The 57671-nt window shown below is 63.7% G+C and carries 48 protein-coding genes and 1 riboswitch (1 of these 49 running past the window's edge); of the genes, 10 read left to right on the top strand and 38 right to left on the bottom strand.

Translation table 11 applies throughout. The features are described from left to right. The 11 genes from astD to AC3WJP_RS24480 form a co-directional block, all read right to left on the bottom strand. Positions 1 to 1275 carry the 5' portion of a succinylglutamate-semialdehyde dehydrogenase gene (gene astD, locus AC3WJP_RS24530; protein ID WP_493723392.1) on the bottom strand. Its footprint begins 189 nt before the window's first position, so only the first 1275 of its 1464 coding nucleotides appear in the window; its start codon is at positions 1273 to 1275; its stop codon lies off the left edge, out of view. Beyond that, the gene (gene astA / locus AC3WJP_RS24525) at positions 1272 to 2306 is read right to left on the bottom strand and encodes an arginine N-succinyltransferase (protein WP_493723393.1); all 1035 of its coding nucleotides are present in this window, start codon (positions 2304 to 2306) and stop codon (positions 1272 to 1274) included. Before astA ends, astD begins: the two co-directional genes overlap by 4 nt. Before the next feature lie 75 nt (positions 2307 to 2381). Next, positions 2382 to 3398 (bottom strand): arginine/ornithine succinyltransferase subunit alpha, encoded by a 1017-nt coding sequence (gene aruF / locus AC3WJP_RS24520; protein WP_493723394.1) that lies wholly within the window; start codon positions 3396 to 3398, stop codon positions 2382 to 2384. Positions 3399 to 3469: 71 nt separating this feature from the next. Continuing rightward, a complete protein-coding gene (locus AC3WJP_RS24515) occupies positions 3470 to 4690 on the bottom strand; it encodes an aspartate aminotransferase family protein (RefSeq protein ID WP_493723395.1) in 1221 nt (406 codons plus the stop codon). A gap of 316 nt (positions 4691 to 5006) precedes the next feature. Next, a complete protein-coding gene (argR, locus tag AC3WJP_RS24510; RefSeq protein ID WP_493723396.1) occupies positions 5007 to 5990 on the bottom strand; it encodes a transcriptional regulator ArgR in 984 nt (327 codons plus the stop codon). Between the two features lie 145 nt (positions 5991 to 6135). Then, positions 6136 to 6900, bottom strand: coding sequence for an ABC transporter ATP-binding protein (locus AC3WJP_RS24505; RefSeq protein ID WP_493723397.1), 765 nt, complete (start codon positions 6898 to 6900; stop codon positions 6136 to 6138). Between the two features lie 46 nt (positions 6901 to 6946). Beyond that, on the bottom strand, positions 6947 to 7642 hold the full coding sequence (locus tag AC3WJP_RS24500) for an ABC transporter permease (RefSeq protein WP_493723398.1): 696 nt from the start codon (positions 7640 to 7642) through the stop codon (positions 6947 to 6949). A gap of 10 nt (positions 7643 to 7652) precedes the next feature. After that, positions 7653 to 8342, bottom strand: a complete 690-nt coding sequence (locus tag AC3WJP_RS24495; protein WP_493723399.1) for an ABC transporter permease — start codon at positions 8340 to 8342, stop codon at positions 7653 to 7655. Between the two features lie 132 nt (positions 8343 to 8474). After that, a complete protein-coding gene (locus AC3WJP_RS24490; protein ID WP_493723400.1) occupies positions 8475 to 9251 on the bottom strand; it encodes an ABC transporter substrate-binding protein in 777 nt (258 codons plus the stop codon). A 330-nt stretch (positions 9252 to 9581) separates the two neighbouring features. Continuing rightward, positions 9582 to 11537, bottom strand: a complete 1956-nt coding sequence (gene acs / locus AC3WJP_RS24485) for an acetate--CoA ligase (protein ID WP_493723401.1) — start codon at positions 11535 to 11537, stop codon at positions 9582 to 9584. A 152-nt stretch (positions 11538 to 11689) separates the two neighbouring features. Then, the gene (locus AC3WJP_RS24480) at positions 11690 to 13246 is read right to left on the bottom strand and encodes a sigma 54-interacting transcriptional regulator (protein ID WP_493723402.1); all 1557 of its coding nucleotides are present in this window, start codon (positions 13244 to 13246) and stop codon (positions 11690 to 11692) included. A gap of 171 nt (positions 13247 to 13417) precedes the next feature. Between AC3WJP_RS24480 and AC3WJP_RS24475 the strand changes: the two genes are divergently transcribed. Further along, on the top strand, positions 13418 to 13771 hold the full coding sequence (locus AC3WJP_RS24475; RefSeq protein ID WP_493723403.1) for a 4a-hydroxytetrahydrobiopterin dehydratase: 354 nt from the start codon (positions 13418 to 13420) through the stop codon (positions 13769 to 13771). Here the strand turns inward: AC3WJP_RS24475 and AC3WJP_RS24470 are convergent, their stop codons facing one another. Together AC3WJP_RS24470 and AC3WJP_RS24465 are read right to left on the bottom strand one after the other, a co-directional pair. Continuing rightward, entirely contained in the window at positions 13772 to 15643 is a 1872-nt protein-coding gene (locus AC3WJP_RS24470; RefSeq protein ID WP_493723404.1) for an MFS transporter, read from the bottom strand. A gap of 108 nt (positions 15644 to 15751) precedes the next feature. Next, a complete protein-coding gene (locus AC3WJP_RS24465; RefSeq protein WP_493723405.1) occupies positions 15752 to 16972 on the bottom strand; it encodes an MFS transporter in 1221 nt (406 codons plus the stop codon). A gap of 94 nt (positions 16973 to 17066) precedes the next feature. Here AC3WJP_RS24465 and AC3WJP_RS24460 point away from each other — a divergent pair, with 94 nt between their 5' ends. Both AC3WJP_RS24460 and AC3WJP_RS24455 read left to right on the top strand, forming a co-directional pair. Next, positions 17067 to 17624 (top strand): TetR/AcrR family transcriptional regulator, encoded by a 558-nt coding sequence (locus AC3WJP_RS24460; RefSeq protein ID WP_493723406.1) that lies wholly within the window; start codon positions 17067 to 17069, stop codon positions 17622 to 17624. A 179-nt stretch (positions 17625 to 17803) separates the two neighbouring features. Continuing rightward, complete coding sequence (locus tag AC3WJP_RS24455; protein WP_493723407.1) at positions 17804 to 21274, top strand: hybrid sensor histidine kinase/response regulator; 3471 nt, start codon at positions 17804 to 17806, stop codon at positions 21272 to 21274. On the opposite strand, the gene AC3WJP_RS24450 is transcribed toward AC3WJP_RS24455, so the two are convergent. After that, positions 21245 to 22648, bottom strand: coding sequence for a DNA recombination protein RmuC (locus AC3WJP_RS24450; RefSeq protein ID WP_493723438.1), 1404 nt, complete (start codon positions 22646 to 22648; stop codon positions 21245 to 21247). The two genes, AC3WJP_RS24455 and AC3WJP_RS24450, sit on opposite strands and share 30 nt — an antisense overlap. 1246 nt (positions 22649 to 23894) lie before the next feature. Here AC3WJP_RS24450 and AC3WJP_RS24445 point away from each other — a divergent pair. Then, positions 23895 to 24119, top strand: a complete 225-nt coding sequence (locus AC3WJP_RS24445) for a hypothetical protein (RefSeq protein ID WP_493723408.1) — start codon at positions 23895 to 23897, stop codon at positions 24117 to 24119. 473 nt (positions 24120 to 24592) lie between these two features. Then, positions 24593 to 25858 (top strand): OmpP1/FadL family transporter, encoded by a 1266-nt coding sequence (locus AC3WJP_RS24440; protein WP_493723409.1) that lies wholly within the window; start codon positions 24593 to 24595, stop codon positions 25856 to 25858. 180 nt (positions 25859 to 26038) lie between these two features. On the opposite strand, the gene AC3WJP_RS24435 is transcribed toward AC3WJP_RS24440, so the two are convergent. The 11 genes from AC3WJP_RS24435 to cobO all read right to left on the bottom strand — a co-directional run bounded on the left by AC3WJP_RS24435 (position 26039) and on the right by cobO (position 36335). Further along, positions 26039 to 27244, bottom strand: coding sequence for an MFS transporter (locus AC3WJP_RS24435; RefSeq protein WP_493723410.1), 1206 nt, complete (start codon positions 27242 to 27244; stop codon positions 26039 to 26041). 176 nt (positions 27245 to 27420) lie between these two features. Beyond that, the gene (locus AC3WJP_RS24430) at positions 27421 to 28140 is read right to left on the bottom strand and encodes an adenosylcobinamide-GDP ribazoletransferase (protein WP_493723411.1); all 720 of its coding nucleotides are present in this window, start codon (positions 28138 to 28140) and stop codon (positions 27421 to 27423) included. Further along, entirely contained in the window at positions 28140 to 28715 is a 576-nt protein-coding gene (cobC, locus tag AC3WJP_RS24425) for an alpha-ribazole phosphatase family protein (RefSeq protein WP_493723412.1), read from the bottom strand. Before cobC ends, AC3WJP_RS24430 begins: the two co-directional genes overlap by 1 nt. Then, positions 28712 to 29767, bottom strand: coding sequence for a nicotinate-nucleotide--dimethylbenzimidazole phosphoribosyltransferase (gene cobT / locus AC3WJP_RS24420; RefSeq protein ID WP_493723413.1), 1056 nt, complete (start codon positions 29765 to 29767; stop codon positions 28712 to 28714). Before cobT ends, cobC begins: the two co-directional genes overlap by 4 nt. Then, on the bottom strand, positions 29764 to 30285 hold the full coding sequence (gene cobU, locus AC3WJP_RS24415; protein ID WP_493723414.1) for a bifunctional adenosylcobinamide kinase/adenosylcobinamide-phosphate guanylyltransferase: 522 nt from the start codon (positions 30283 to 30285) through the stop codon (positions 29764 to 29766). Before cobU ends, cobT begins: the two co-directional genes overlap by 4 nt. Position 30286: 1 nt before the next feature. Continuing rightward, positions 30287 to 31753: a cobyric acid synthase gene (locus AC3WJP_RS24410; protein ID WP_493723415.1), complete on the bottom strand. Its 1467-nt coding sequence runs from the start codon at positions 31751 to 31753 to the stop codon at positions 30287 to 30289. Continuing rightward, entirely contained in the window at positions 31750 to 32748 is a 999-nt protein-coding gene (gene cobD / locus AC3WJP_RS24405; protein ID WP_493723416.1) for a threonine-phosphate decarboxylase CobD, read from the bottom strand. Before cobD ends, AC3WJP_RS24410 begins: the two co-directional genes overlap by 4 nt. Beyond that, entirely contained in the window at positions 32741 to 33649 is a 909-nt protein-coding gene (gene cbiB, locus AC3WJP_RS24400) for an adenosylcobinamide-phosphate synthase CbiB (RefSeq protein WP_493723417.1), read from the bottom strand. Before cbiB ends, cobD begins: the two co-directional genes overlap by 8 nt. Then, positions 33646 to 34296 (bottom strand): 5,6-dimethylbenzimidazole synthase, encoded by a 651-nt coding sequence (gene bluB, locus AC3WJP_RS24395; RefSeq protein WP_493723418.1) that lies wholly within the window; start codon positions 34294 to 34296, stop codon positions 33646 to 33648. Before bluB ends, cbiB begins: the two co-directional genes overlap by 4 nt. 126 nt (positions 34297 to 34422) lie before the next feature. Further along, positions 34423 to 35727: a cobyrinic acid a,c-diamide synthase CobB gene (locus AC3WJP_RS24390; protein ID WP_493723419.1), complete on the bottom strand. Its 1305-nt coding sequence runs from the start codon at positions 35725 to 35727 to the stop codon at positions 34423 to 34425. Continuing rightward, on the bottom strand, positions 35724 to 36335 hold the full coding sequence (gene cobO, locus AC3WJP_RS24385; RefSeq protein WP_493723420.1) for a cob(I)yrinic acid a,c-diamide adenosyltransferase: 612 nt from the start codon (positions 36333 to 36335) through the stop codon (positions 35724 to 35726). The genes AC3WJP_RS24390 and cobO overlap by 4 nt, the downstream gene beginning before the upstream one ends. 135 nt (positions 36336 to 36470) lie before the next feature. Then, positions 36471 to 36696, bottom strand: a riboswitch (cobalamin riboswitch). 291 nt (positions 36697 to 36987) lie between these two features. Between cobO and AC3WJP_RS24380 the strand changes: the two genes are divergently transcribed. Continuing rightward, on the top strand, positions 36988 to 38304 hold the full coding sequence (locus AC3WJP_RS24380; protein ID WP_493723421.1) for a PQQ-dependent sugar dehydrogenase: 1317 nt from the start codon (positions 36988 to 36990) through the stop codon (positions 38302 to 38304). 98 nt (positions 38305 to 38402) lie between these two features. Here the strand turns inward: AC3WJP_RS24380 and AC3WJP_RS24375 are convergent, their stop codons facing one another. The 3 genes from AC3WJP_RS24375 to galB form a co-directional block, all read right to left on the bottom strand. Further along, positions 38403 to 39473, bottom strand: coding sequence for a 4-oxalomesaconate tautomerase (locus tag AC3WJP_RS24375; RefSeq protein ID WP_493723422.1), 1071 nt, complete (start codon positions 39471 to 39473; stop codon positions 38403 to 38405). Positions 39474 to 39612: 139 nt separating this feature from the next. Beyond that, positions 39613 to 40326, bottom strand: coding sequence for a 4-carboxy-4-hydroxy-2-oxoadipate aldolase/oxaloacetate decarboxylase (locus tag AC3WJP_RS24370; protein WP_493723423.1), 714 nt, complete (start codon positions 40324 to 40326; stop codon positions 39613 to 39615). Beyond that, positions 40323 to 41063, bottom strand: a complete 741-nt coding sequence (galB, locus tag AC3WJP_RS24365; RefSeq protein ID WP_493723424.1) for a 4-oxalmesaconate hydratase — start codon at positions 41061 to 41063, stop codon at positions 40323 to 40325. The genes AC3WJP_RS24370 and galB overlap by 4 nt, the downstream gene beginning before the upstream one ends. A 125-nt stretch (positions 41064 to 41188) precedes the next feature. On the opposite strand from galB, the gene AC3WJP_RS24360 reads away from it, so the two are divergent. After that, positions 41189 to 42379, top strand: coding sequence for a LysR family transcriptional regulator (locus AC3WJP_RS24360; RefSeq protein WP_493723425.1), 1191 nt, complete (start codon positions 41189 to 41191; stop codon positions 42377 to 42379). A gap of 92 nt (positions 42380 to 42471) precedes the next feature. Here the strand turns inward: AC3WJP_RS24360 and AC3WJP_RS24355 are convergent, their stop codons facing one another. From AC3WJP_RS24355 to AC3WJP_RS24330, 6 genes are all read right to left on the bottom strand, one after another. Beyond that, positions 42472 to 43728 carry a gallate dioxygenase gene (locus AC3WJP_RS24355; protein WP_493723426.1) on the bottom strand — a complete coding sequence of 419 codons (1257 nt, stop codon included), beginning with the start codon at positions 43726 to 43728 and terminating at the stop codon, positions 42472 to 42474. Positions 43729 to 43785: 57 nt separating this feature from the next. Continuing rightward, on the bottom strand, positions 43786 to 45132 hold the full coding sequence (locus AC3WJP_RS24350) for an MFS transporter (protein ID WP_493723427.1): 1347 nt from the start codon (positions 45130 to 45132) through the stop codon (positions 43786 to 43788). A 109-nt stretch (positions 45133 to 45241) separates the two neighbouring features. Next, on the bottom strand, positions 45242 to 46147 hold the full coding sequence (locus AC3WJP_RS24345) for an NAD(P)-dependent oxidoreductase (RefSeq protein ID WP_493723428.1): 906 nt from the start codon (positions 46145 to 46147) through the stop codon (positions 45242 to 45244). Then, positions 46144 to 47472, bottom strand: a complete 1329-nt coding sequence (locus AC3WJP_RS24340) for a cation:dicarboxylate symporter family transporter (RefSeq protein WP_493723429.1) — start codon at positions 47470 to 47472, stop codon at positions 46144 to 46146. Before AC3WJP_RS24340 ends, AC3WJP_RS24345 begins: the two co-directional genes overlap by 4 nt. A 105-nt stretch (positions 47473 to 47577) precedes the next feature. Then, positions 47578 to 48450 (bottom strand): oxygenase MpaB family protein, encoded by an 873-nt coding sequence (locus AC3WJP_RS24335; protein ID WP_493723430.1) that lies wholly within the window; start codon positions 48448 to 48450, stop codon positions 47578 to 47580. Positions 48451 to 48456: 6 nt separating this feature from the next. Further along, positions 48457 to 49671: a multidrug effflux MFS transporter gene (locus AC3WJP_RS24330; RefSeq protein ID WP_493723431.1), complete on the bottom strand. Its 1215-nt coding sequence runs from the start codon at positions 49669 to 49671 to the stop codon at positions 48457 to 48459. Between the two features lie 208 nt (positions 49672 to 49879). On the opposite strand from AC3WJP_RS24330, the gene AC3WJP_RS24325 reads away from it, so the two are divergent. Further along, positions 49880 to 50782 (top strand): AEC family transporter, encoded by a 903-nt coding sequence (locus AC3WJP_RS24325; protein WP_493723432.1) that lies wholly within the window; start codon positions 49880 to 49882, stop codon positions 50780 to 50782. Here the strand turns inward: AC3WJP_RS24325 and AC3WJP_RS24320 are convergent, their stop codons facing one another. The 4 genes from AC3WJP_RS24320 to AC3WJP_RS24305 form a co-directional block, all read right to left on the bottom strand. Continuing rightward, positions 50783 to 52093, bottom strand: coding sequence for an AAA family ATPase (locus tag AC3WJP_RS24320; protein WP_493723439.1), 1311 nt, complete (start codon positions 52091 to 52093; stop codon positions 50783 to 50785). Between the two features lie 116 nt (positions 52094 to 52209). Then, the gene (locus tag AC3WJP_RS24315; protein ID WP_493723433.1) at positions 52210 to 52509 is read right to left on the bottom strand and encodes a DUF3077 domain-containing protein; all 300 of its coding nucleotides are present in this window, start codon (positions 52507 to 52509) and stop codon (positions 52210 to 52212) included. Between the two features lie 330 nt (positions 52510 to 52839). Then, positions 52840 to 53283 (bottom strand): helix-turn-helix domain-containing protein, encoded by a 444-nt coding sequence (locus AC3WJP_RS24310; RefSeq protein ID WP_493723434.1) that lies wholly within the window; start codon positions 53281 to 53283, stop codon positions 52840 to 52842. A gap of 107 nt (positions 53284 to 53390) precedes the next feature. Further along, positions 53391 to 54554, bottom strand: coding sequence for an ATP-binding protein (locus AC3WJP_RS24305; RefSeq protein WP_493723435.1), 1164 nt, complete (start codon positions 54552 to 54554; stop codon positions 53391 to 53393). 236 nt (positions 54555 to 54790) lie between these two features. Here AC3WJP_RS24305 and AC3WJP_RS24300 point away from each other — a divergent pair, with 236 nt between their 5' ends. Continuing rightward, entirely contained in the window at positions 54791 to 55303 is a 513-nt protein-coding gene (locus AC3WJP_RS24300; RefSeq protein WP_493723436.1) for a cytochrome b, read from the top strand. A gap of 244 nt (positions 55304 to 55547) precedes the next feature. Next, positions 55548 to 57332, top strand: a complete 1785-nt coding sequence (locus AC3WJP_RS24295; RefSeq protein ID WP_493723437.1) for a bifunctional diguanylate cyclase/phosphodiesterase — start codon at positions 55548 to 55550, stop codon at positions 57330 to 57332. The last annotated feature ends 339 nt before the right edge of the window (positions 57333 to 57671 follow it).

The following is a 57671-nucleotide window of genomic DNA, read 5'->3' as shown; positions in this document are numbered from 1 at the left end:
GGCGCGGCTGTGCAGCCAGAACTGCTGGTAACGATCGGCGGAATCCGACAGCAAGCCCGCCGCCAGCCCGTACTGGGTGGCATTGGCCTCGGTCAGCGCGTCTTCGAAACGGCTGTAGCGAATCACCTGCAGCAACGGCCCGAACAGTTCTTCGTCGGGACGATCGGCCACCGCCGTCACATCCAGCAGGCCGGGGGTCAGCAAAGCGGATTGCGGATCGGGCTGAGTCATGGCCAGCAGCGCCAGCGCGCCCTTGGCCAGCAATTGCGCCTGGGCATCGAGCAGCGCCTGCGCGGCGTCCAGAGAGATCACCGAGCCCATGAAGGGTGCCGGGTCCTGGTCGAAGGCGCCCACCTGCAACTGGCTGCTGACGTCGATCAAGCGCTCCAGCAGGCGATCGCCCCAGTCCCCCTCGGGGACGATCAGGCGGCGCGCACAGGTGCAGCGCTGGCCAGCGGAAATGAACGCTGACTGGATGATGGTGTAGACCGCCGCGTCGAGATCGGCGACCTGCTCGACCACCAGCGGATTGTTGCCGCCCATCTCCAGCGCCAGGATCTTGTCCGGGCGCCCGGCGAACTGACGGTGCAGGGCGTTGCCGGTACCGCTGGAGCCTGTGAAGAACACCCCGTCCAACCCAGGCTCGGCAGCCAGGGCGATACCGGTGTCGCGCCCACCCTGCACGAGGTTGAGCACGCCCGCCGGCAGCCCGGCTTCGATCCAGCAGCGCAGGGTCATCTCGGCGACTTTCGGCGTTTGCTCGCTGGGCTTGAACACCACGGTGTTACCCGCCAGCAGCGCCGGGACGATATGCCCATTGGGCAAATGACCGGGGAAGTTGTAAGGCCCGAACACCACCACCACACCGTGTGGCTTGTGCCGCAATACGGCGCTGGCATCCGCCAGCGGCGCACTCTTCTCGCCGGTGCGCTCGCGGTAGCTCTGGATGGATATGCCGACCTTGTTGATCATGCTGGCGACCTCGGTGGACGCCTCCCAGAGCGGCTTGCCGGTTTCTTCGCCGATGCAATGGGCCAGCGACTGGGCATGCAGCTTGAGGCTGGCGGCATAGGCTTCGAGCACGCTGATTCGCTGGCTCAACGCCAGGCTTGCCCAGGCCGGAAATGCCTCACGCGCCGCTTGGACTGCCTGGCTTACCTGAGCCGCCGAGGCGGCCTGGCCGGTCCAGACACTTTGCTGGCTGACCGGGTTGAGCGACTGCATCACTTCACCCTGGCCGTCCAGCCAATGACCGCCGATATAGAGCGTACTCATAGTCCTGCCTCCCCAGGCTTGTGGCTCGACATGGCGACCGCCCGGACCGAATCCCCCGGGCTCATGCGCAGGCGCTTGGCAGTCAGCGGGTCGACCACCAGAGTGCCGGCTGCCACACGGGCTGGCGCCGCCGCCACACGGCACTCTTCACGCTTGCGGTTGTGCATCAGGTACACCGGCGCATCGTCGCCTGGCGTACCGATGGCCAACACCAGCACCTGACTGTCCTGCACGGCACGGATACGCGCGGTTTCGCATTCCAGCGCCGGGCCGGCATCGAAGATGTCGACATAGCCCTGGTAGCTGAACCCCTCGCCCTTGAGCATCGACAAGGCCGGCTCGGTGTCGGTATGGACCTGGCCGATGACCTCCCGCGCGGCCGGCGAGAGGAAGCAGGTGTAGAGCGGAAACTTGGGCATCAATTCGGCGATGAAGGCCCGGTTGCCGACACCGTTGAGGTAATCCGCCTGGCTGAATTCCATCTTGAAGAAATGCCGCCCCAGGCTCTCCCAGAACGGCGAGCGGCCGGCGCTGTCGGACATGCCGCGCATCTCGGCAATCACCTTGCGCCCGAACAGCTGCGGGAACTCGGCGATGAACAGCAACCGCGCCTTGGCCAGCAGGCGGCCATTGAGACCCTTGCGTTGGTCCTCACGCAGGAACAGCGAGCACAGCTCGGAGTTGCCCGTCAGGTCGTTGGCCAGGAACAGCGTCGGGATCTCGCGATAGATGTTCAACTCCTGGGAGGCGCTGACCGTCAAACCGACCCGGTAGTTGTACCAGGGCTCGCGCAGGCCCACGGCACCGGCAATCGCCGAGATGCCGACCACCTTGCCATCGTCGTCTTCGAGCACAAACAGATAGTCGGCATCGCCCCGCCCGGCCTCACCCAGGAAGGTCTTCTCGGCCCAGGTCACGCGATGGGTCAGGCGCTCCTCATTCGCCGGCAGCGTGGTCAGCCCGGCCCCGGTTCCGCGGGCCAGTTCGAGCAGGGCTGGTAAATCGCTGCTGCGTACGGGACGAACGATCATGCTATCTCCTCAGCGCCGGTCAACGGACCGCCGCGACACTCAACCAATGACACACAAAGACAGGCACGATGCCTGTCAGACCGCCACCAGGCGCACACTCACGCCCTCACCCACACCCAGCGCCTCGGCGGCCGCGAGATCGAGGCTCGCCGGCTTGCCCGGCACCCAGTCCAGCTCCAGCAGGACGGCGCGGTAATCCTGCAACTGGCCGTTGGAAACAAGGTACTGGCGGCCACTGCGTCGGCCCTCTTCGATCTTCACCGGCACCACCCGGCTCTGGGCTATGGAGTGGATGCTCGAGACCCGCGCGTGCAAGGTCGGACCACCGTCGAAGATGTCGATGTAGTGATCGGTCTCAAAGCCTTCGCGCATCAGGATGTCGAAGGTGATCTGCGCCCGCGGATGCACCTGGCCCATGGCCTCCTGGGCGGCATCAGGCAGCAGCGGCACGTAGATAGGGTAATGGGGCATCAGTTCGGCGAGGAAGGTCCGGCTCTTGAGCCCGCACAGGCGCTCGGCCGCAGCGTAATTGAGGTCGAAGAAGTTGCGCCCGATGGCATCCCAGAACGGCGATTCGCCGTGCTCGTCGCTGTAGCCGACGATTTCGGTGACCACGGAATCGGCGAAACGCTCGGGGTGGCTGGCGACGAACAGCAGGCGCCCGCGGGAATTGAGTTCCGACCAGGGCGTGCCCACCAGGTCGGGAACCACATAGAAGCTGGTCAGCAGGCTGTTGCCGGTCAGGTCATGGCACTGCGACAACACGTGAATCTTGTTGTGGATCTTCAGCTCGCGGGAGGCGTGCACGAAGGTCTCGTTACGAAAACTGTAGAACGGCTCGGAGTAGCCCGCCGACGCGACGATGGCCGAACAACCCACCAGACGACCGCTGGCGGTGTCTTCAAGGACGAAGAAATAGCTTTCCTCGCCATTGAAGCTGACTTCGGCGGCGAACGACGCTTCAGAGGCGGCGATCTTGTCGCCTAGGCGCTCGACATCGTCCGGCAGCGAGGTGACACCGATGGGGCTGTCGGCAGCCAGACGCTTGACCTCGTCCAGATCAGCCATTTGCGCGGGGCGCATGACCAGCATGGGTGTCACTCCTGTCATCGAATCTCGTGAGCAGGCAGCAAGCCAGGCCCGCTGCCGTTGATCGGCCCTGATCAGGCCTGGGTAAGCTGGACGACGGCGCGTTCGAAACGGTCCAGGCCTTCGTCGATGTCGGCGTCTTCGATCACCAGGCTAGGAGCGAAGCGCACGACGTCCGGGCCGGCCTGCAGGATCATCAGGTCCTGTTGTTCGGCGGCGTTGAAGAAGTCCTTGGCGCGGCCTTTCCAGGCGTCGGTCAATACGCAGCCCAGCAACAGGCCCATGCCGCGCACTTCACTGAAGATGCCGTACTTTTCGCCGATGGCTTGCAGGCGAGTCACGAAGCGCGTGTGCTTGGCACGGACACCGGCACGCACTTCAGGGGTGTTGATGACGTCCATCACCGCCTCGCCCACCGCACAGGCCAGGGCGTTGCCGCCGTAGGTGGTGCCGTGCACGCCCACGGAGAAGTGCTTGGCGAGCTTTTCAGTGGTCAGCATGGCGCCCATGGGGAAGCCGCCGCCCAGGCTCTTGGCGCTGGAGAGGATGTCCGGGGTCACGCCATAGTTGATATAGGTGAACAGCTCACCGCTGCGGCCCATGCCGCTTTGCACTTCGTCGAACACCAGCAGGGCATTGAACTGGTCGCACAGCGCGCGGGCGCCTTCGAGGTAGGCCTTGTCGGCCGGCAACACACCGCCCTCGCCCTGGATCGGTTCCAGCACCACGGCGCAGGTCTTGTCCGAGACCGCTGCCTTGAGCGCGGCCAGATCGTTGTAGGGGACGTGGGTGATGCCGGTGATCTTCGGGCCGAAACCGTCGGAATACTTGGGTTGACCGCCAACGCTGACGGTAAACAGAGTGCGGCCGTGAAAGCTGTTGGTGGCGGCGATGATCTCGTACTTCTCGGCACCGTAGTTGTCACTGGCGACGCGACGGGCCAGCTTGAAGGCGGCCTCGTTGGCTTCGGCACCGGAGTTGCAGAAGAACACGCGCTCGGCGAAGGTGGCGTCGACCAGCTTTTTGGCCAGGCGCAGGGCCGGCTCGTTGGTGAACACATTGGACACGTGCCACAGCTTGTTGGCCTGCTCGGTCAAGGCACCGACCAGCGCCGGATGGGCATGGCCCAGCACGTTGACAGCGATGCCGCCGGAGAAGTCGATGAGCTCACGCCCGGCCTGGTCCCAGACGCGAGAGCCTGCGCCGCGTACGGGAATGAATCCGGCCGGTGCATAGTTGGGAACCATTACCTGGTCGAAATCGGCGCGTTGCACCTGAGCATGCTCAACGGACATCAGAGTCTCCTGGAGAGAAACGCCGGCCGAGGACGGCAGGCGGTAAAAGGATTGTAAGGACTGCACGCCAGCGGACCTTGCCGCCAAGCGACAACTTCTTATAGCGGCAAACCCGGACTGCCGGGAGGTTGTCGACGATGCGACATATACCGTCACAAACGCGCAGTTTAAACGCTGTGACGGTGAATGGCACGGCTTGCACACATCCTCTGTAGCGAGGGGGCTTGCCCCCGAAAATCCGCAACTACCGCAGTACTTGAACAATGGCGCTGATTTGTGAGTTTTTCGGGAGCAAGCCCCCTCACCACAGGGGAGGTCAGCCGCGCTCGGCGGGCACCGGTGACAGTTCGAACGGGCTGCTGCTGCGGCGCTGGTTGCGGTCTTCCCGCGGGGTGGCGCCGAAAAAATTGCGATAGGCACTGGAAAAGTGCGGCCCGGACGAGAAGCCGCAGGACAGGCCGATCTGGATGATCGACTTGCTGGTCTGCATGAGCATCTGCCGTGCCTTGTTCAGGCGCAGCTCCAGGTAATACTGGCTGGGAACTCGATTGAGGTACTGCTTGAAGATCCGCTCCAGCTGGCGCCGCGACACGCACACGTGCTGGGCGATTTCGTCGGTGGTCAGCGGCTCTTCGATGTTGGCCTCCATCAACAGCACCGCCTGGGTCAGCTTGGGGTGGCTGGAGCCGAGGCGATTCTGCAGCGGAATGCGCTGGCGCTCGCCACCCTCGCGGATGCGCTCGACCACCAGTTCTTCCGACACCGCACCGGCCAGCTCGGCGCCGTGATCGCGGGCCAACACCGCCAGCAACAGGTCGAGCACCGACAAGCCGCCACAGGCGGTCATGCGGTCGCGGTCCCAGTCGAACAGGTGGCTGGTGGCGATGACCTTGGGGAAGCGCTCGGCGAAATCATCCTGCCAGCGCCAGTGCACCGCCGCGCGGTAGCCATCCAGCAGCCCCAGTTGCGCCAACGGGTAGACCCCGGCCGACAGCCCGCCGATGGCGCAACCAGTGCGCACCAGCTGTTTGAGCGCGCTGCTGAGCGGGCCGCTCAGGGCTGCCGGTGGCTCGTCGGCCAGCAGGAACAGCTTGCTGCAACCGTCCAGGCGCCCCGCCCAAGGCTCGCCCGGCAAACGCCACGCAGTGGCTTCGAGCGGCGCCTCGGCCTGCAGGAACAGCAGCTCGTAGCTGACATCCGGATGCACCCGCTGGGCCACGCGCAAGGCTTCTTCGGCGAGGGCCAAAGTCAGGGCCTTGGCGCTGGGCCAGATCAGAAATCCAATTCGTTGGGCTGTCATGGGATACGGTCCGAAACCTGTTCAATATCGCTGGCCGGATGCCGGGGCACCCTGGAAATTCTTTCCGGGCATACCGCGAGGTGCGCAGCATGCCCTGTTTCTTCGTCCGGTGTCAGCGGCGAAATGTATCAATGAATGATCCGGCCTATTTGAGGCTGCCGGAAAGAAACTGCTGCAAACGTTCGGACTGCGGGTTGCTCAGCACCTGGCGCGGATCGCCCTGCTCCTCGATACGCCCCTGATGCAGGAAAATCAGCTGATTGGACACTTCGCGGGCAAAGCCCATCTCGTGCGTGACGACCACCATGGTCCGGCCTTCCTGCGCCAGGCCTTTCATGACCTTGAGCACGTCACCCACCAGTTCGGGATCGAGCGCCGAGGTAGGCTCGTCGAACAGCATCACTTCAGGCTCGACCGCCAGCGCGCGGGCAATCGCCACCCGCTGCTGCTCGCCACCGGACATATGCCCGGGATAGGCGTCCTTGCGATGGCCGACGCCGACCTTGGCCAGATAATGCTCGGCCTTTTCCAGCGCCTCGCGCTTGCTCATGCCCAGCACGTGCACCGGTACTTCGATGACGTTTTCCAGGGCCGTCATGTGCGACCACAGATTGAAATGCTGGAACACCATGGCCAGCCGCGAACGCAGGCGTTGCAGCTGTTTGGGGTCGGCAGCCCGCAGTGCGCCGTCCTTGCCGGGCACCAGCTTGAGCTCTTCATTGTTGAGCAGGATGCGCCCGGCATGGGGCTGCTCCAGCAGGTTGATGCAGCGCAGGAAGGTGCTCTTGCCCGAACCGCTGGAGCCGATGATGCTGATCACATCACCGGCCTTGGCGGCCAGCGACACGCCCTTGAGCACTTCGTGACTGCCGTAGCGTTTGTGCAGGTCCTGAACTTCGAGTTTGTACATATTCAGCGGTCTCAATCGGCGCGCGGGCGCCCGTGACGAAAAAGGCTCAGTGACGCGGCGCCATATAGCCCAGCCAGCGGCGCTCGGCGCGCTTGAACAGGCGGACGAGAATGAAGGTCAGACCCAGATAGAACGCCCCGGCGGTGATGTACGCCTCGAAGGGGAAGTAATACTTGGCGTAGACCGTCTGCGCGGCACCGGTGATATCCATGAGGGTAACGATGGACGCCAGACTGGTGGTCTGCAGCATCATGATCACTTCGTTGCTGTATTGCGGCAGGGCCCGGCGCAATGCCGAGGGCAGCAGGATGCGCCGATACAACTGGCGCGGCGACATACCCATGGCCCTCGCCGCTTCGAGCTCACCAGGGGGTGTGGCCCGCAGGCTGCCGGCGATGATCTCGGCGGTGTAGGCACTGGTGTTGATGGCGAACGCCAGGCAGGCGCAGAAGGTCGCACTCTTGAGCAACGGCCACAGCAAGCTCTCGCGCACCGCCGCGAACTGCGACAGGCCGTAGTAGATCAGAAACAGCTGCACCAGCATCGGCGTGCCACGGATCACATAGGTGTAGAACCACGCTGGCCAGTTGATCAGGCGGTTCTTCGAGACCCGCATCAGCGCCAGCGGCAAGGCCGCCAGCAAGCCGAAAAACAGCGAGATGCCCAGCAGTTTGAGGGTTTCGAGCATGCCCCAGAAGTACAGTGGCAGGTTGGCCCAGACCACGTGGTAATCGAATATCACAGCAATGCCCTCACAGATCGGCCATCCGCACGCCCACCGAATAGCGGCGCTCGACCCAGCGCAGTACCAGCAGCGACACGCTGGTCAGCACCAGGTACATGCCGGCCACGGCGAGATAGAAGGTAAAGGGCTTGCCGGTCGCGTCACCGGCCTGCTTGGCCTTGAACATCATGTCTTGCAGGCCCACCACCGACACCAGCGCGGTGGCCTTGGTCAGCACCAGCCAATTATTGGTGAAGCCCGGGATCGCCAGGCGAATCATCTGCGGCACCAGCACCCGGAAAAACACCTTGAGGCTGCTCATGCCATAGGCGATACCGGCCTCGGCCTGGCCCTTGGGAATAGCCATGAAGGCACCACGAAAGGTCTCGGACAGATAGGCGCCGAAGATGAAGCCCAGGGTGAAGATGCCCGACACCAGCGGATCGAGATCGATGTAGTCGTCATGGCCCAACAGCGGCGCGACGGTATTGAGCAGCACCTGACCGCCATAGAAGATCAGCAGGATCAGTACCAGATCGGGGATGCCGCGGATCACCGTCGAATACAGGTCGCCCAGCCACGCCACCCAGCGCACCGGCGACAGGCGCATGGCCACGCTCACCAGCCCCAGCACGACGGCCAGCGCCATCGAGCACAGGGCCAGCTCCAGGGTCAACCATGCTCCGTCGAGAATGACGGCACCGTAACCGCTCAGCACAGGCAAAAGCCTCTGGTCATCGAAAGGTTCTCCAGCAGAATGAAAAAATGGCATGCGCCACGCCAGACCCGGCAGCGCACACCATTGCGGCTCCTGTAGCGAGGGGCCTTGCCCCCGATCAGGCGCTAGCCGTTATTGGCCGTAGATATCGAAGTTGAAGTACTTGTCCTGGATCTTCTTGTAGGTGCCGTTCGCGCGGATCGCGGCGATGGCGGCGTTCAAGCGATCCAGATCGGCCTGATCACCCTTGCGCACCGCGATGCCGATGCCGTCGCCAAAATACTTGGCGTCGGTGAACGCGGGACCGGTGAAAGCGTAGCCCTTGCCGGCGTCGGTGTTGAGGAAACCGTCCTGAAGCAGGGTGGCATCGGCCAGGGTGCCGTCGAGACGACCGGCGCTGACGTCCAGGTAGATTTCGTTCTGCGAGCTGTAGGGTTTGACCTCGACACCCAGCGGCTGCAGCACCTCGGTGGCGAAGCGCTCGTGGATCGAGCCGCGCTGCACACCGATGACCTTGCCCTTGAGCTCGGCCATGCCGTCGCTGATCGTGATGCCCTGCTTCATCACCAGGCGCGCCGGGGTGTTGTAGTACTTGTTGGTGAAGTCCACCGATTGCTTGCGCTCATCGGTGATCGACATGGACGACAGGATGGCGTCGATCTTGCGCACCTTGAGCGCCGGGATCAGCCCGTCGAACGGCTGCTCGACCCAGGTGCACTTGGCTTTCATCTCGGCGCACAGGGCGTTGCCGATGTCGTAGTCGAAACCGACGATGCTGCCATCCGGGGCCTTGGAAGCGAACGGAGGATAAGCTGCCTCGATACCGATCTTCAGCGGTTTTTCATCGGCGAAGGCCGACATCGACAGCACGGACAATGCCAGGGCACCAAACAGGGCGAGCTTCTTCATAGGTGAAGACTCCAACGAAAGCGGGCAGTAAAAAGCAGAATGGGCACGAACCCAGTATGCGAGGGGATACAGACACGAATGAAATCGGCCGCCGATCAGGGTCGACGATTGACGCGCATTTTAACGACCGATGGCCAGTCGATATTTCCTCAATGCGACAAGAAGTTACAGATGCACCAAGTTGGCGCCGAGCGGGAGTTGACTAACGTCGGATATTCTGAAATCACCACCGATCCTGTAGCGAGGGGGCTCACCCCCGAAAAGTTTTCACCCGCCCGCCAACGCGAGCCAGTGGATTTTTCGGGGGCAAGCCCCCTCGCTACAGTGTGATCAAGCGGCTTTCATGGTCTTGTGGGTATCGATCAAGTGCTGCACCACGCCCGGATCGGCCAGGGTCGAGATATCTCCCAGGGCGTCGTATTCCCCGGTGGCGATCTTGCGCAGGATGCGGCGCATGATCTTGCCCGAACGGGTCTTCGGCAAGCCCGGTGCCCACTGGATCACGTCCGGCGAGGCGATCGGGCCGATCTCCTTGCGTACCCAGTTCTTCAGCTCCAGGCGCAGGGCCTCGCTGGGCTCCTCACCACCATTGAGGGTTACATAGACGTAGATGCCCTGGCCTTTGAGGTCATGGGGCACGCCCACCACCGCGGCTTCGGCGACCTTCGGATGGGCGACCATGGCGCTCTCGATCTCGGCCGTGCCCATGCGGTGCCCGGACACGTTGAGCACGTCGTCCACCCGCCCGGTGATCCAGTAGTAGCCATCTTCATCGCGCCGCGCGCCATCACCGGTAAAGTACATGCCGCGAAAGGTCTTGAAGTAGGTGTCGACGAAGCGATCATGATCGCCATACAGGGTGCGCGACTGGCCCGGCCAGGAGTCGAGGATCACCAGATTGCCTTCGTTGGCGCCTTCGATGATGTTGCCCAGGTTGTCCACCAGTGCCGGCACCACGCCGAAGAACGGCTTGGTCGCCGAACCTGGCTTGAGGCCGATAGCGCCTGGCAACGGACTGATGAGGATGCCGCCGGTCTCGGTCTGCCACCAGGTATCGACGATCGGGCAGTGCTGCTTGCCGATAGTGTTGTAATACCAGTTCCAGGCCTCGGGGTTGATCGGCTCGCCCACCGAACCCAGCAGGCGCAGGCTCGAACCGTCGGCGCCTTCGACCGCCTTGGTGCCCTCGGCCATCATTGCGCGGATCGCCGTAGGCGCGGTGTAGAGAATATTGACCTTGTGCTTGTCGACGATCTTCGACAAGCGGGTGATGTCCGGATAGTTGGGCACCCCTTCGAACAGCAAGGTGGTGGCGCCGTTGGCCAATGGCCCGTAGACGATGTAGCTGTGGCCGGTGACCCAGCCGACGTCGGCGGTGCACCAGTAGATGTCACCCGGCTTGTAGTCGAACACTCGCTCGTGGGTCAGCGCGGCATAGACCAGATAGCCGCCGGTAGTGTGCAGCACGCCCTTGGGCTTGCCGGTGGAACCGGAGGTGTAGAGGATGAACAGCGGCTCTTCGGCGCCCATTTCCTTGGGCAGGCAATGGCTGGAGGCTACCTTCATCAGGTCTTCGTACCAGATGTCGCGATGCTGGTGCCAGGCGATGTCGCCGCCGGTGCGCTTGCAGACGATGATCTTCTGCACGCTCTTGGTTTCGGGGTTGGTCAGCGCCAGATCGACGTTGGCCTTGAGCGCCGTGCGCTTGCCGCCGCGCAGGCCTTCGTCGGCGGTGATCACGACTTTGGACTGGCAGTCGATGATGCGCCCGGCCAGGGCCTCCGGCGAGAAGCCGCCGAACACTACCGAGTGGATGGCACCGATGCGCGTACAGGCCAGCATCGCCACCACGGCCTCGGGGATCATCGGCATGTAGATGGTCACCACATCGCCGCGGTGCACGTCCTGGCCACGCAGGGCGTTGGCGAACTTGCAGACTTGTTCGTGCAGTTCGCGGTAGGTGATGTTGCGATGCTCCGAGGGGTCATCGCCTTCCCAGATGATCGCGACCTGATCGCCACGCTCTGCGAGGTGGCGGTCCAGGCAGTTGTGGGACACGTTGAGGGTACCGTCGGCAAACCATTTGATATCGACATGGTGATCGTCGAAGGAAGTCTGCTTGACCGTGGTGAAGGGTTTGATCCAGTCCAGACGCTGGGCCTGTTCACGCCAGAACCCATCAGGGTTGATCACCGACTGCTGGTACATCGCCTTGTAGGTCGCTTCGTCCGTCAGGGTGTTGGCCGCTACTTCGGGGCGAACCGGATAAAGGGAAGCCGCACTCATCATTAGGTTCCTCAGCACAATCGTTGTTTTTGTATGGCCGTGTTGTAAGCCGGATCCCCGCTCATGGCCATTCGACAATGGTAGTAAAGCAAGGGTAGCCAATTATTCATGCGAGGCAGGGAGACGTAAAAGGTTCACCGTGGCCGGTGGGTTCAATGCCCCTCGCTCACCCCGTAGGCGCGCAGCTTGTTGGCGATGGTGGTATGGGACACGCCCAGGCGCTTGCCCAGGGAGCGACTGGTGCCGAAATCGCGGTACAGGCGCTCGAGCACGGCTTTTTCGAAGCGCCCGACGATTTCACCGAGGTCACCGTCCAGCGAAAACTCGCCCAGCGGCGGGTGCTCGCCGAAATCCGCCAGGCGCAGGTGCTCGGCGCGGATCAAGCGGCCATCGCTGAGCGACACCGCCTGGAACAGCACGTCTTCGAGTTGGCGCACATTGCCGGGCCAGTGGTAGAGCCGCAGCCTGTCCTGGGCGCTGGGCAACAAGGTCGGCAGCGGGCAGCCGATCTGATGGCTGGCCTGGCTGAGGAAGTGCCGCTCCAGCTCGCCGAGGCCATCCATGCACTCGCGCAAGGGCGGAATATCCAGGGTCAGCACACTGAGGCGCCGGTGCAGCTCCTGGCTGAACTCGCCCAGATGGCTGCTGGCGGCGAGGTCTATCTGGGTCGAGCAAATGATGCGCACGTCCAGCGCGACCTGCTGTTCGCTGCCGACCCGGCAGAACCAGCCCTGCTGTAGATAGCTGAGCAATTTCGCCTGCAGCCGCGGGCTCAACGCACCGACGCCGTCGATCAGCAGACTGCCACCGGCCGCCAGCTCCAACAGCCCGAGACGGCCGTCGCTGCGCGCTCCCTCGAATGCCGCCGGGCCGTAGCCGAACAACTCGGTGTCGATCATCGGCTCCGAGAGGTCGGCACAGTTGAGCACCATGAACGGCGCCTGGGCCCGCGGGCTGAGAAAGTGACAGGCACGGGCGAGGAGTTTCTTGCCGGTGCCGGGCTCGCCACTGATCAGCAGCGGGGCGTCCACGGTGGCCATGCGCTGCGCCGCCTCGACCACTGCGGTCAGGGCCCGTGAGCTGTGAAAGATACTGTCGAAGCCATGCAGCTCGCGCTTGCGCACCTGATAGATGTCCTCGCCCACGTGATCGGCACGGTGCAGGGTCAGCACCGCACCGGCCAGGCTGTCGCCGTCGGTCGTCGGCACATCCACGGGCGCGATATCCGCCAGATAGGTACCGCCGCAGACGTTCATCCGCAGGCCCTGAACCGCCGAGGCATTGGCGCCCAGCAGGTCCGCCAAGTGCACATCGTCGGTGTAATGCGCCAGCTCCAGGCCCGGCAACTGATCGGCCGGTACCTCGAGCAACTGCACCGCCGCGCGATTGGCGGCGACGATGCCACCGTCACGGTCGATGGACAGCACCGGGTCGCGCAGCGCGCCCAACAAGGTATCGAGCTCGGTACGCTGGCGCTCGCTGGGCATCAGGTGCACGCTACGCAAGCGCACCACGCCGGCGATGGCCAACAAGGGTGCGGAAATTGCCTGGAATTCGTCTCGCGTCAGTTGCGGACAGCGCAGGTACAGCACCTCGTTGCTTTTACCCGCGACTTCGGTACGCGACACCTGAATACCCTGCGCAACCAGCAGGTCGAGGATGTCGCGCAGAATGCCGATTCGATTCTGGCAATGAACCTTGATACGCATGGTTGATCCTTAATTATCATGAAGCACGCATCGGGCTGACACGCAAAAGCCGCGTAAAGAATAGATGACAAATCCAACCGTCTGTCCGTTACGCGGGTCGTCCGTCGCTGGATCTACCGTTCGTCGGCAATGCCGCTGTCCAATCCGCCCGCCACTCCTTAGGAGCGCCTGATGACGACCCTCGATAAAGCCCAATGCGAGCCCTGCCGCGCCGACTCCCCGCAGGTCGACGCGGTGCAGTCGCCTGCCCTGCTGCGTCAGCTTCCGGGCTGGCAGGTAGAGAATCGATACGGTATCGATCAACTGGAAAAAAGCTTCGGCTTCGAGAATTTTCGCCAGGCGCTGGACTTCACCAACGCCGTGGGCGAACTGGCCGAAGCCGAAGATCACCACCCGGCCCTGCTGACCGAGTGGGGCAAGGTCACCGTCACCTGGTGGACCCATTCGATCAAGGGGCTGCACCGCAATGATTTCATCATGGCGGCGCGCACGGAGCAGGCCTTTATCGCATCCAGCGGCGCTTAGTCAGCGCACATCCCCACGCAGCGCCTGCACCTGCTCGCGCAGACGCCCGGGCATCAGCGCGTCGGCTGCGGCGGGTTGCCCGGCAACCACCGTGACACGGGACCACAGGCGCCGGAACACGCCCTTGTTGGGGTCTCGGCTGAAAAAGCTGCCCCACAGCCCTTGCAGCGCCATGGGGATCACCGGCACCGTGCTGGACTTGAGGATCGTGGTGACGCCGCCCTTGAACTCGTTCATTTCGCCGTCGGAGGTCAGCTTGCCTTCGGGGAAAATGCACACCAGTTCGCCGTCCGCCAGATACGCCTGAATGCGCGCGAACGCCTGCTCGTAGACCTGCTGGTCCTCGCTGCGGCCGGCAATGGGAATCGCCCCGGCGGTGCGGAAGATGAAGTTGAGCACCGGTAGGCGGTAGATCTTGTAATACATCACGAAGCGAATCGGCCGACGCACCGCGCCACTGATCAGCAGTGCATCGACGAACGACACGTGATTGCACACCAGCAGCGCCGCGCCCTCTTCTGGAATCAGCTCGAGATCCCGGTGCTCCACGCGGTACATCGAATGCCCGAGCAGCCAGATCAGGAAGCGCATGGTGAATTCCGGCACGATGCGGAAGATGTACGCACTGACCAGCACGTTAAGCAGCGACACCACCAGAAACAGCTGCGGGATCGACAGTTTGGCCAGGCTCAACAGCAGGATCGAGACAATCGCCGACACCACCATGAACAGCGCGTTAAGGATGTTGTTGGCGGCAATCACCCGCGCCCGTTGATGCTCAGGCGTGCGCGACTGAATCAACGCGTACAGCGGCACGATATAGAAGCCACCGAACACCCCCAGGCCGAGAATATCGAACAGCACCCACCAGGCCTGACCGATCGCCAGCACTTGAGTCCAGCTCAGGGACGCATCGCTGGCCGGAAAGCCGTCTGAATGCCACCACAGCAGCAGGCCGAACAAGGTCAGGCCGAAGGCGCCGAACGGCACCAGGCCGATCTCCACCTTGCGCCCCGACAGCCGCTCGCAGAGCATCGAGCCCAGGGCAATGCCCACCGAAAAGACGGTGAGGATCAAGGTCACCACGGTTTCGTCACCGTCCATCCACTGCTTGGCGTACGCGGGAATCTGGGTCAGGTAGATGGCCCCGACGAACCAGAACCACGAGTTGCCGACGATCGAGCGGGAGACCGCTTTGGTCTGCCCCAGCCCCATGCGCAAGGTGGCGGCGGTCTGGCTGAAGACGTTCCAGTTGATGGGCATATCTGGCGTCGACGCCGCCGTGCGCGGAATCCCGCGACTGGCCAGGTACCCCAGCACCGCGATGGCGACGATCGCCACGCCGACGATCGGCTGGTAGTGGGTATTGGACATGATCACGCCGGCGCAGATGGTGCCGGCCAGAATCGCCAGAAAGGTGCCCATTTCCACCAGGCCGTTGCCGCCCACCAGCTCTTCGGGCTGCAGCGCCTGGGGCAGGATCGAATACTTGACCGGCCCGAACAGCGCCGAATGGGTGCCCATGGCGAACAGCGCCAGCAGCATCATCGACAGGTGGTCGAACATGAACCCCGTCGCGCCCACCGCCATGATCAGGATCTCGGCGAGTTTGATCAGCCGGATCAGGCTGTCTTTGGGGTATTTTTCGCCGAACTGACCGGCCAGTGCCGAGAACAGAAAGAACGGCAGGATGAACAGCATCGCGCACAGATTGACCCAGATGGAGCGGTCACCGTCGATGTTGAGCTTGTAGAGAATGGCGAGGATCAATGATTGCTTGAACACGTTGTCGTTGAACGCGCCCAGCGATTGCGTCACGAAAAACGGCAGAAAGCGCCGTTTGCCCAACAGACTGAATTGCGACTGGCTCATCGTCCCTGTTACCTGTGTGGCGCCGGAGGTCGGCCGAATAAGGCCAAATGCGGCTTAGCCTTATCGATTGGATTGCCGATGTCCACAAAAAGCCACAACACAGGGGGATCATTCTGCCAGCGCAGCCGCCGCCGGCTTGCGCCGCAGGCCGAACAAGGCCAGCACGCACAGGCTGATCAAGCCGATGGCATAACCATCGCTGGTGGCGATCAGGCCGAACCGCTGCACGGCAAAGCCCGCACACAAGGCCGGCAGACAGAACGCCAGGTAGCTCAGGACATAAAAAGTCGCCATCAGGCCCGCACGCTCATGGGCCAGGGCCAAGGGCATGACACTGCGCACCGAACCGAGGAAACCACTGCCGAAGCCGGCCCCGGCGACCACGGTGCCGATAAAGAACAGCAATACCCCACCACTGTGCATGGCCAGCAGGATCAGCACCGCGCCTGAAGCCAGCAAGCTTGCGCCCAGCACCAGACTGCGTTGCGCCGCACCGTGGCGCATCACGGCGATGGCCGCCGCACCACTGAGCGTCATGGTCGCCACCAGCGCGCCGCCGAGCAGATTGGAGGTCAAGCCGGTGGCGGCCCGCACCAGGGACGGCGCCAGCGACAGGAAAAAACCGCCCAGCGACCAGGTCGCCACATCCACCGGCAGCATCCGCAGCAACGCCTGACGCGCCTGCGGTGGCACACTCAACGCCGGGCGCAACGAAGCGAGAGCACCAGGCTGCGGGCTGACGCTTTCGCGCAGGCGCCAGAGCAGCAGCACTTGCACCACGAAACAGCCGAGCACGGCGATGTAGGAAAGCTGCAACGGCCAGGGTGCATATTGCAGCAGCAAGCTGGTGCCGAAGGCACCGACCGCCATGCCGATCAAGGGCGACAGGCTGTTGATCAAGGGCCCCTTGTCCCGGTGATAATCGATCAAGGCCGCGCCCAGCACGCTGGTGGCCATGCCGGTGGCGAAGCCCTGCAACAGGCGCGCGGCAATCAACCAGGCGACACTGTCGGCATAGATGAACAGCAGCATCGAGGGTATTTCCAGGATCAACGCCAGCAGCAATACCGGGCGTCGGCCCAGGTAGTCGGACAGCGAGCCCACGGTGAGCAAGGCCACCAACAGGCTGAACGCATAGACGGCGAAGATCAGCGTCAGGGTCCCGGAGGAAAACCCCCAGGCTTCCTGATACAAATGATAAAGCGGCGTCGGCGCACTGGAGGCCGCGAGAAAGCTCACCAGAATGAACGACAGATAGACCAGCGCCGTACGGTCGGCGAACCCGCGGGGTGCCGGGGTGACGGGTGATGCAGTGGATTCGGCGGACATGTACAGGCCACTCCCTTTAAAGCTATATTTTTGCGTTAAGGGAGTCTGTACCCATCCCGCGCTTAAAGCAAACGCTTTGTGTTAAGGTCACGCCATGGCTATTAAAGAAGGTATTCGCACGGGCGGCCGCAGTGCTCGTGTGCAGGAATCGATCCATGCGGCGGTCCGCGCCCTGCTCGACGAGCAGGATCGCGCTTCCCTGACCGTGCCGCAAATCGCCGCGCGCGCAGGGGTCACGCCGTCGACCATCTACCGCCGCTGGGGCGACCTCACCGCCCTGCTGGCCGACGTTGCGGTCTCGCGCCTGCAGCCGGACAGCGGGCCGCTGGACACCGGTTCGCTGCGCGGCGATCTGCTGGCGTGGGCCGAGCAATACCTCGACGAGATGAATTCCGAACCGGGCCGCAACATGGCGCGCGACATCGTCAGCAGTTGTAGCTCGGGTTACTGCACCACCATCCTGCGAGGTCAGTTGCAGGCGATCATCGACCGCGCCCAGGCCCGTGGCGAAGTCGCTCCCGACGCTGACCGGCTGCTTGACCTGATCGTCGCGCCCATTCTCTTTCGTCTGCTGTTCGCTGAAGCGCCGGCGACCGCCGAGCATGTTCAGGGGCTGGTCGACAGCAGCCTCTGCGACCTTGGTCGGCGCTGACGAAAAACCTGCCGCGTGGCAGACTGCGTGATGCCCACTCATACGCATAAACCCCTGTAGCGAGGGAGCTTGCTCCCGATAACATGGGGTCAACTGCATCCAGTGCGCTGACGGACCGCAATCGGAGGCAAGCCTCCTCGCTACAGGGTTCGGTACCCCTTTTGTTCTGGAGCTGATCGATGTCGCTGTCCAGCGGGCTGATTGCTGCGGCCGCCCTGGTCTATATGGCCGTCATGCTTGCCATTGCCTCTTACGGCGACCGTCGCCGCGTGCCGCTGCGCCCGCGTGTGCGCGCCTGGGTCTACAGCCTGTCGCTGGCGGTGTACTGCTCAAGCTGGACCTTCTTCGGTGCCGTCGGCCAGGCCGCCGAGCAGCTCTGGTCGTTCCTGCCCATCTACCTTGGCCCCTTGCTGCTGATGCTGCTGGCACCCTGGGTGCTGCAAAAGATGGTGCTGATCAGCAAACAGGAAAACATCACCTCCATCGCTGACTTCATCGCCGCGCGGTATGGCAAATCCCATGCTCTGGCGGTGGCCGTGGCGCTGATCTGCCTGGTCGGGGTGCTGCCTTATATCGCGTTGCAGCTCAAAGGCATCGTGCTGGGGGTCAACCTGCTGATCGGCGAGGGTCCGGACGCCGCCGGTATCCATGTGCAAGACACCGCCATGGTGGTGTCGCTGGTGCTGGCGCTGTTTACCATCGCCTTCGGCACCCGCTCCCTGGACGTCACCGAACACCATCGCGGCATGATGATGGCCGTCGCCTTCGAGGCCATCGTCAAGCTACTGGCATTCATCGCGGTGGGGGTATTCGTCACCTACGGCGTGTACGACGGTTTCGGTGATCTGGTCAGCCAGGCCAAGCTGACGCCGCGCCTGGAAACCTACTGGCAGGAGACGGTCAACTGGCCCTCGCTGGTGGTGCAGAGTGGCGTCGCCATGATGGCGATCATCTGCCTGCCGCGGCAATTCCACGTCACCGTGGTCGAAAACATCGAACCGCAGGATCTGCGCCTGGCGCGCTGGGTGTTCCCCGCCTACCTGGTGCTCGCCGGGTTGTTCGTGGTGCCCATCGCCCTGGCCGGGCAGATGCTGCTGCCGGCGTCGGTGATCCCCGATTCCTTCGTCATCAGTCTGCCGCTGGCCCTGGCGCATCCGGCGCTGGCGATGCTCGCCTTCATCGGCGGTGCTTCGGCCGCCGCCGGTATGGTCATCGTCGCCAGCGTGGCCCTGTCGACCATGGTTTCCAACGACATCCTGCTGCCATGGTTGCTGCGCCGCCAGAGCGCGGAGCGGCCGTTCGAGCTGTTTCGCCATTGGATGCTGACCGTCAGGCGCGTCAGCATCGTGGTGATCATGCTGCTGGCGTACGTGAGCTACCGCTTGCTGGGCTCCACCACCAGCCTGGCGACCATCGGCCAGATCGCCTTTGCCGCGATCACCCAACTGGCACCGGCGATGATCGGTGCGCTGTACTGGAAGCAAGCCAACCGCCGCGGCGTGGTCGCGGGGCTCGCGGCTGGAGTGCTGCTGTGGTTCTACGCGCTGGTGCTGCCGCTGGTGGCCCACGGCCTGCAATGGCCACTGATGGCCTTCCCGGGCTTGAGCTGGCTGCAAAGCAATCCGTGGAGCCTGCCGATCTCACCCCAGACTCAAGGCGTGGTGTTGTCGCTGGCGGGCAACTTCGTGCTGTTCGTCTGGGTCTCGGTGCTGACCCGCACGCGGGTTTCCGAACACTGGCAGGCGGGGCGCTTCGTCGGCCAGCAAATCGCTGCGCGGCCCAATAGCCGCACCTTGCTGGCGGTACAGATCAACGATCTGCTGCAACTGGCCGAGCGCTTTGTGGGGCAAGAGCGCGCGCGGCAGAGCTTCACGCGCTTTGCTGCGCGGCAGAACAAGCCCTTCAACCCGACGCAGAACGCCGACCGCGACTGGATCGCCCACACCGAGCGCCTGCTGGCCGGGACCCTGGGCACCTCGTCGACCCGGGCGGTGGTCAAGGCCGCCATCGAAGGCCGCGAGATGCAACTCGAGGACGTAGTGCGCATCGCCGATGAAGCCTCCGAGGTGCTGCAGTTCAACCGCGCGCTGCTGCAAGGCGCAATCGAGAACATCAACCAGGGCATCAGTGTGGTCGACCAGTCGTTGCGCCTGGTGGCCTGGAATCGGCGCTATCTGGAGTTATTCAATTACCCGGACGGTTTGATCGCCGTCGGCCGCCCGATCGCCGACATCATTCGCTTCAACGCCGAGCGCGGCTTCTGCGGCCCAGGCGAACCCGAGGTGCATGTGGCGCGGCGCCTGCATTGGATGCGTCAGGGGCGCGCGCACACGTCCGAACGGCCGTTCCCCAATGGCCAGGTCATCGAGCTGATCGGCAACCCGATGCCGGGCGGCGGCTTCGTCATGAGTTTCACCGACATCACCGCCTTCCGCGAAGCCGAACGGGCGCTCAAGAATGCCAACGAGGGCCTGGAGCAACGGGTGGCCGAACGGACCCACGAACTGTCCCAGCTCAACCTCGCCCTGACTGAGGCCAAGGGCACCGCCGAAGCCGCCAACCAGTCGAAAACCCGCTTTCTGGCGGCCGTTGGCCATGACCTGATGCAGCCGCTCAATGCCGCGCGGCTATTCTCCGCCGCCCTCTCCCATCAAGGCGAGGAGTTGTCCGAGCAGGCCCAGCAATTGGTGCAGCACATGGACAGCTCGCTGCGCTCGGCCGAGGACCTGATCAGCGATCTGCTGGACATCTCGCGCCTCGAAAACGGCAAGATCACGCCTGAACGCAAGCCTTTCGCGGTCAACGAGCTGTTCGCCACCCTCGGCGTCGAGTTCCAGGCGCTGGCCCGCGAACAGGGCCTGACGTTCAAGGTGCATGGCAGTGACCTGCGCATCGACAGCGACCAGAAACTGCTGCGGCGCATCCTGCAGAACTTTCTCACCAACGCCTATCGCTACGGCTCTGGCACGGTGCTGCTGGGCGTGCGGCGCAAGGCCGGGCAGTTGAGCCTCGAGGTGTGGGATCGCGGCCCTGGCATCGCCGAGGACAAACTGCAGGTGATCTTCGAGGAGTTCAAACGCCTGGACAGCCATCAGACCCGCGCCGAGAAAGGCCTCGGCCTGGGGCTGGCGATCGCCGAAGGCCTGTGCCGCGTGCTCGGCCACGAACTGCAAGTGCGTTCATGGCCCGGACGCGGCAGCGTGTTCAGCGTGCGCGTGCCACTGGCGGTGGCCGCCGCCGGTGTGGCCGCCATCGTCCCCCACGCGGGTGACACCCTGGGCGGCACGCGGGTGCTGTGCGTCGACAACGAAGACAGCATCCTGATCGGCATGCAGAGCCTGCTCAGCCGCTGGGGCTGTCAGGTCTGGACGGCGCGCAACCGCGACGAATGCCAACATCTGTTCGCCGGTGGCCTGCGCCCGCAACTGGCGCTGGTAGACTTTCATCTGGATGCGGGCGACACCGGAACCGAGCTGATGGCCTGGCTGCGCACCTGCCTCAACGAGCCGGTGCCTGGCGTGGTCATCAGTGCCGACGGGCGCCCTGAAACGCTCGCCCTGGTGCACGCCGCCGGCCTCGACTACCTGGCCAAGCCGGTCAAGCCGGCGGCGTTGCGAGCCTTACTCAATCGGCACTTGAGCCACGTCTGAGGGGCGCTCGGGGGTTTCATCGGTGGTGGGGGCATGGGCGTCTTCCATGGCGCGCTCCAGCAAGTCGGCCGGCAAGCTCTTGCTGGCCCGGGCGCCGAGCAACTTCAATTGTTCGCTGCGGCTGACCAGGTTGCCGCGCCCTTCGGTGAGCTTGTTGCGCGCCGAACTGTAGGCCTTGTCCAGTTGCTGCAGGCGATTGCCGACTTCGTCCAGATCCTGAATGAACAGCACGAACTTGTCGTACAGCCACCCTGCCCGCTCGGCGATCTCGCGGGCGTTCTGGCTTTGCCGCTCTTGTTTCCACAGGCTGTCGATCACCCGCAAGGTCGCCAGCAAGGTGGTGGGGCTGACGATCACGATCTGGCGGTCGAAGGCCTCCTGGAACAATCCCGGCTCAGCCTGCAGCGCCGCCGAAAAGGCGGCTTCGATCGGCACGAACAGCAGCACGAAATCCAGGCTGTGCAAGCCCTCGAGGCGGTTGTAGTCCTTGCCTGAAAGCCCTTTGACGTGATTGCGCAAAGACAGCACGTGTTGTTTGAGCGCCGCCTGCGCCACCGCCGGATCATCGCAGGACACGTACTGCTGGTACGCCGTGAGGCTCACCTTGGAGTCGACCACTACCTGCTTGTCCCCAGGCAGCATGATCAGCACGTCGGGCTGAAAGCGCTCGCCGTCAGGGCCCTTGAGGCTGACCTGGGTCTGGTACTCGCGGCCCTTTTCAAGGCCGGCGTGCTCAAGGACTCGCTCGAGGATCAACTCCCCCCAGTTGCCTTGGGTCTTCTGGCCCTTGAGCGCCTGCGTGAGGTTTTTCGCCTCGTCGCCCAGGCGCAGATTGAGCTGCTGCAGACGCTCCAGCTCCTTGGCCAGGGAAAAGCGCTCACGGGCCTCCTGCTGGTAGCTTTCCTCGACGCGTTTTTCGAACGACTGGATGCGTTCCTTGAGCGGATCGAGCAACTGCCCGAGGCGCTGCTGGCTGGTCTCGGCGAAGCGCTGTTCGCGCTCATCGAAGATTTTGCCGGCCAGCTCGGCGAACTGCGCACGCAACTCGTCCCGCGAACCCTGTAGGTCGGCGAGGCGCTGCTGATGGCTTTCCTGTTGTTCGCGCAACTCGGCATTGAGGCCCGCGCATTGGGCGTCCAGGCGCCGCAGTTCGGCCTCCCGCGCAGTACGCTCCAGCGACCAGGCATGGGCTGCGTCACGGGCATTGTCGCGGTCGATCTGCAGCAGCTCGAGTTCCCTGGCCTGGGCCGCCAGCGACGACTGCTTGAGGGCATTGGCCTGGCTCAAGTCGCTGATTTCGTCACGGCTGCTTTCAAGCTGCGCGGCCAGGCCATCCTGGGCCATTTGCGCCGTGGCCAGGCGTTCGTCCATCAGCGCCAGCTCGCCTTGCGAGGCCATGACTCGCCGCTGCAGAGTCCAGGCCAGCGCCACACAGGGCACCGCCGCTGCCAGCAGCCCCCACACCATACTGGTGATATCCACCGCCATAACCGCACCATCCACACATTGAAGGCGCCAGTCTGAGGCCGACGACGCCCACAGGCAAACGCGGCGCCAATGATGATCAGTCGCGCAACAGGATGGCGCACAGTGACGTGGGCTAAAAAAGGCTCTATCGATAGATTTTTTCTTTCGATACACTTTTTTTCGCCATTCTCGGAACGGGATCGGACACGGCGGAAAATTGCCACGCGCACTGGTGGGACCAAGCACAAAATCACCGCTTCGGCCGATCCAGGACCGCCACCCGCGATCTAGAGCAACCGCGCGGGACAATCCACAGAAGCTGTGGATAACTCAGTGGACAACCCTCCCTCACGCCCCGCAAAGGCTTATGGGACGGGGCCTGCGGTCAAACTGTCGATTTTTTCACCAATTAAAAAAAGCGTTTTTTTTCATTGACTTAAATTTGCAAAAACGGTTAGCCCGACGCGGAACCGTTCTTGTTACCAGCAAGTGACACTTTGGACCGCAATGTGCACAACCGCCCTAAAGGAAGGCGATGGCGCGCACCAATAGTGCCCTCCGGCACACCACTGTTGAAACATCCAGTCTATTACGGGGGGTTTGCAAGTTTCCTGAAAAAATGCACACTGGTTGGCTGTTCGTCGGGTAGTTTTTGCTTGATTTCAAAAACGACTTGCGATAGGCCCAGTCGATCAGGTAGGCTTCTCCGCAGTTAGTACCAAGCTGAAAGTCAATTTTGGCCGTCGCTGTCCTCCAGCCCCTTCTTCCGCCGCCTGCCAGCGCATTGCCGTTGCAGTCTCGCGAATCTCCGCGCTGAACCAAGGACCACCTCCGGCCTACACGATGGTTTCCAGGTAACCCCTGCCTCCCGCTTCACATGGATGAAGCACATCACGGAGCAGCTGCGTTATCCGGCAAAACCAAGCCGCAGATTGATCAGGATATCCACCCAGGGCGACGGACCTTTTCCCTGACGTGTCGCCTGTCACCCCACGTACCGACCTGTCGCCTCAACAGCCATCACTTATTCCGGCGTTGCCCGACAGATTTGTTCCAGCCAGGTTCTTCGTACGGCCATTGGTGGTCGGCGTTTGCTGGAACGTTTTCGATTTGCGCGGATCCTATCCGCGTATTCAGCAGGAACACCCATAACATGACCCACACTTTTCATACCCAGGATGCCATCCGCACCCTCACCAACGCTTTTGCCCCCCTGGACTGCCTGATCGTGGCAGCTCGCAACGGCTGCTTCAGCTTCACCCTGGTCGACGAGCACGGCATTGCCCGTCGCAGCGAACGCCTGTATCCGGAGCAGTACGCCAGTGCCGCACCGCTGCAAGCGATCATCGATCGTACCCGTCAGGCACTGGTTGCCTGACGCGGGTTTGACCACCCATCGAATTCCCCTCGAAACAAGCCTTTACATTATCTTTCTCTGACTACACTCGAACTTGAGCGGCAGGAGCCGCTTACAGGCGGGCCCCCGATCCACCGCTGCCAGGCGCCGGGCCCGCCGTTCTTTAGTCAGGGAAACGATCCCCCTGTTGAAACGCTTTGTATTGAATGAGCCCGCGACTGTCGATGACCTTTGTGGGATCTTCCGTGCGCCGTCGAACCAGGGAGCCGGTCCATGCATGACGCCAATAATGAGTGACGCAAAAGTGAGCAAACAAACGTTTGATCATCACTGCTGCGCATTCGCTGATGGTGTTTCATTCAAGACACAAATAAAGGCCCCCTGCTAGTCGGATTGTCCTACAAAACCGCTCTATCTCGTGCGATTCAGCCTATAGCGCTAATGTGAAAATGTTGGTAGTTTCGCCTTGGTGATCACCATGGAGTTCAACAATAATGAAAAAAGCAATGATCAAGACCACCCTTAGTCTCGCAGTGACTCTTGCCTCCACTCAACTCTTCGCTTCCGGCTTCGCCCTGAACGAACAAAGCATCAGCGGCATGGGTGTCGGCTTCGCCGGCCGCTCTTCTTCCGCCGAAGATGCCAGCACCGTATTCGGCAACCCTGCCGGTATGTCGCGCCTCAAACGTGAGCAATTCACCGTCGGTACCGCAGCGGTCATCGCCAAGACCGACATCTCCGGCAGCAGCACCACTACCCGTGGTACCAACGACGGCGACATGGTCCCCGTGGTCGGCGTGCCCATGGGCTACTACGTCAAACCCATCGACGATCACTGGACAGTGGGTTTCGGCGTGTATGCCCCCTTCGGCCTGAAAACCGAATACGAGAACGGCTTCCAGGGCCGCTACTTCGCCCACGACAGCAAGGTGCAGGTCGTGACCCTGCAACCCACCGTCAGCTACGCCTTCAACGACAAGGTATCGATCGGTGGTGGCCCGACCTTCAACCGCATCGACGGCACCCTGACCTCCGCCCTGCCCAATCCGCGGACCGGTGTGGACGGCAAAGCCTCGATCAAGGGCGATGACACCGCCGTCGGCTACAACATCGGGATCCTGATCCAGGCCACCGACAAGACTCGCCTGGGCCTGACCTACCACTCGATGGTCGATTACAAGCTCAAGGGCAGCACCAAGGTCGATCTCGGCGTGCTCAACCCTGCACTCGGTAGCCGTGACTATGACGCTCGCCTGAACATCAAGACGCCCGAAAGCATCGACGCCTCGTTCACCCACGAGCTGACCGATCAGTGGACTATCTACGGTGGCAGCACCTGGACGCGCTGGAGCCGCCTGAAAGACATCACGGTGCAGAACTCCGGCAACTTCGGTCTGGCTGGGCAACCGACCTTCGGCACCATCAGCGAACAGGAAAACTGGCACGACACCTGGTCCCATGCCGTTGGCGCGGCGTACAAGGTCAACAAGGAATGGACCCTGCGCACCGGCTTCTCGGTCGATCAGTCGCCTACCAACAACACCGACCGCTCGCCGCGTATCCCTACCGGTGATCGCATGGCGGTCAGCTTCGGTGCGGGGTGGTCGCCAAGCGATAACATGACCATCGATGTCGCCTACTCCTACCTCAAGGAAGAAGCCGTCAACGTCGACATGGCCAGCGCCAGCAAAGGCACCTACCAAGGCCGCTACCGCAACAGCGCCCATGGTCTTGGCGCCGGGCTGACCTATCGCTTCTGATAGCCACGCCGAGCACAAAAAAACGCATCTTCGGATGCGTTTTTTTATCTCCGGCGGCTGCACCTCAGCACAGTGCGCCCAACTGCATCAGGGCCATGCCGCTGTGTTGCCAGCCCCACCAGGCCAGCGCCAACGCCGTCGCCCCGGCGCAGCACAACAGCCAGCGCAGCCCATGGCGAATCATGCTGCGGCCATTTGCAGACGGGCTACAGGAAGCTCGCGCACAGGCCAGTTGAGCACTGCAGCGATCAAGCTCAGGGCGATGGATATCTGCCAGATCAGGCTATAGCTGCCGGTGTGATCGTAGACCACCCCGCCCAGCCAGCCGCCGAGAAACGCGCCCAACTGGTGAAACAGGAACACGATGCCGCCCAGCATCGACAGGTTGCGCACGCCGAACAGCGTCGCCACCGTGCCGTTGGTCAAGGGCACCGTCGACAACCACAGCAGGCCCATGGCGATTCCGAACAGATAGGCGCTGGTCACCGTCACCGGCGCCCACAGAAACAGGCCGATGACCACCGCCCGCAGCAGATACAGCCCCGCCAGCAAACGCGGCTTGGAGCGTCGGCCGCCCAACCAGCCGGCGATGTAGGTGCCAAACACGTTGAACAGCCCGACCAGCGCCAGCACCGTGGTGCCGACCACCGCCGGCAGATGCTGATCGACCAGATAAGACGGCAGATGCACACCGATGAACACCACCTGGAAACCACACACGAAGAACCCCAGGGATAGCAGCCAGAACCCGCTGTGGGAACAGGCTTCCTTGAGCGCCTCCTTGAGCGTTTGCTCGCTGCCGGACACCGCGGGCAGCGGCTTATCACGCAACATGGCCACCAGCGGCAGGATCAGTGCGGCCAGCAGCCCGAGGGCCAAAAGCGCGCCCGACCAACCGAGCCAGCTGATCAGGCCCAGGGTACCCGGCAGCATCGCGAACTGACCGAAGGAGCCGGCGGCCGCCGCGATACCCATGGCCATGCTGCGCTTTTGCGCCGGGACGGCACGTCCGACCACACCAAGAATCACCGAAAACGAGGTGCCCGAGAGCCCGATGCCGATGAGAATACCGGCGCTCAGGGACAGCGACCACGCTGAGTCAGCCTGAGACATCAGCAACAAACCGGCGGCGTACAGCACGCCACCGATCAGCACCGTGCGCCGCGCCCCGAAGCGATCGGCCAAGGCCCCGGCAAACGGCTGGGCCAGCCCCCACATCAGGTTCTGCAGGGCGATAGCGAAGGCGAACAGCTCGCGCCCCCAGCCGAACTGCGCGCTCATCGGCGCGAGGAACAGCCCGAAACCATGGCGAATGCCCAGCGAAAGCGCCAGGATCAATGCGCTGCCGAGCAACACCCAGCCACAGCTGCGCCAAAGAGAAGTCATTATTGTTATCCCCAGCAACTTAATTCGAAACACGGGTATATACCCGTATTGCGCCAAAAGGCAAGCGCACTCTGTAGCGAGGGGGCTTGCCCCCGAATACGGCGCGTCAGGTAAAAAGTGTCGTCGCTTAGATCTTTCGGGGGCAAGCCCCCTCGCTACAGGTGAGGTGAAATGGTTCAGAGGGTCACTGCCAGCAGGACTGCAAGCTCGAGCAGTTCCAGGAGCGCACCCGCGGTATCGCCGGTGGTGCCACCGAGGCGTCGCAGCATCATGTGGCGCAGCCAGCAAAAGGTAGCTGCGGCAAGGAGCAACGCCGATGTCCCCAGCCAAAACCAGCAGAGCAGCCCGCTCAGCAGCAACACCGCACGCCCCGCCGACCGCGGCAGATGATCGGCCAACGCCTGCCCCAGCCCGCCAGCACGCACATAAGGCGTGCATAGAAACAATCCCAGCAGGCCAGCGCGTCCGACCACGGGCACCATGACCAGCAGCCCAACCTGCCCACGCTCGACCAGCACCAGCAGTGCGCAGAATTTGAGCAGCAACACCAGGACCAGCGTCACCACCGCGATCGGACCGCTGCGCGGGTCCTTCATGATTTCCAGAGTGCGCGCCCGATCGCCGAAACCGCCCAGCCAGGCGTCTGCGCTGTCCGCCAGCCCATCCAGGTGCAATCCACCGCTGAGCAGTACCCAGGCGCTCAGCAGCAAGGCCGCCTGCAACATCGGCGGCGTGCCACCAAGCCCAAGGTGCAGCAACCACAACAACCCGCCGAACAGCAGCCCGACCAGTGGGTAACACAGCAGCGAGCGCCCCATCGCCTGGGGCGTCGGCATGCCCGGCAAGCTTACCGGCAGGCTGCTGAGAAACTGCAAGGCAATCCACAACGGCAACATCAAACCGGCTCCTGCAACAGGCCGCCCGCGTCGATCTGCAACGGCATCAGCGCGCCATGACGCACCTCGACCTGGAGCAATTGCTCACGGGGCAGACCGCGGGCCTGGGCCAGCAGCAGGCGCATCACGCCACCGTGGGTGATCAGCAGCAAGCGCTGGCCGGCATAGGCTTGGTACAGCCGCTCGATGGCGGCCAGGACCCGTTCGCGGAACGCCAGCACCGGTTCGCCCTCGGGAGGCGTGAAGCTGTAGGGATCGTTCCAGAACTGCCCCAGGCCACGCTCGTCGGTTTCCATCAACTGCGCCGGGCTGTGGCATTCCCAGGCGCCAAAATGCAGCTCCTGCAGATCCTTTTCGTACACCAGCGGCAGTTCCAGCGCCTGCATCAACGATTCGGCGTAACGGGCGCAGCGCTGCAAGGGCGAAGTCACGATCGCGTCCCACGGCCCCTTGGCCAGCACCGCGTCGCGCATCTGCCCCCAGCCGCGGGCCGTCAGCGCATCGTCGGTGCTGCCACGCAAGCCGCCGCCCTGTTCGGTCTCGCCATGGCGCAGCATATCCAGCCACAGTGTCATGCGGGGCGATCCGCCACGGCCGCCTCGGCGAAGGTCGCCATCTGCCCGTGGGTGGCACAGGCCTGGCGCAACAGCGGTACCGCCAATGCCGCACCACTGCCCTCGCCCAGACGCAGGCCCAGTTCCAGCAACGGCTGCGCTTGCAGCGCCGCCAGGGTGATGCGATGGCCCGGCTCGGCGCCACGGTGGCCAAACAGCAGCCAGTCGCGGCAGCCAGGGTTGAGGCGCACCGCCACCAGGGCCGCTACCGTACAGATAAAGCCATCCACCAGGGCCGGCAGGCCTTCTTGCGCACAGGCCAGGTAAGCCCCGGCCAGCGCGGCGATTTCGAATCCGCCAAAGCACAACAGCTGGGTCAGCGGGTCCTTGCCCTGCAATTGATGCAGGTCCAGCGCCCGTTGCAGCACCTGCGCCTTGTGGCTTACGCCTTGGGCATCCAGCCCCGTCCCCGGCCCGGTCAGATCGCTCACCGGGCACTGCAGCATGACGCTGCCCAAGGCGCTGGCCGCCGAGGTGTTGCCGATACCCATCTCGCCGCCGATGAACAGCTGCGCACCCGCCGCCACGGCACGCTCGACGCTGTCGCGACCGGCCTGCAGCGCCAGCATACCCTGCGCCCCGGTCATGGCTGGGGTGTGAGCGAAGTTGGCGGTGCCAGCACCAATGTGCAGGTGGCGCACGCCTGGCAAGTCTTCGGTCAGGGTCGCGGTGCCCAGGTCGACCACTTCGAGCTGCGCATCCAGTTGCCCGGCCAGCACGCTGATCGCGGCGCCACCGCTGACAAAGTTGAGCAGCATCTGCGCCGTCACCGCTTGCGGATAGGGCGACACGCCTTCGGCGACAATGCCATGGTCACCGGCGAAGATACTGATCCAGACCTGATCGACCCGCGGCTTGAGGCGCCCTTGCAGCCCGGCGAGTTGCACCGCGACCTGCTCCAGCTGGCCCAGGGAGCCGGCCGGCTTGGTCAGTTGCCGCTGGCGTTCCAGGGCTTGTTGCTGGATCGCTTGATCCACGGGCTGGCAAGGCAGCAGCCACCAGTGTTGACTCATGATTGGTTTCCTTTGAGGGTCAGGGGCAGGCCGGCCACGGTCAGCACCACGCGTTCGCAGCGCGCGGCCAGGGCCTGGTGCAGCCAGCCGGCTTCGTCGACATAACGGCGGGTCAATTCACCGAGGGGTACGACCCCAAGACCGGTCTCGTTGCTGACAAAAATGATTTCACCGGGCAGATCCGCCAGGCCGCCCAACAGCGCATCGCGCTCGGCGCCCAGACGCGCGCTGTCTTCGAGCATCAACAGGTTGGTGAGCCACAGCGTCAGGCAGTCCACCAGCAGGCACTGGCCCGGCGCGGCATGGCGCTGCAGGGTATCGGCCAGGGCCAGGGGTTCCTCCACCAGGTCCCAATGGGCCGGGCGGCGTTCGCGGTGCAAGCGCACGCGGTCGTTCATCTCGCCATCGAGCGGCTGGCTGGTGGCAATGTAGGTCACGGCCAGGCCCGAGTCGGCGGCGAGTTGCTCCGCCAGCCGGCTTTTACCGGAACGGGCACCGCCGAGTATCAATTGCTGCATGTCAAACGGGCTCCTCGGCCAAGCCGCACAAGGTGCGCAACAGACGCGTGTCGAGATGACGCTCCACCAGATCGGCGAGGCGTTCGATATCGGTTTCGCGCAGGGCATGGTAATCGACGCTCTGTACCGCCTCCAGCCCCGCCCAGCGCAGCAGCGCCACCGACGATGCCGAGGACTCGAACAGCCCATGCAGGTAGGTGCACAGAATCTGCCCATCGGCGCTCATCGCGCCGTCACAGCGGCCATCGTCGAGCTGCACTGCGGGACGCTCCAGCGCCGGGCCCGAGGTCACCCCGGCATGGATTTCATAGCCACTGACAGCGGCGTCTTCGAGGTGCAGATGGCCGCTGACGTTGCGCAGTTGCTTCTCGGCCGCCAGCTCGGTGCTGAACGCCAGCAGGCCCAGGCCCGGGCTCGATCCGGCCGGGCCTTCAAGGCCGAGCGGATCGTGCACCTGCTCGCCGAGCATTTGCAGACCACCGCAGATGCCCAGCAGCTTGCCGCCGTAACGCAGATGCCGGTCGATGGCCGTGGCCCAGCCTTGACTGCGCAGATAGGCCAGATCGCTGCGCACGCTCTTGGAGCCCGGCAGGATGATCAGGTCGGCCGCCGGGATGGTTTCGCCAGGGCCGATGAACTGCAAATCGACCTGCGGATGCAGGCGCAGCGGGTCGAAATCCGTGTGATTGCTGATGCGCGGCAACACCGGCACTATGACTTTCAGCACCTGCTGCGCCTTGGCGGTCTGGCGCCGATCGAGGCCGTCCTCGGCTTCCAGGTGCAGGTCCATCACATAAGGCAGCACACCGACCACCGGTTTGCCGGTGCGCTGCTCGAGCCAGTCGAGACCGGGCTGGAGCAAGGCGATGTCGCCTCGAAAGCGGTTGATGATGAAGCCCTTGACCCGCGCTTGTTCGCTGGGAGACAGCAGCTCCAGGGTACCGACCAGATGGGCGAAAACGCCGCCACGGTTGATGTCGGCGATCAGCAGCACGTCGCAATCGACGGCTTCGGCGAAGCCCATGTTGGCGATGTCGCCGGCGCGCAGATTGATCTCGGCTGGCGAGCCCGCGCCTTCGACCATCACCACCGGCCAGGCGGCACTCAAACGTTGGTGCGAGGCCAGCACGGCCTGCATGGCGATGGCTTTGTAATCGTGATAGGCCACGGCGTTCATGCTGGTCACCGCACGTCCGTGGATGATCACCTGGGCACCGGTGTCGCTATTGGGCTTGAGCAGCACCGGGTTCATGTCGGTATGCGGCGCCAGCCCGGCAGCCTGAGCCTGCACCGCCTGGGCGCGGCCGATCTCGCCCCCCTCGGCGGTGACGGCGCTGTTGAGCGCCATGTTTTGCGGTTTGAACGGCACCACGCCGACGCCCTGGCGGGTCAACCAGCGGCACAGCGCGGTGACCAAGGTGCTCTTGCCGGCATCGGAGGTGGTGCCCTGCACCATCAAGGTAGTCATGGCGCGGTCTCCGGTTGGCGATAGGCCGTCAGCGCCGCCTCCAGCCGCTGCCAGTCGGCCTCGACCGCCGGCAGGCCGAAGCGCAGGCTGCTGTTGTGCGCGAACAGGCGTACCAGGATGCTGCGTTCGGCGAAGAACTCGTGCAGTTGCGTCGCGTGTTCGGTGATCAGCCACTGGAACAGTGCGCAGCCGCCCTGGGGCTGCAGGCCGAAATCCGTCAGCAGCTTCGCCAGTCGCTCGCTGGCCAGGGCGCAGCGAGCACGCTGCATCGCCTGGGTCGCGCGGTCCTCCAGACAGGCCTGGCCGACGGCGCGGATCGGCCCGCCCACGGCCCAGGGTCCGACCTGCTCGGCTAACAGACGCAAGAGCCGGGTCTCGGCCAAGGCGAAGCCCAGGCGCGCGCCGGCCAGGCCGAAAAACTTGCCGAACGAGCGCAGCACGATCAGCCCTGGGCGACTGCTGTAGCTGCTGATGCTATGCGCCGGCGAGTGGTCCATGAACGCTTCGTCGACCACCAGCCAGCCACCGCGCTGACTGAGCCGCTGATGCCATTCCAGCAAGCGCGCGGGCGGCACCAGGCGGCCGGTGGGGTTGTTGGGATTGACCAGCACCAGAACGTCGAGGCCATCGAGGTAATAGTCGACCTCGGCCTCGCGGATCTCGCGCACCAGATGCCCGCCGCGCCGCCAGGCTTCTGCGTGCTCGGCGTAACAGGGCGACAGCACGCCGACCTTGCCGACCTTGCGCAGGCGCGGCAGCAGCTGGATGGCCGATTGCGAGCCGGGCACCGGCAACACCTGCGGCGCGTCGTAATAGGCACAGGCCGCTGCTTCGAGGCCATCATCGGTCTCGGGCAGACGCGCCCAGGCGCGGGTATCGATCGCCGGCACGCTAAAGGGCCAGGGGGCGATACCGGTGGACAGGTCCAGCCAATGCTCTTCGGCCACACCATATTGCCGAGCGGCGGCGCGCAGGCGCCCTCCATGTTCAAGCATGCACATAGCCTCCCACGCAAAGCAGCAGTAACCACAGCCACACGCCCCGTTGCACCAGGGCCCAGCCACGGTCGATGGACCCGGCATCAGCCGCCGGGCCTGCGCCCAGTATGGCCCTTTCGTGCAGTTCGCCGTGATAGATCGCCGGGCCGCCCAGCTCGACACCCAGGGCGCCTGCGCCCGCGGCCATCACCGGCCCGGCGTTGGGGCTGTCCCACTGCGGCGCCTGGCTGCGCCAGCAACGCCAGGCCAGGCGGGTCTTGCCGAGCAGGGTGTAAGTCAGCGCCACCAGCCGCGCCGGAATGTAGTTGAGCACGTCGTCGATGCGCGCCGCGGCCCAGCCAAAGCGCTCGAAGCGCTCGTTGCGATAGCCCCACATGGCGTCGAGGGTGTTGCTGAGGCGATACAGCACCACCCCCGGTACACCGGCCACCACGAACCAGAAGATCGCTGCGAACACCGCGTCGCTGCCGTTTTCCAGCACCGACTCGGTGGCCGCCCGGGCCACTGCGCTAGCATCCAACTCGTCGGTCTGGCGGCTGACCAGATAGCCCACGCGGCGTCGCGCTTCAGGCAAGTCATCGCTGCGCAGCGCCTGGGCCACGGGGGCGACGTGTTCGCCCAGGCTGCGCAGGCCGAGCGCGCAGTACAGCGCCAGCACGGCCACCAGCTCGCCGATCCATGGCAGGCGCGACAGCCAGGTCGCGGTGACGGTAATCGGCACCACCGCCAGCATCCAGGCCGTGACGCCATGACTGCGCCAGCCGCGGCCGCCACTGTTGAAGCGGCGCTCCAGGCGGTTGGCCAGATTGCCGAACGCCACCAGCGGATGCGCCCGGCGCGGCTCACCGAGCAAGGCATCGAGGGCGACACCGGCAACGGTCAACAGGGCGATGCTCATGGCTTGCGCCCCCACTGGTTCTCGAACAGCATCTCGCTCAGCGGTTGTTCGTTGCGCCAGCCCTCCATCACCAGCATCGGCTCAGGGTAAAAACTGTCCACCGGGCCCAGGCACAGCACCGCCAGCGGCTTGGCCCCGGTAGGCAACTGCAGCAGGTCGGCCAGCGCCTGGGGCTCGAACACCGAGACCCAGCCCATGCCCAGGCCCTCGACCCGGGCGGCCAGCCACATATTCTGAATAGCGCAGGACAGCGACGCGAGGTCCATTTCCGGCAAGGTACGACGGCCGAATACATGGGCCTCACGACCGTCCATCAAGGCGGCGACCAGCACTTCGGCGCAGTCATCGATGCCTTCGACCTTGAGCTTCATGAACTCGTCCGAACGCTCGCCGAGGGCCTCGGCGGTGCGCAGGCGTTCCGCCTCGACCAGCGCCTTGATCTGCGTGCGCAAGCCCGGATCGGTGATACGGATGAAACGCCAAGGCTGCATCAAGCCGACGCTGGGCGCGTGATGGGCAGCCGCCAGCACCCGCGCCAGCAACTCGGGGGCCACCTCGCCCCCGGCAAAATGGCGCATGTCGCGGCGCTCGGCGATGGCGCGGTAGACCGCTGCGCGCTCGGCGTCGGAGAAGCTGTTATCAGTCATCGGGTCTCGAGTCACGGTAAACCTGTAGCGAGGGGGCTTGCCCCCGAAAAATGGTCCGACTAATACGCTGTGCCTGATCGACCCTGTCGGGGGCAAGCCCCCTCGCTACAAGGTCGACCCTGCGCATCAGGAAGACAGCGGCTTGAACAACGCCGCCACCGCCTGCGGGTTCGACGGGAAATAAAAGTGCACATAAGACGCCGTCATCCGCCCGATGCGATACACCGCTTCGGCGCCGCGCCCGCCATTGGGGCTCAGGCCACGGGCGATGGGCTGGCATTCACTGCTGGTCAACGAATGGTGATAGGTATGACCGCGCAGCGATCCCTCGGGCAAGTCCACGGTTTGCAGCGCCAGCGCGGCCAGGCGTTTTTGCATCACCGCTTCGCCGCTCAGCAGGCCCAGCAAGGGCGCACGGACCCCTTCGACATCGGTCAGGGCATCGAGCAGATAGAGCATGCCGCCGCATTCGGCGAGCAGCGGCTTGCCGGCCCCGTGGTGAGCGCGGATCGCCTCCAGTACGCCATGGTTTGCGGCCAGCGCGAGGTGATGCAGTTCAGGATAGCCACCGGGCAGGTAGAGGCTGTCGCAGGCGGGCAGCTCGGCGTCGTGGATCGGCGAAAAGAACACCAGCTCGGCACCCATGGCGCGCAGCAGGTCGAGGCTCGCGCCATAGGTGAAGGCGAAGGCTTCGTCATGGGCCACCGCGATGCGCACGCCGTCGAGCAAAGGCTCGGCCGGCACCAGGGTGGGCGCGGCGAAGGTGACCGCCGGCGGCAGCGCCACTTCGCAGCTGCCGGCCAAGGCTTCGGCGGCTGCGTCCAGGCGGGCATCCAGATCATTCAGTTCGCTGGCCTGCACCAGCCCCAGGTGACGGCTGGGCAACTCGATGGCCAGGTCGCGGGACAGCGCGCCGTACCAGCGCAGGCCTTCGGTCAAGCTGTTTTCCAGCAGTTGCGCGTGGCGCAGGGTGCCGACTCGATTGGCCAGCACGCCGGCGAACGGCAGATCCGGCTGATAGCGCGCCAGGCCCAGGGCCAGGGCGCCGAACGTCTGGGCCATGGCCGTGCCGTCGATCACCGCCAGCACCGGTACGCCGAAATGCCGCGCCAGGTCGGCGCTCGAGGGCGTGCCGTCGAACAGCCCCATCACCCCTTCGATCAGGATCAGATCGGCCTCGGCGGCGGCTTCCCACAACAGCCGGCGGCTCTCGTCGGCGCCTACCATCCACAGGTCGAGCTGGTACACCGGGGCACCGCTGGCGCGTTCGAGGATCATCGGGTCGAGAAAATCCGGCCCGCACTTGAACACCCGTACCCTGCGCCCCTGATTGCGGTGCAAGCGTGCGAGGGCGGCGGTGACCGTGGTCTTGCCCTGCCCCGATGCAGGCGCGGCGATCAATACCGCCGGGCAGTGGCGCGGCTGATTCACAGTTCGACGCCCTTCTGCGCGCCGATACCGGCCTGGAACGCGTGCTTGAGCATGCCCATTTCGGTGACGGTGTCGCCCAGTTCGATCATTTCCGGCTTGGCGCCGCGACCGGTGACGATCACATGCTGCATGGCCGGGCGCGCTTGCAGGTCGCTGAGCACGCGATCGAGGTCGAGATAGCCGTGCTTGAGGGCGATGTTCAACTCGTCGAGCACCACGAAGTGAATGGCCGGGTCCTGGAGCATCTGCAGCGAGACGGCCCAGGCGGCTTCGGCGGCGGCGATGTCGCGCTGGCGGTCCTGGGTCTCCCAGGTGAAGCCTTCGCCCATGACGTGATAGCGCACCTGCTCGGGGAAGCGGCGGAAGAACAGCTCTTCGCCGGTGCTGTTGCGGCCCTTGATGAACTGCACCACGCCGCATTGCATGCCATGGCCCATGGCGCGGGCAAGCATGCCGAACGCCGAACTGCTTTTGCCTTTGCCGTTGCCGGTCAGCACCAGCAGCAAGCCACAGGCATTGGGCGCGTTGGCGATACGTTCGTCCATCACGGCTTTTTTACGCAGCATGCGCGCGACATGGCGCTCGTCACGTTCGAGGGATTCAGTCATGGCAGCCTCCGCTACTGGTGCACGCAGACGGCATCGACGCACGAACGGTGCCCGCGCGCCCAAGTGTCAGGGACAGGGCGCGGGGGCGGCTCGCAGCATATCGTCGATGCCGCTCTCACCCGCGCGACAGTCAATTGAAATAAGAGCGTTCAGGCCGGTCTCCGGGCTCATGAGCGGGGCTATCACACCCAGGCGGCGCGCCTTCCCGAACCCCGGAGGGCCAGTGGCGACGTGCGCGGCCTTGACTCATTTACCGTTGCGGGGGCAGCGCCGGAATCGCAAGGCTAGGCTCGCTCACCGGCTTCCCTGTTTCACTCGACCCGCCAGGCGGCGGCCGAGCACCTGAAACACGCCGCGAAGGTTAGAGGGTTGGGGGGTGAGCGTCAAATGAAGCCGCTGGGTGGGGCGCAGGCATGCGCTGAATCCGCTGGCCTCTTCGCGAGCAAGCTCGGCTCCCACAAGCGGCGTACCCCTGTTGCAAGCTCGGCTCCCACAAGCGGCGTACCCCTGTGGGAGCCGAGCTTGCTCGCGAAGGGGCCAGCCTGTCCTACGCACATTCACCGGAACCTACACCCCTATCGATACCTCTATCCTTCAAGCGCAGCCAGCACTGCACATAACAAGACCAACAGCACACACAGGGAAGCCCACCATGCACATCACCCGCCTCGCCGCGCTGATCAGCCTCAGCGCCGCGCTTGCCGCCTGCGGCGAAAGCTCTACCCTGCAAGTCAGCGATGGCACCGGCCCGACGCCGAAACTGCCGCCCCCCAACAAGACCCTGCTGCCGACCGTCAACATCGCTCCGGCAGTGGGCTGGCCCGAGGGCGCCAAACCGGTCGCAGCGCCCGGTACCCAAGTGGCGGTGTTCGCCCGCGATCTCCATCACCCGCGCTGGCTATATGTACTGCCCAACGGCGATGTGCTGGTGGCCGAGACCGACGCCCCGCCCAAACCCGATGACAGCAAGGGCATCAAGGGCTGGATCGCCAAGAAGGTGATGAGCCGTGCGGGTTCCGGGGTGGCCAGCCCCAACCGCATCACGCTGCTGCGCGACAAGGACGGCGACGGCGTGGCGGAAACCCGCAGCACCTTCCTGAGCAACCTCAATTCGCCGTTCGGCATGGCGCTGGTCGGTGATGATCTGTACGTGGCGGACACCGACCAGTTGCTGCACTTCAAATACGCTCAGGGCGCTAGCGCGATCACCACGCCCGGCGACAAGATCGTCGACCTGCCCGGCGGCACCATCAATCACCACTGGACCAAGAACGTCATCGCCAGCCAGGATGGCAAGAAGCTCTATGTCACCGTCGGCTCCAACAGCAACGTCGCGGAAAACGGTCTGGAGGCCGAAAAAGGCCGCGCGGCGATCTGGGAAGTGGACCCGCTCACCCATCAGCAGCGGATTTTCGCGTCCGGCCTGCGCAACCCCAATGGTCTGGCCTGGGAACCGAAAACCGGCGCGTTGTGGACGGCGGTCAACGAGCGTGACGAGATCGGCAGCGACCTGGTGCCGGATTACATCACCTCGGTCAAGGACGGGGCGTTCTATGGCTGGCCCTTCAGTTATTACGGGCAGCATGTGGACGAGCGCGTGAGCCCGCAGAATCCCGATCTGGTGGCCAAGGCCATCGCCCCGGACTACGCGGTCGGGCCGCATACGGCGTCATTGGGGCTGGCGTTTGCCGAAGCCAACGCATTGCCAGCGCCCTTCGTCGAAGGTGCGATCATCGGCCAGCATGGCTCCTGGAATCGCAAGCCGCACAGTGGTTACAAGGTGCTGTTCGTGCCCTTTGCCAACGGCAAGCCCAGCGGGCAGCCGGTGGATCTGCTGACCGGCTTCCTGGACAAGGACGAGAACGCCATGGGCCGGCCGGTGGGGGTAGTGGTCGATCATCGCGGCGGCGTGCTGGTGGCGGATGATGTGGGCAATCGGGTCTGGCGGGTAACGGCGGCGCGGCCTTAGGCAATATGACTCACCTGTAGCGAGGGGGCTTGCCCCCGATTCGCCGTGTCAGACACCCTGATGTCGCTGACACGATTTATCGGGGGCAAGCCCCCTCGCTACAGGGTATTGAGTGGCACGCAGACGTATCCATCAAACAACAACCGCGCGGTGCGCAGCAGCCCGCACCCGGTGATCACGCCGTTATCGCGGCGGATCTCCACGGTGAACTCGCCGCTCGGATGCTCCACCGAGACGTTCAAGAGTTCGCCTTCCGGCACTTGCGCCAAGCCCCCTGCCACCGAGCCTTGCAGCAAGCACGCTGACGCCACGCTCACCGCACCGAATACCCCGATCGACGCATGGCAGGTGTGGGGGATGAAGGTCCGGCTGCTGATCGCTCCGCCGGCAAACGGCTCGGCGATCAAACTCATCTTCGGCACCGTGCGGGCACTCACATCCCCCAGGTTCATCCGCGGCCCGGCCTGCAGACGAATCGACTCCAGGCGCGCCTTCAAGCCCTCATCGGCATTCAACTCGGCGCGGCTTTCGCGGCCGGTCAGCCCGAAGTCCGCCGCCCGCAGCACCACCACCGGCATGCCGTTATCGATGCAGGTCACCTCAATGCCATCGAAGGTATCGCGTACCTGGCCGGTCGGCAGCAATGCGCCGCAGCTGGAACCGGCGATATCGTCGAAACGCACTACCACCGGCGCGGCGCTGCCAGGCACGCCATCGATGACCGCCGCGCCGTCGTAGCGCACCTGGCCATCGATCGTCTGCACCAGCGCGGTGGCGGTCTGGCCGGTGTTTTCCATGTAGATGCGCACTGCGGTCAATTCACCCTGGGCGGCCACCAGCCCGCGCTCCAAGGCGAAGGGCCCGACCCCGGCGAGGATGTTGCCGCAGTTCTGCCCGTAATCGACCCGCGGCTGATCCACCACGACCTGGGCGAACAGATAGTCGACGTCGATCCCGGGGCGGCTCGACGCGCGGATGATCGCCACCTTGCTGGTCAACGAATCCGCACCGCCGATGCCGTCGATCTGGCGCGGATCCGGCGAGCCCATGGCGGCGAGCAATGCGCGGTCGCGCTGGAGCGGATCAGCGGGCAGATCGCCCGCCAGAAAGTACGCCCCCTTGGACGTACCGCCGCGCATCATCAGGCAAGGGATTCGGGTTTGGGGCATGGCTCAGCTCTCTATAGGGTCGACACAGATGCGTTGAATGCACCGGCCTCTTCGCGGGCAAGCCCTGCTCCTACAGGTGCGTCACCACTGTGGGAGCGAGGCTTGCCCGCGAAGGCGTCAGCACTGGCGCTGGGGCATTTCAGCTCTCCACATCATCCAGGCTATCGACATACCGCAAGCCCTTCTCCGCCAGCCGCGGGCGCATGTTGTAGATGTCCAGGCCGAGCTCGCCAGCAGCCAGGCGCAGGCGTTTTTGCTCTTCAAGGTCGGCACGCTTGCGGCTGGCTTCGATCACCGCCGGCAACTCGGCGCGGCGCACGATCACCACGCCGTCGTCATCCGCCAGTACCACGTCGCCCGGGTTGACCAACTGCCCGGCACAGACGATGGGGATATTCACCGAGCCCAGGGTCTCCTTGATGGTGCCCTGGGCATGCACCGCCCGCGACCACACCGCAAAGCCCATCTCGCGCAGGGTCCGGGTGTCGCGCACGCCGGCGTCGAGCACCAGCCCCTGCACGCCGCGGGCCTTGAGCGAGGTGGCCAGCAGGTCGCCGAAAAAGCCGTCGGTGCACGGCGAGCTGGGCGCCACCACGAGGATGTCCCCCGGCTGGCACTGCTCCACCGCCACATGGAACATCCAGTTATCCCCCGGCGCCACCAGCACGGTGACCGCCGAGCCGCTGAGGGCGAAGTCCTGCTGGATCGGCCGGATCGACGGCGCCAGCAGGCCCTTGCGGCCCTGGGCCTCGTGCACGGTAGCGACGCCGTACTGGGTCAGCTCGGCAATCAAGGCCTTGTCGGCACGCTGAATGTTGCGCACCACCACACCGGTTTTGCCTACGCTGCTCATCCCAGATTCTCCGTCACCCGTGGAAAGATGCTCTGATAGCCCTCGGCGTAGACGATGTTCTTTTTCGCCGTGATGCCGATGTTGCGCTTGGCCTGCACGCCGCGCTGCAGGGCGACGCGGGTGTAGTACTCCCACAGGTGCTCCTGGCCGGCCATGCATTGGATGGCTGCGTACTTCTTGTCCCACACCTCGGTAATGTCCAGCAGCACGTCGGGCTTCCACTCGCACTGCTCGGGCTGGTGCGGCTCGAAGCTGTACACCGGCGGCGCGCCGACGATCTGCTCGCCGGGCTTGTAGCCTTCGGCCTGGGCGATGATGCGCGCCTCCTGAGTCAGGTGAATGGCCAGCGGGTGATCGTAGTTGTAGGGGTCCTTGAGCGAATGGCTGAGGACGAATTCCGGCTGCACGCGGCGGAACACATCGGCCAGGCGGAACAGGGTGTCCTTGTCGGCGCGCATCGGGTAATCGCCGATGTCGAAGAACTCCACAGTGGCGCCGAGGATGTCGGCCGCCGCCTGAGCTTCCTCACGGCGCGCCGCCTTGACGGTGGCTTCGGTCATCTCGGCGCCCTTGCGCCACAGCTTGGCCGACTCGCCGCGCTCGCCGAACGACAGGCAGACGATATGGACGTTGTAGCCTTGAGCGGCGTGCAGGGCGATCGAGCCGCCGGCACGCCAGACGAAATCGGCAGAGTGGGCACTGACCACCAAGGCGGCTTTTGCGGACGGACTGTTCATGCAAAGACTCTCCTGCTTATAGTCGGCCCATGCTGTCATGCGGGTCGGCACCGGAATAATGCGTTCAATTAAGGCTGGTATACTTTTTACTTATCGGCCTCCACTGCCCCCCAGGTAACCGCCCCATGCCCGAGCAGCCCTTGCCCGCACTGATGCAGATCCGCGCCTTCGTGCGCGTGGCCGAACATGGCAGCATTTCCCGCGCCTGCGAGGTGCTGTTGCGGGCGCAATCGGTGATCACCCGAGCCATCCGCGATCTGGAAATCCGCCTCGACGTGCCACTGTTCGAGCGCCACGCCAGCGGCATGCTGCTTAGTGCCTACGGCAAGGCCATCCTGCCGCGAGCGCTGCGAGTGCTGGCCGAGCTCGAGGCGATTCCCGCCCTGCTCGGCCATACCGCCCACGAGCCGCTGTATCTGTTGCAGACGCGGCGCCTGGAAATCTTCGTCAAGCTCTGCGAAACCCGCCACATGCAGACCGTGGCCAAGGCCTTCGGCCTGACGCAGCCGGCCATCAGTGCGGCGCTCAAGGCCCTCGAAGACGGCGCTGGCAAGGGCCTGTTCGAGCGCACTGCACGGGGTTTGCAACCGACCCAGGCCAGCCACGACATCCTCTATCCGATCCGCCGCGCCCTCAACGACCTGCGCCGTATCGACGCCGACGTGGCGGCCATCAAGGGCTCGCTGCAAGGGGTGGTGATGGTCGGCGCGCTGCCGCTGGGGCGCACGCGCATCCTGCCCCAGGCCATCGTGCAGTTGCTCGAACAGCACCCCGGCGTGCGCATCGCCAGCAATGAAAGCCCGTTCAATCTGCTGGCCCTGGAGCTGCGTGCGGGGGATGTGGATTTTGTCTTCGGCGCCCTGCGCGCCAGCGACTACGCCAGCGATCTGCACGGTGAGGAACTGCTGACCGAGGAGATGCTGATACTGGTGCGCCGCGGTCATCCACTGCTGGGGCGCCCCCTGAGTCTGCCGGAGCTGGACGACGCCCGTTGGGTGCTGCCGCGGGCCGATACCCCGGCACGCTTGCTGCTGGAGGCGCACTTTCAGCAGATCGGCAGCCCGGCACCGGAGCCTGTGGTGGAAACCGGCGACATGGCGATCATCCGCGGTTTGCTGATGCGCTCGGACATGCTCGCCGTGGTCTCGGCCCATCAGCTGGAATACGAGATGGCCAGCGGCGAGCTGCAACCCCTGGCCCTGGCGTTGCACGACACCCTGCGCCCGATCGGCCTGATCTACCGCAGCAACGGCCTGCCCTCGCCCGCCGCCGAGGCATTGATGGCGCAGATTCGGCAGGTGGTGCAAACCCTGTAGCGAGGGGGCTTGCCCCCGAAAACCTCGTCTGCACATATCGGTGTCGGCGGTTTTCTTTTCGGGGGCAAGCCCCCTCGCTACAGGGCATGAGATCAGCGCTTACCCGCTACCGAATAGGTCACTTGCTGATTGCGGGTCTTCTGGAACTCTTCCAGGCTCAAGCCCTTCATCGCCGAGTAGATGTGCAGGTTCGACACGCCCACCACGGCCCCGAGTTTCTCCAGCAAGAAGAAGATCGCTCCGTAGCGGATCAGCCCCTGCCAGTCGCGCTCACTGACCAGCCGGCGTTCTTCTTCACTCAATTGATGCTCGTCGAACAGCACCTGCGGGGTCTCGAGAAAGCGCTGGCGCCAGCTTGGCTCGATCAACTGATGCAGAAAGCGATTCAGGCGATAGCCCTTGTGACTGCGCTGCAGATCGAAGGGATACGTGCCCGGCAGCTTGTCGATCCCAGCCAGCTGATGACCGATGTGCTGACGATGACGCTGCAACACGTCCACCGGCACCTCGCGGGCCTGGTTCTCCAGCAGCAAGGTGGCGATGCCGGTCATCGACGGCAGGTAATAGTCCTGATGCAGCTTGACCACATTGGCCGACAAGGCGCCGCGCATGATCAGCCAGGTGATTACCTCCGAGCCCTCCATGCCGCCGAGGGTAGCGTATTCGGCCAAGGTGATGTCGGTCAGGCGCTCGGGATCGTTGACGAACAGATCGAGAAACTGCGCGTCCCATTGCGGATTGTTGAAGCCACAGCGCTCGCCATGCACTTGGTGCGACACGCCACCGGTGGCGACGATGGCAACCTTGAGGTCCTCCGGGTAGCTCTCGATGGCGCGGCGCAGTGCCTGGCCGAGCTTATAGCAGCGCCGCGCGCTGGGGATCGGGAACTGCAGCACGCCCACTTGCAACGGCACCACCTGCACCGGCCAGCCATCCTTGAACGGCATCAGCGCCGACATCGGCGAAAACAGGCCGTGGTCGATGGGCTTGTCGCGGAAGAACGACATGTCGAATTCATCGGCCATCAGGCTCTGGCCGATGTGCCGGGACAGCGCCGCGTGGCCGCCGATGGCCGGCAGGTCGCGCTTGCCGCCGCCCTCGTCGGCCACGTCGTAATGGTCATCCACGCCCAAGGCGAAGGCCGAGTAATGATCGAAAAAGAACGACGTAACATGGTCGTTGAAGATGTAGAACAACACGTCCGGCTGCTGCTCGGCCAGCCACGTCTTGATCGGCTCGAAGCTGGCAAAGATCGGCGCCCAGGCCGCTTCCGATTGTTTATCGTGATCGACCGCGTAGCCGATGGTGGGCGTGTGCGATACGGCGAGGCCGCCGATGATGCGCGCCATGTGAAGGTCTCCCGAACAAATGCAAAAACAACGGCGGCCCCGCAGAGCCGCCAGGAATCAGTGATTGAGCTCTGGCTGCAGCCCAGGGCTGTGCCGCGGCCGCGGGCCGGCCATGATCGCCAGCGCCGCCAGCAGCGCCGGGATCCCCAGCACTGCGAATACCATGTTCATCGGCAGCCCCAGACTCAGCAGCGCACCGCCGGTGAGGGAGCCGAAAATGCCACCGAAGCGACCAATGCCGAGCATCCAGCTGACGCCCGTGGCCCTGAAATCCGTCGGGTACTGGCCCGGCGCGAAGGCGTTGAGGCCAGTCTGCGCGCCGTTCATGCAAAAGCCTGCGGCGAACACCAGCACGCCCAGCGCCGAGGCACCGATCTCGACGAAGCCCAAGGCGAAGATGCACAACGCGCCGCCCACGTAGGCCACGGCGATCGCCGCCTTGGGATTGAAGCGGTCCATGGCGAAGCCCACCAGCAGGATCCCCGCCAGGCCGCCAAACTGGAACATTGCGGTGATCACCGCCGCGCGCTCGAGGCTGACGCCGGCATCCTTGATCAAGGTCGGCATCCAGCCAGTCAGCAGGTAGATCACCAACAGGCCCATGAAATAGGTGCCCCACAGGCTCAGGGTGCGCCAGCGGTATTCGCTGCTGAACAGATGGGAGACCTTGCGCCCCGCCGATTCATGGGCGGCCGGCACACTGACCACGAAGCTCACGGCATCGTCGAACTGCCCGCCCATGCGCTTGAGTACGGCCATGATCCGCGCCCGCGGGAAGCGTCGGTTGATCATCAGATCGACCGACTCGGGCAGGAGAAAATACAGCACCGGCAACAGCGCCAGGGGCAGCACACCACCAACCAGCAACACCGCGTGCCAACCCCACTGCGGGATCATCCACGCCGAGACGAAACCGCCCATGGCCGAGCCCAGGCCGAAGCCCATGAACATCAAGGTGATCAAGCGCCCACGCAAGCGCGCCGGGATATATTCGGACAGCAGCGTGGTGCTGTTGGGCATCGCCGCCCCCAGACCCAGCCCGGTCAGAAAACGCAGCGCGGCCAGCTCCAGCGGAGAGCGCGCGAAGGCGCAGAGCAGGCTGAACAAGCCGAAACAGGCCACCGAGGCCAACAATACGCGGCGCCGCCCGAGGCGATCGGAATAAGGCCCGGACATCAACGCCCCCACCGCCAGCCCGACCATGGCCGACGCCAGGATCGGCCCGAAAGCCGACTTGCTGATGCCCCAGTCGGCGATCACCGCCGGCGCGATAAAGCCCATGATGGCGGCGTCGAAGCCGTCGAAGGTAACGATCAGAAAGCACAAGCCAAGAATCAGCCATTGGTAGCGCGAGACGGATCGGTTATCGATCCAGTGTTTGATGTCCACGGCGGGAGTGTTCATCGATGCGGCCCTTTTATTCGAATTGTGGGACTGCATGGCGCCGTTCAAGGGGCGTTGGCAGGTGGCGCCAGCATAGGCCAGCGCGGCCTGGGATTCGTCTGTGAAATGTTTAAACAGGTATCGCTTTTATTGATCGGCCATACAGCGCATCGACCAGGGCCGACCAATCGAAGGGATCGCTGTACGGCAGACCCTGCTCGGCCATCTGCTCCACCAGGCCCCGCTGGGCCTGCACGATGGCCAGGCTCATGTGCGGATTGACGCCGACATCCGCCACGGTCTTGGCCACCTCTTCCATCTCTTCGGCGCGGCGTCGACCATGTTCGGCCACGCGGCTGATCAAATAGTGGGGCTGGCGCGCATCCCAGCCCATGCCCGGGAAGCTCTTGTGCAGCGAGGCCAGCACGCGCTCTTCGGCGCCGTACTGGCGGGCGGTGGCCAGGCACTCGGTGGTCAGGGCTTCCAGCCCCTTGATCATCACGCTGCGGCACATCTTGATGGCCGAGGCGACGCCGATGCGATCGGCCACCACCTGGATGTTGAAGCCCAGCGGCGTCAGCCAGGCGGCCAGTGATTGTGCTTGCCGGCCCCCTAGCAGGATCGGCGTCTGCAGGCGCTGCGGCGGTACCGGCGCCATCACCGCGGCGTCGACATACTGGCCGCCATTGGCTTCGATGGCGGCGCTGGCAGCCTGCTTGGTGGCCGGCGCTACCGAGTTGATGTCCATGAACAGCTGCTCGGGCTGCAGATGGGCAGCCACCTGCTCGGCGACTTGCAAGGCCGATCCGGCGGTGACTGCGGAGATCACCAACTGCGCGCCCTCGATGGCGGCGGCCGCGCTGTCGCACAGCTCGACCCCGGCAGCACGGGCCTTGCTCTGCAGCGTGGCTTGCGCGAACAGCCGATCGTAGGCACGAACACTCACGCCTTGCGCAACCAGGTCCTGGCCAAGAATGCCACCGGCTTCACCAAAACCGATGAGTGCGACACGTTGCAGGGATGCTGGGGTAGTCATTTGAGGCTCTCCTTGAATACAGGTTGTGAGGCGCCAGGCGCTGGTTCTGCCCGCGCAGCAATACGGCCATCGGGATTACGCAGATAAGCCTCGAAGCGCTCGCGATCGAACAGTTTTTCCCACTTGCAGATCACGATCACCGCCACGCTGTTGCCGATGACATTGGTGGTGGAGGTGGCGATGGCCAGCACCCTGTCGATGCCGAACAACAAGCCCAATGAGCCCAGGGGCACCAGGCGTACCGACTGCAAGGTGGCGGCCAGCTTGATCACGGCGCCGCCCGCCGCGCCCGCGCCGCCCTTGGAGGTCAGCAGCATCACCGCCAGTACGCTGATCTGCTGGCTGAGGGTCAGGCTGGTGTCGGTCGCCTGGGCCAGAAACCCCAGGCCGCAGGCCATGTACAGACAGGCGCCGTCGATGTTGAAGCTGTAGCCGGCCGGGAGCACGAAGCCGACCACGGCCTCGTCGCAACCGGCCTTGGTGAGTTTGTCCACCAACCGCGGAAACGCCGCCTCGCTGGACGCGGTGCCCATGGCGATGATGGCCTCCTCCTTGATGACCCGCAGGATCTTGAAGATCGACAGCCCGGCCAATGCCGCCACGCTGCCCAGCACCAGGAAGATGAAGATCAACGTGCTGGCGTAATAAGTGAGGATGTAGCGCAGCAGGTACAGCAGGGTCTGCGAGCCGAAACTGCCCACCGCGGCCGCCATGGCGCCGAAGGCACCGATGGGCGACAGCCGCATGATGTAGCTGAGCAGCTTGAAGGTCAGGGTCTGGCCCTCGGACAGCAGCTTGAGGCCCAGCCAGTCGGGTTTGGCGCACTGTGCCAGGGCAATGCCCACCAGCACCGAAACGAACAGCACGGGCAAGATGTCACCCTCGACGAAGGCCGAGGCCAGGGTCTTGGGAATGATCGACAGCAAGAAGTGGCCGAGGTCGAAGCTGCCACCGGAGAGCGCCGCGTTGACTGTGGCCGCCTCCCCGGCACTGAGGCTGTCACCGAGGTTGGCGTGCAGGCCCTCGCCAGGGCGGACCAGCGACACCACGGTATAGCCGACGATCATCGCCAGACTGCTGACCACCTCGAAGTACACCAGGGTCTTGATACCGATGCGGCCCAGGCGTCGGAAGTCGCCGATATGGGCGATGCCATGGACCACGGTAAAGAAAATGATCGGGCCCAGGAGCATCTTCAGCAACGCGATGAACGCCGTGCCCAAGGGTTTCATCTGTACGGCGATGGAGGGTGCGGCGAGGCCGAGCACGATAGCCAACGCCATCGCGATCAGCACCTGGATATACAGTTTGCCGAGCAATTTCATGGGGGACGACCTTGTTTTTATTGTCCAGGTCGAGCGTCGCACAGGGTGACGCGCTCAGGGCAATGCGTAACCCTTGCAGGACCATGCCTTTTGTTTATCGGCGCGTCAGTACGGCAGATCCAGGCGGCGTCTGGCACGGTGGATCGAGCCGTTGTGCAGCGCCCAGCGCATGGCGCCCGCCACCGGCTGCGTGGTCGCGCGCACGAGGCTGCGGCGCAGCGGCGAGTGGTGGATACCGAAGAGCTGCGCGGCCCAATCAGGCAACAGATCGACCCCGGCCTGCAGCATCAATGCACCCACTGGCCGCGCCAACCGGCTCGGCGCCGGCGCATTGCGCAGCAGGCGCAATACCTCAAGGCTGCGTTCATCGCACAGCAGTTGCCCGCGCATGCCCTCGATATAGGCGGCGATCGCGCGGGCATCGGTGGGTACCTGCTCAGCGCCGAGGCGCTGGGCGATCAGCGCGGTTTCGGCGTAGTAGCGATCCTGCTCGGCGAGGGATAACTGCGGGTTGAGATAGCGCAAATGCGCGGCCATGAAGCTGTGCACTTCGGCCACGTGCACCCAGGTCAGCAGGGCCGGATCGCTGGCCGCGTAGGGTCGGCCATCCGCCGCGGTGCCGACGACTTTTTCATGCAGGGTGCGGACCTTGTCGATCAGCCAGTCGGCGTCCTTGCGTGCGGCGAAGGTGGTGCCGGCGATGAACTGCCCGGTGCGGCGCAGGCGGCCGGTCATGTCGTCACGAAAGTTGGAGTGATCCCACACCCCGGCAAGCGCCAGCGGGTGGAGCATCTGCAGGAGCAAAGCGGTGATGCCGCCGATGAGCATGCATGGAAAGTCGCCGTGCACCTGCCAACACACGGCATCAGGGCCATAGAGGCCCGGGTCGCCCTTGGGCTGTTCGAAATCGATCTGCCCCAGCGCCAGGCCGGTCATGCTGAGCATTTGTGCTTCGATGCGGCGGCGCAGGTATTCCATAGGGTTTCAGCTTTCCATCGGCGCCGCCTCGGCGGCCGTGGCGCGCGCCAGGCCCAGCACCAGCAACAGGGTCAAAAGGGCAAAACCGGCCATGGTGGCGGTCATGCCGAGTATACCCAGCGGCGGCAGCAACAGGCTCACCAACAAACTGGCGAGGGCGCCGGCGAACATCTGGATCGAGGTCAGCAGCCCACCGGTGACCCCGGCCAGCGCCGGCAGCGGCTCCAGTGCGCCCTGGGCGGCGCAGGGTGCAAGGATGCCGAAGGCCGCAGTTGCCAGCACCAGGCACGGCATCAAGGTCGCCAGGGTGGCGGTTGCAGTCAGCGACATCACCACCGCCGCACCGGTGACCAACACCGCCAGGATCACCCCCCACTGAATCAGCCGCTGCGCCGCCACACCGCGCTGGCCCAGCCAGCCGCTGAGGCTCGCACCGGCGACGATGCCGGCGCCGGTGCAGGCGAACAGGATCGAATAGAGGGAGCTGCTGGCGTGCAGATGCTCGATCAGCACCACCGGCGAACCGGCCACATAACCGAACATCCAGCCGAACGCCAGGGCGTTGATCAGCAGATGGTCGCGTACCGAGCGATGGCTCAGGGCCTGGCGGTAATCCTCGATCAGGCTGGCGGCCTTGGCTTGATTTGGCTGAGGCCGAGCGGTCTCTTCAAGCCCGAGCCAGGCCATCACCAGCAGCAGTACGCCGCTCACGGCATTGATCGCGTAGATGGCGCGCCAGCCCATGGCTGCCAGGACTACCACGCCCAGGGCCGGGGCGACGATGGGCGCCATGTTCGCCACCACAGTGATCACCGCCAGCCGCGACTGCGCCACGCGCCCTTCGAAGCTGTCGCGCACCATGGCCATGGCCAGCGTCATCCCCGCACCCGCACCCAGGCCTTGCAGCAAGCGCGCGATCAGCAGCACGGTCATGTTCGGCGCCAGGGTCGCCAGCACGCCGCCGAGGGCGAACAGCACCAGGCCGATGACCAGCAGCGGCCGACGGCCATGGCGATCGGACAGCGGCCCGTAAAAGAACGGGCTCAGGGCAAAACCAGCCATGAACAGGCTCAGGGTCATCCCCGCCAGCGACTGAGTCGAATGCAGCGCAGCGCCGATGCGGGTCAGGGCTGGCAATGCCATGTCGGTAGCGATGGGCGGCAATGCAGCCAACGCCCCCAGGAACACCGCGAATGTCACTCCTGCCCTGCTCATCTTCATCGGGTTACGCCTTTCACAGTCAAAAAAGGCCGCTGGGGCGGCCAAAGCGGTCAGTTTATCGGGATAAAAACCGCAGCATCGGTCAGGGACTTCAGTTTACCGGCCATATGTGCGCGCGACCCTCTAATCCGCAGCTGCCAAGAATGGTACGACAACCGATGTCCATTCAGTCAATAATGCCCGCCGTGCATTCAAGGAGCCCAGCGCCGTGGCCGTCCCGCAAGTCATCCTGCCGATTTTCCTGCTGATCATCCTCGGCTACTTCCTCGCCCGCCGCGGCCCGCTCAAACCCGAGATCAACAAGGGCTTGAGCAGCATCACCTTCTCGTTGTTCATGCCCATGGTGCTCTTCACCGGCATGGCCAACGCGCCGCTGCACGACGGCTTGAATGTGACGCTGCTGGCCGCGTACTTCATCCCGGCCTTGCTGATTTTCGCGCTGGTCAACGGCGTCGCCCACTACTTCGTCGGCCACCCCACGCCCTATGGCCTGACCGCTGCCTTCGGCAACAACGCGCTGATCGGCATCCCGCTGGTGGCCGGGCTGTTCGGCAGTGGCGGGCTGGTGATGCTGTTCACCGTGCTGGCGGTGCACAGCCTGCTGCTGTTCAGCTTCCAGAGCCTGTACAACAGCTTCGCCGGCAACGAACCGTTCAAGGTCAGCACCCTGGTCGCCAGCCTTGCCAACCCGATGATCATCGGCTTGCTCGCGGGTGTGGCGCTGAACCTCAGCGACCTGCATCTGCCAGGCCCCTTGATGCAGCTGGCGCAGTGGCTGGCCCAGGCCGCCCTGCCCTGCGCGCTGATCGTGCTCGGCGCGAACCTGGCGGGGTTTCGGCTCAGGCCCAGCGTCGAGGCGTTGGGTATGACTGTCGCCAAGCTGGTGATCATGCCGTTGCTGGTGATCCTGGCGTGCCGGTTTTTCGGGATTGACGGCATGGCGCGCGGAGTGCTGGTGCTGATGGCGGCGAATCCGTGCGGGGTGAATACACTGGGTTTTTCGCGGACGCTGGAAGATAGCCAGAAGGCCAGTTCGGCGATTTGTCTGACGACGGTGTTGTCGGCGGGGACGCTGCCGGTGTGGATGTGGGTGAATGGGGTGGTGGGGTAATTAACTTGATACGGCGCTACGGCGCAGATCATCCAGCCAATCCAGCGCTTGCTCTTTTCGGTCTTCGGCAGAGCTTTTGTCTTTGAGGAAACGGTCCAGAACCCGACGCGTCATCAGTTGCCCCAATGGCCCTTGAGCAATCAATTCAGGGTAGCGATCCAAGTCGCCCAGGCGCATCAAGCGGCTGTCACCCTCTTGCGGATCGCGATAGCACGCCACCACATCGGCCAATGCGCTATCTGGCAACGCGTCAAGAAGGGCCGGGTTATGAGAGGTGAGCAGCACGCGCAGATGGTTCTGCGCAGCGATAGCATGAAGCTGGCTGACCAATGTCTGCGCTCGGCTTGGATGAACACCGTTATCTATCTCTTCGATGATCACCAGCGCCCCGGCAGGTGCGGTCAGCAGGGCTGCGCCGATGGCCAGAACGCGCAAGGTACCCTCCGACAACAGCGGCGCATCCACTACCCTGTCTTTCAGACCGAAAGACTCGACCAGCCTCACCATCACGTCGTTACGGTCAGTCTTGATGAACTGAATATCGGTGATGTCCTGCTCGGGCAGCGATTTGATGAACGCCAGCAGTCGCGCTTTGCGCTCGGGGATTTGGGAGATCTGGAAGAGCACCGCCGACAGGTTGCTGCCGTCTTCCTTGATGAGGTTGTCCTTCACATAGGCGTAATCACGCATCAATGCGGGACGTGGATCGAGGAACACGACATTACGCAAGGCTTCACGTATCGCTTTGGTAACCGCTGGAATCACTCGTTGTGCATCATCGTGCCCGGATTCGAATCGGCCCGGCGTTTCAAGTTGATAGAAAATCGCTTGGCGGTTCGAACAGGGGATGTGGGGGTTGATCCGGCCTGGCTTGAAGCTGTTGTAGGCCACGCTTATCTCTTCGGAGTTGGCGGTGGGCACACTGTCGACCTGATACAGCGCCACTGCCTCTGTGGCCTTGACCACACTTTCCGCCGTTACCACCAGTTGATCGGACACGAGCCCGATCGACATTTCGAAGTCGCCCCAATCCTGCGGCATATCACCGAAACGTACGCCTAGCCCGAAACCGGCGAGCGGGTCCCTGAACAGGTCGCTGGCTTGACCGCGCACCACTGCGTCGCCACTTTGAATCGACCGAGTGATATCGTCCAGGCGGCTTCCTTTGGCCAACCAGTTAAGGATTCGAATCGCCTCCAGCACATTGCTCTTTCCCGATGCATTGGCACCGATCAGAAAGGTCATGCCGGACAACGGCAAGCTCGCCGATTCGTAGCTCTTGAAGTTCTTCAGTTCAATCGAAATCAGCATATTCATGATGCTCGTGTGGGCGTCAGCACTCAATTTCGACATGGTAAGGCAATAACCAGCAAGCCGCATCGCTTGAAACCGCGAAGGGTCTCGGCGATGCGGCTGGAACCGCTGAATTATGGAAGCGAGTGCTCTAAGTTAGCGATCAACGAGTCGACCACGGCCTTGGCCGCTGCTAGCGAATTCATCGCGCTGAACGCGCTGTCACCCTGTAATGGCTCCGCCCCCAGCGCCGCCCGGAGCAAGGGTGCTTTCAACAGGCTCAGCAGCTCGGACACGCTTTCCATGGCATCGGCGATGGGGATATCGGGGTTTACGGTGAACAGTAGGCGGTGGTTTTGGGCGTCGCCGGTGGGATGGAAGCCGTGGCCGGAAGCGGTGGTGGCTCGGGCCAGATTGTTTTCGGGAGTGTTCATGGGTTCAGCTCCGTTTGCAGTATTGAAACTGACACCCTCGTCGCCAAACGAATGGGTGACAGCTGTACGCAGGTTGGCGAACCGGGGCAAACGGAGCCCGGCAGACCCGAAAGTCTCCCGCGCACAGCCGTCATAGCACACAGCTACAGGACGCGATGATGCGCCTGCTGGTGTGTTGAGGCGCAATGCGCCGTTTGCTGTTCGGGTCGCCAAACCCGGTCGCCGGGTGATCGGCAACGGGGAGCGACGATACTGGTTGAGGGGCTTGGGTGCAATATTGGCCAAGTGGCATCTGCCGAGAGATGACTTGGACATGCGATCCGTTTTTGGTTATCGAGGTAACTTCACCAAAAGTGAAGCCAGTGAAGTTGCTATCAGTGGCTCGCTATGGTCCAGGTCTGACGATGACTGTCTGCGCCGCGAGTCGGCAGCTAGTAGGGGCTGGATGTGGCTGCCAGTCCTGATATTTGCCTTCGGCCCCGCGTTTCGTAACAAACGGGCATCCTCCAATTGACGGCCTAATGGGTCGGTCCCTGCTATCCGAGCAATGTCGCTTTCAAGACCTAGCACCTGAAGCACCGACAGGTAAGCGCCAATGGTCACGCCAGCTCCGCCTGACTCCAATGACCGCAATGTCATCACTGACATCCCGGCGCGCTCGGCCACTGTCTTTGCCGTGAATCGTCGACGCAATCGTGCGAGTTTCAAGCGCTCCCCTAAGCCGTGCAACAACCGCTCGGTTTTTGGAAGCAGTGGAGCTGTTTTTCTTGCCATTGCGAGCACCTGTAAATCCGATTCAATCAACTCTCGACAGCCCAAGTGCAATTATTACGACGTTCTTCATCATCAAGCGCCAGAATAATTGCACTTTCATACGCCTTTCAGAACCGCTGTGCGACCCAGTCGCCCATCGCTTTGTCCTCCAGTGCATAGGCTCCTCTGCTGGCCTTCCAGACCAATTCCTTCTCTCGCAGCGCATCGATGCAGGCCTGAATCGTCTGCGTCCCCGGCGTCAGATCGCTACCCATCGCCTCCAGACGCCGAGTCACCGCCAACAGTGTCTCATCGCCGAAGGGGGCAAATGGCCGGTTGTCACGGGAACAGAGCGCCATGACTTCCAGCACCGCTCTTTGCGGCAGCGTAAGAGTGTTATAGGCACTTTCGTACTCGAGCCAGGCGCCCGCGCGCATGAGTAGTGCCTGACTATGCAACAACTCACCGAGCTGACTGGCTTCCCCCAATTCAAGCGCGACGACGCTGATCAGGCTACGGAGCATTTCGGGGCGGCGCCCCACCAGATCGAATGCGGCATCGACATCCGCGGCATCGAACTGATTGGTAGCTGCCAGGCGCTGGTTGAGGTGAAGGGTGTAGGCCTGCGTGAAGTCTTTAGCCAGCAGCGGGAAGGGCGTGATGTTCGAGCCATAGAATGGTTGACTGCGGGCAAGTACCAGGTGAGCCAGCTTGTCGCGGTTCGAGCCGGTGAATACCAGATGCAAACCGGGGCTTTCACGTCCTTGATTAAGCGCGTCGCGAGCGGCCTTGAGGCTGAACATGGCCGTGCACCCCGCTTCGGTCGACAGAGCATGCTGCGCCTCATCGATAACCAACACCAATGTCTTGCCGCTGACGGTATGGAGCAACTGCAGAGCATGGGTAAGCGTGGCACCTTGCGGCAATTGCGGTCGGCTGAAATCCCAGGAGAAGGTACGCAGAAAGTTAAGTTTTTCTACGCCTGCGGACTTCGCCAACTTGCGGAGTCCTTTCTCAAATGGGATCAGTGCGGCGGTCAGATCACGAGTGATCAAGTCGGCAGGATCGGCATTGCGATCCGCCCATAGATCCACGTATACCGCCAGCCAGCCGCGCTGGACGCATTCAGGGATCAAATCTTCGCGCAAGAAAGTACTCTTGCCCGTGCGCCGTGGAGCGGCGAGAAACAGCCCGGAGGTGTAATCATGCAGGCCGTACCCTTGCAAACCGTCAGCGATGCTGGCTGCGAGGGCAGGACGTCGAAAAGCGAGATGGTGAGGCGTCTGGCTCATGATCTATACCTTTTTATATCAATTACTATAATTTATATCTTTAAGTATAATTCAGTATATTCACTGGTCAATGGAATAGGGAAAAGCTTCCCGTGATGCTCTGCGCCTGCCCGGTCCCTGACCAGCGAGCGCCGGCGTTTGATGTCGATTAGTAAAATCACCGTGCAAAAACCGGCTAACAGGCGTATACCACCGACGCAAATGCATCTGTTTCGCAAACGCTAACGGTAACCGCTATGCCCGCCACCTCCCCCGCTCCAGCCGAATCCCCCTACACCCCTGCGCGCAAATGCCTGCACTGGCTGTCGGCATTGATCATTCTATGGGCGACGTTCAGTGGGTTCGGCGTCGGGCTGCTGGCGCCCGAGGACCCGGTGCGGGTGTGGGTCGAAAATCTCAACCCGCAGCTGACCAGCCTGTTCATCCCGTTTTTCCTGGCGCGGTTGTGGCTGTATCTGCGCGATCGGGATACCGAAGTGCATAATCGGGTGGCGGCGTGGGTGCATGGGTTGCTGTATCTGATGATCTTCAGCGTGCTGCTCAGCGGCGTGCTGATGATGACGCATCCGGTGACCATGCTGTCGCTGGTGACCTTTCCTCAGTTGATCCATTCCACGCTGGTGCTGGAGCGTATTCACGAGGCGCACCATGTGCTGTGTGCGTTGCTGGCCCTGCTGGTGGCGATGCACCTCGGGGCGGTGGCGATGCATGCGCTGCGTGGGCAGTCGGTGTTGCATAGGATGCGCTGAGTGCCTGCAAGGATCTTTTGCGACTCGACGGGCCTCTTCGCGAGCAGAGCTAGCTCCCACAGGGGTGATGTATCCGAGCCGATGCATTTGGTGTCCATACGTAACAACCTGGACACCCCTCGTCCGAAATCTTCGCCACACGTCGCCCGCCCGTGAAACCTTTGCCATCAGTTAGTGTCACAAGGCCATCACCCTGTTAATCTAGCGCAAAGCCTCTGCAGTGCACCATTTGAAGGCCATACCCATGCACAGTCTCGATACTGCCGAACAACAACGCCTGGCGGCTGTGCATGCGCTGCAATGGCTGGAAACCGCTCATAACGAGGATTTCCAGCGTATCTGCCGTTTGGCGGCAGCCTATTTCAAAGTGCCGACCGTGCTGGTCTCGTTGGTGGAGCAGGACCGCCAGTGGTTCGCTGCACGCATCGGCTTCGGTCCCAGCGAAACGCCGATCAACCAGTCGTTCTGTGCGCTGACCATCCGCCAGAACGGCGTGATGCAGGTGCCCGACGCCCAGCAGGACGCGCGGTTCTGCAAAAACGCGCTGGTCACCGCCCCCGAAGGCATCCGCTTTTACGCTGGCGCCTCGCTGCGCACCCGCTCGGGCTACAACATCGGCAGCCTGTGCATCATCGACAAGTTTCCCCACGAGCTGGCCCCCGGCGACAGTCTGGTGCTGCAGGACATGGCCGAAATGGTCATGGCGCAGATCGAACAACGGCAAATGCTCGACACTCGCGACCCGGTCAGCGGCCTGCCCAACCTGCGGCAATTCCTGACCGACACCCGTGGCCTGCATCTCGATCCCCGGGCACCGGCGCGGCTGATGATGCTGATCGAGGCGGTGGACAATCAGTGGCAGCCCGACGACGGCGCCGATGACAATTTCACTGCACTGCGCTCCGGGGCCAAGCGCGTCAGCGACAAGCTGGCGCATATCCTCGAGGGCGTGGCGTGCCTGTATCAGCTCAGCGAGCAGCAGTTCTGCCTGATGCTCACCTGTCACCCCGACCGCCATCAGGAACTGACCCGGGCGCTGGTGGAGATGATCACCCAGCCCTTCCCCACCCAGGATTTCCCCTTGGCGCCGTGCACGCGCATCGGCGTCGCCTGCTGCCTGGACGGCAGCCAATCGGTGGGCAATCTGCTGCGCAAGGCCATCCATGCCGCCAGCGCCGCCGAGCGCGCGCGCAGCCGCTGGCAGGCCTACGACGAGAGCCGCGCGCACATCCATCGACGCGCGTTCAGCCTGGTCAACGATTTCAGCGCGGCCATGGAGGGCGGCGGCATGTACCTGGAATTCCAGCCGCGCTTCAACCTGCAGGATGGCCGTCAGCTCGGTGCCGAGGCGCTACTGCGCTGGCGTCATCAGCACTTCGGGCCGGTGTCGCCGGCCGAGTTCATCCCGCTGATCGAACGCGCCGGGCAGATCAACCATGTCACCCGCTGGGTCATCGATCGCTCGCTGGCCGCGGTCGCGCAATGGGCCCATGACGACAGCAAGGTATCGATCAATCTGTCGGCGCTGGACTTCCAAGGCATGGACATCGCGCAGACACTGAGCCGAGCCTGCAAAGTCCATGGGGTGCCCGCCGAGCGCATCGAGGTGGAAATCACCGAGGGCGAGTGGATACGTGAAGCGCCGAATGTGATCGGACAGTTGCAGCGGATTCGGGCGCTCGGGGTGGATGTCGCCATCGACGATTTCGGCACCGGCTACAGCAACTTCGCTTACTTGCGAGATATCCCGGCCAATGTGCTGAAGCTCGACCAATCGATCATCACCGACCTGGAAAACAAACCGCGCAACCGCGTCATTGCCCGCTCGGTGCTGCAACTGGCCCGGGAGCTGGGGTATCGGACCGTGGCTGAAGGGATCGAAACGTTCAAGAGCTTGAGCCTGGTGAAGTCCTATGGCTGCCATGAAGCGCAGGGGTATTTCTTGAGTCGACCGTTGCCGGCGGAGCGGCTGATGCGCGGGTATGCCGAGGGTAACGAGAAGGATTTCCCGCTGATTGCCTGCGGCTAAAATTCAATGAATGCCTGAAGCCAACCCTGTAGCGAGGGAGCTTGCTCCCGATTCGGTGTGTCAGCCACCACATCCAGTACTGACACACCCTATCGGGAGCAAGCCCCCTCGCTACAGGGGAGATGTTCGGGTCGGCGATTCATCAGGGTTTCAGCAACTGCATCTGCAGGCGAAAGCATTTCCCCTAGATCGCCAGGCCCAACCCTGTGGTGAGAGGGCTTGCTCCCGATGCGGGGTGTCAGCCACCTCATCCAGCACTGATACACCCTATCGGGGGCAAGCCCCCTCGCTACATGGCACATGTTCGGGTCGGCGATCATCAGGGTTTCAGCAATTGCA

Source organism: Pseudomonas sp. GW821-FHT01A09 (assembly GCF_058986725.1).
The sequence above is the reverse complement of the archived record's forward strand: the minus strand, read 5'-3'. Positions and strand labels throughout refer to the sequence as shown.

Bases quoted from the DNA above. Each gene is read 5' to 3' on its own strand.
- AC3WJP_RS24310 (WP_493723434.1), bottom strand. From the start codon at position 53,283: ATGGCAAGAAAAACAGCTCCACTGCTTCCAAAAACCGAGCGGTTGTTG.
- AC3WJP_RS24350 (WP_493723427.1), bottom strand. From the start codon at position 45,132: ATGAACACTCCCGCCGTGGACATCAAACACTGGATCGATAACCGATCC.
- AC3WJP_RS24380 (WP_493723421.1), top strand. From the start codon at position 36,988: ATGCACATCACCCGCCTCGCCGCGCTGATCAGCCTCAGCGCCGCGCTT.
- cobO (WP_493723420.1), bottom strand. From the start codon at position 36,335: ATGACTGAATCCCTCGAACGTGACGAGCGCCATGTCGCGCGCATGCTG.
- AC3WJP_RS24440 (WP_493723409.1), top strand. From the start codon at position 24,593: ATGAAAAAAGCAATGATCAAGACCACCCTTAGTCTCGCAGTGACTCTT.
- AC3WJP_RS24370 (WP_493723423.1), bottom strand. From the start codon at position 40,326: ATGAGCAGCGTAGGCAAAACCGGTGTGGTGGTGCGCAACATTCAGCGT.
- cobT (WP_493723413.1), bottom strand. From the start codon at position 29,767: ATGAGTCAACACTGGTGGCTGCTGCCTTGCCAGCCCGTGGATCAAGCG.
- cbiB (WP_493723417.1), bottom strand. From the start codon at position 33,649: ATGAGCATCGCCCTGTTGACCGTTGCCGGTGTCGCCCTCGATGCCTTG.
- AC3WJP_RS24335 (WP_493723430.1), bottom strand. From the start codon at position 48,450: ATGGAATACCTGCGCCGCCGCATCGAAGCACAAATGCTCAGCATGACC.
- AC3WJP_RS24330 (WP_493723431.1), bottom strand. From the start codon at position 49,671: ATGAAGATGAGCAGGGCAGGAGTGACATTCGCGGTGTTCCTGGGGGCG.
- galB (WP_493723424.1), bottom strand. From the start codon at position 41,063: ATGAACAGTCCGTCCGCAAAAGCCGCCTTGGTGGTCAGTGCCCACTCT.
- AC3WJP_RS24445 (WP_493723408.1), top strand. From the start codon at position 23,895: ATGACCCACACTTTTCATACCCAGGATGCCATCCGCACCCTCACCAAC.
- AC3WJP_RS24455 (WP_493723407.1), top strand. From the start codon at position 17,804: ATGTCGCTGTCCAGCGGGCTGATTGCTGCGGCCGCCCTGGTCTATATG.
- AC3WJP_RS24470 (WP_493723404.1), bottom strand. From the start codon at position 15,643: ATGAGCCAGTCGCAATTCAGTCTGTTGGGCAAACGGCGCTTTCTGCCG.
- AC3WJP_RS24300 (WP_493723436.1), top strand. From the start codon at position 54,791: ATGCCCGCCACCTCCCCCGCTCCAGCCGAATCCCCCTACACCCCTGCG.
- AC3WJP_RS24505 (WP_493723397.1), bottom strand. From the start codon at position 6,900: ATGTACAAACTCGAAGTTCAGGACCTGCACAAACGCTACGGCAGTCAC.
- AC3WJP_RS24435 (WP_493723410.1), bottom strand. From the start codon at position 27,244: ATGACTTCTCTTTGGCGCAGCTGTGGCTGGGTGTTGCTCGGCAGCGCA.
- argR (WP_493723396.1), bottom strand. From the start codon at position 5,990: ATGACAGCCCAACGAATTGGATTTCTGATCTGGCCCAGCGCCAAGGCC.
- astA (WP_493723393.1), bottom strand. From the start codon at position 2,306: ATGATCGTTCGTCCCGTACGCAGCAGCGATTTACCAGCCCTGCTCGAA.
- AC3WJP_RS24320 (WP_493723439.1), bottom strand. From the start codon at position 52,093: ATGCTGATTTCGATTGAACTGAAGAACTTCAAGAGCTACGAATCGGCG.
- AC3WJP_RS24465 (WP_493723405.1), bottom strand. From the start codon at position 16,972: ATGTCCGCCGAATCCACTGCATCACCCGTCACCCCGGCACCCCGCGGG.
- AC3WJP_RS24475 (WP_493723403.1), top strand. From the start codon at position 13,418: ATGACGACCCTCGATAAAGCCCAATGCGAGCCCTGCCGCGCCGACTCC.
- cobU (WP_493723414.1), bottom strand. From the start codon at position 30,285: ATGCAGCAATTGATACTCGGCGGTGCCCGTTCCGGTAAAAGCCGGCTG.
- AC3WJP_RS24355 (WP_493723426.1), bottom strand. From the start codon at position 43,728: ATGGCGCGCATCATCGGCGGCCTCGCCGTATCGCACACGCCCACCATC.
- AC3WJP_RS24375 (WP_493723422.1), bottom strand. From the start codon at position 39,473: ATGCCCCAAACCCGAATCCCTTGCCTGATGATGCGCGGCGGTACGTCC.
- AC3WJP_RS24305 (WP_493723435.1), bottom strand. From the start codon at position 54,554: ATGAGCCAGACGCCTCACCATCTCGCTTTTCGACGTCCTGCCCTCGCA.
- AC3WJP_RS24430 (WP_493723411.1), bottom strand. From the start codon at position 28,140: ATGTTGCCGTTGTGGATTGCCTTGCAGTTTCTCAGCAGCCTGCCGGTA.
- AC3WJP_RS24410 (WP_493723415.1), bottom strand. From the start codon at position 31,753: ATGACTACCTTGATGGTGCAGGGCACCACCTCCGATGCCGGCAAGAGC.
- acs (WP_493723401.1), bottom strand. From the start codon at position 11,537: ATGAGTGCGGCTTCCCTTTATCCGGTTCGCCCCGAAGTAGCGGCCAAC.
- AC3WJP_RS24490 (WP_493723400.1), bottom strand. From the start codon at position 9,251: ATGAAGAAGCTCGCCCTGTTTGGTGCCCTGGCATTGTCCGTGCTGTCG.
- AC3WJP_RS24315 (WP_493723433.1), bottom strand. From the start codon at position 52,509: ATGAACACTCCCGAAAACAATCTGGCCCGAGCCACCACCGCTTCCGGC.
- bluB (WP_493723418.1), bottom strand. From the start codon at position 34,296: ATGACTGATAACAGCTTCTCCGACGCCGAGCGCGCAGCGGTCTACCGC.
- AC3WJP_RS24515 (WP_493723395.1), bottom strand. From the start codon at position 4,690: ATGTCCGTTGAGCATGCTCAGGTGCAACGCGCCGATTTCGACCAGGTA.
- AC3WJP_RS24360 (WP_493723425.1), top strand. From the start codon at position 41,189: ATGCCCGAGCAGCCCTTGCCCGCACTGATGCAGATCCGCGCCTTCGTG.
- AC3WJP_RS24340 (WP_493723429.1), bottom strand. From the start codon at position 47,472: ATGAAATTGCTCGGCAAACTGTATATCCAGGTGCTGATCGCGATGGCG.
- AC3WJP_RS24480 (WP_493723402.1), bottom strand. From the start codon at position 13,246: ATGCGTATCAAGGTTCATTGCCAGAATCGAATCGGCATTCTGCGCGAC.
- AC3WJP_RS24345 (WP_493723428.1), bottom strand. From the start codon at position 46,147: ATGACTACCCCAGCATCCCTGCAACGTGTCGCACTCATCGGTTTTGGT.
- aruF (WP_493723394.1), bottom strand. From the start codon at position 3,398: ATGCTGGTCATGCGCCCCGCGCAAATGGCTGATCTGGACGAGGTCAAG.
- cobC (WP_493723412.1), bottom strand. From the start codon at position 28,715: ATGACACTGTGGCTGGATATGCTGCGCCATGGCGAGACCGAACAGGGC.
- AC3WJP_RS24460 (WP_493723406.1), top strand. From the start codon at position 17,067: ATGGCTATTAAAGAAGGTATTCGCACGGGCGGCCGCAGTGCTCGTGTG.
- cobD (WP_493723416.1), bottom strand. From the start codon at position 32,748: ATGCTTGAACATGGAGGGCGCCTGCGCGCCGCCGCTCGGCAATATGGT.
- AC3WJP_RS24295 (WP_493723437.1), top strand. From the start codon at position 55,548: ATGCACAGTCTCGATACTGCCGAACAACAACGCCTGGCGGCTGTGCAT.